The 57,671-nt window shown below is 36.8% G+C and carries 45 protein-coding genes and 2 pseudogenes; 8 read left to right on the top strand and 39 right to left on the bottom strand.

All coding sequences use genetic code 11. The features are described 5' to 3' along the window. Window positions 1-166: 166 nt before the first annotated feature. A complete protein-coding gene (locus ESZ26_RS07755; RefSeq protein WP_146799179.1) occupies window positions 167-1,039 on the bottom strand; it encodes a hypothetical protein in 873 nt (290 codons plus the stop codon). A 167-nt stretch (window positions 1,040-1,206) separates the two neighbouring features. Between ESZ26_RS07755 and ESZ26_RS07760 the strand changes: the two genes are divergently transcribed. After that, on the top strand, window positions 1,207-1,455 hold the full coding sequence (locus ESZ26_RS07760; RefSeq protein WP_146799180.1) for a type II toxin-antitoxin system Phd/YefM family antitoxin: 249 nt from the start codon (window positions 1,207-1,209) through the stop codon (window positions 1,453-1,455). Beyond that, window positions 1,445-1,732 carry a type II toxin-antitoxin system RelE family toxin gene (locus ESZ26_RS07765; protein WP_146799181.1) on the top strand — a complete coding sequence of 96 codons (288 nt, stop codon included), beginning with the start codon at window positions 1,445-1,447 and terminating at the stop codon, window positions 1,730-1,732. Before ESZ26_RS07760 ends, ESZ26_RS07765 begins: the two co-directional genes overlap by 11 nt. Window positions 1,733-1,780: 48 nt before the next feature. Here ESZ26_RS07765 and ESZ26_RS07770 read toward each other — a convergent pair whose 3' ends face one another. The 24 genes from ESZ26_RS07770 to ESZ26_RS07890 form a co-directional block, all read right to left on the bottom strand. Then, window positions 1,781-2,338: a GNAT family N-acetyltransferase gene (locus tag ESZ26_RS07770; protein WP_146799182.1), complete on the bottom strand. Its 558-nt coding sequence runs from the start codon at window positions 2,336-2,338 to the stop codon at window positions 1,781-1,783. Window positions 2,339-2,368: 30 nt separating this feature from the next. After that, the gene (locus tag ESZ26_RS07775; protein ID WP_146799183.1) at window positions 2,369-2,884 is read right to left on the bottom strand and encodes a hypothetical protein; all 516 of its coding nucleotides are present in this window, start codon (window positions 2,882-2,884) and stop codon (window positions 2,369-2,371) included. A gap of 489 nt (window positions 2,885-3,373) precedes the next feature. Beyond that, a complete protein-coding gene (locus tag ESZ26_RS07780) occupies window positions 3,374-3,892 on the bottom strand; it encodes a gamma-glutamylcyclotransferase family protein (protein ID WP_146799184.1) in 519 nt (172 codons plus the stop codon). Window positions 3,893-4,337: 445 nt separating this feature from the next. Next, entirely contained in the window at window positions 4,338-6,104 is a 1,767-nt protein-coding gene (locus tag ESZ26_RS07785; protein ID WP_146799185.1) for a PAS domain-containing sensor histidine kinase, read from the bottom strand. 191 nt (window positions 6,105-6,295) lie between these two features. After that, a complete protein-coding gene (locus ESZ26_RS07790; RefSeq protein WP_146799186.1) occupies window positions 6,296-6,895 on the bottom strand; it encodes a PepSY domain-containing protein in 600 nt (199 codons plus the stop codon). 594 nt (window positions 6,896-7,489) lie between these two features. Beyond that, window positions 7,490-8,044: a GNAT family N-acetyltransferase gene (locus ESZ26_RS07800; protein ID WP_146799187.1), complete on the bottom strand. Its 555-nt coding sequence runs from the start codon at window positions 8,042-8,044 to the stop codon at window positions 7,490-7,492. 359 nt (window positions 8,045-8,403) lie between these two features. Beyond that, window positions 8,404-9,729, bottom strand: a complete 1,326-nt coding sequence (locus ESZ26_RS07805; RefSeq protein WP_146799188.1) for an aspartate aminotransferase family protein — start codon at window positions 9,727-9,729, stop codon at window positions 8,404-8,406. A gap of 299 nt (window positions 9,730-10,028) precedes the next feature. After that, window positions 10,029-10,733, bottom strand: coding sequence for a TorF family putative porin (locus tag ESZ26_RS07810; RefSeq protein WP_146799189.1), 705 nt, complete (start codon window positions 10,731-10,733; stop codon window positions 10,029-10,031). A gap of 45 nt (window positions 10,734-10,778) precedes the next feature. After that, on the bottom strand, window positions 10,779-11,996 hold the full coding sequence (locus ESZ26_RS07815; RefSeq protein WP_146799190.1) for a BCCT family transporter: 1,218 nt from the start codon (window positions 11,994-11,996) through the stop codon (window positions 10,779-10,781). A 203-nt stretch (window positions 11,997-12,199) separates the two neighbouring features. Then, the gene (gene betA / locus ESZ26_RS07820; RefSeq protein WP_146799191.1) at window positions 12,200-13,840 is read right to left on the bottom strand and encodes a choline dehydrogenase; all 1,641 of its coding nucleotides are present in this window, start codon (window positions 13,838-13,840) and stop codon (window positions 12,200-12,202) included. A gap of 89 nt (window positions 13,841-13,929) precedes the next feature. Then, complete coding sequence (betB, locus tag ESZ26_RS07825; RefSeq protein ID WP_146799192.1) at window positions 13,930-15,393, bottom strand: betaine-aldehyde dehydrogenase; 1,464 nt, start codon at window positions 15,391-15,393, stop codon at window positions 13,930-13,932. Beyond that, a complete protein-coding gene (betI, locus tag ESZ26_RS07830; RefSeq protein ID WP_146799193.1) occupies window positions 15,384-15,989 on the bottom strand; it encodes a transcriptional regulator BetI in 606 nt (201 codons plus the stop codon). Before betI ends, betB begins: the two co-directional genes overlap by 10 nt. A 487-nt stretch (window positions 15,990-16,476) precedes the next feature. Continuing rightward, window positions 16,477-17,583 (bottom strand): tRNA 2-selenouridine(34) synthase MnmH, encoded by a 1,107-nt coding sequence (gene mnmH, locus ESZ26_RS07835; protein ID WP_146799194.1) that lies wholly within the window; start codon window positions 17,581-17,583, stop codon window positions 16,477-16,479. Continuing rightward, window positions 17,583-18,614, bottom strand: a complete 1,032-nt coding sequence (selD, locus tag ESZ26_RS07840; protein ID WP_146799195.1) for a selenide, water dikinase SelD — start codon at window positions 18,612-18,614, stop codon at window positions 17,583-17,585. The genes mnmH and selD overlap by 1 nt, the downstream gene beginning before the upstream one ends. Before the next feature lie 256 nt (window positions 18,615-18,870). Then, a complete protein-coding gene (locus ESZ26_RS07845; RefSeq protein WP_146799196.1) occupies window positions 18,871-20,097 on the bottom strand; it encodes an SAM-dependent methyltransferase in 1,227 nt (408 codons plus the stop codon). A 35-nt stretch (window positions 20,098-20,132) separates the two neighbouring features. Beyond that, window positions 20,133-20,909: a DUF1365 domain-containing protein gene (locus ESZ26_RS07850; RefSeq protein ID WP_146799197.1), complete on the bottom strand. Its 777-nt coding sequence runs from the start codon at window positions 20,907-20,909 to the stop codon at window positions 20,133-20,135. A 2-nt stretch (window positions 20,910-20,911) separates the two neighbouring features. Next, window positions 20,912-22,183, bottom strand: coding sequence for an NAD(P)/FAD-dependent oxidoreductase (locus tag ESZ26_RS07855; protein WP_146799198.1), 1,272 nt, complete (start codon window positions 22,181-22,183; stop codon window positions 20,912-20,914). A gap of 4 nt (window positions 22,184-22,187) precedes the next feature. Further along, entirely contained in the window at window positions 22,188-22,904 is a 717-nt protein-coding gene (locus ESZ26_RS07860) for an SDR family NAD(P)-dependent oxidoreductase (RefSeq protein WP_146799199.1), read from the bottom strand. After that, window positions 22,904-23,365, bottom strand: a complete 462-nt coding sequence (locus ESZ26_RS07865) for a nuclear transport factor 2 family protein (RefSeq protein ID WP_146799200.1) — start codon at window positions 23,363-23,365, stop codon at window positions 22,904-22,906. The genes ESZ26_RS07860 and ESZ26_RS07865 overlap by 1 nt, the downstream gene beginning before the upstream one ends. Window positions 23,366-23,437: 72 nt before the next feature. After that, window positions 23,438-24,817 (bottom strand): deoxyribodipyrimidine photo-lyase, encoded by a 1,380-nt coding sequence (gene phrB, locus ESZ26_RS07870; RefSeq protein WP_146799201.1) that lies wholly within the window; start codon window positions 24,815-24,817, stop codon window positions 23,438-23,440. 147 nt (window positions 24,818-24,964) lie between these two features. Beyond that, window positions 24,965-25,924 carry a YbgA family protein gene (locus ESZ26_RS07875; RefSeq protein ID WP_146799202.1) on the bottom strand — a complete coding sequence of 320 codons (960 nt, stop codon included), beginning with the start codon at window positions 25,922-25,924 and terminating at the stop codon, window positions 24,965-24,967. A gap of 33 nt (window positions 25,925-25,957) precedes the next feature. After that, window positions 25,958-26,644 (bottom strand): ChrR family anti-sigma-E factor, encoded by a 687-nt coding sequence (locus ESZ26_RS07880; RefSeq protein ID WP_146799203.1) that lies wholly within the window; start codon window positions 26,642-26,644, stop codon window positions 25,958-25,960. Further along, window positions 26,637-27,206, bottom strand: a complete 570-nt coding sequence (locus ESZ26_RS07885) for a sigma-70 family RNA polymerase sigma factor (protein WP_317615683.1) — start codon at window positions 27,204-27,206, stop codon at window positions 26,637-26,639. Before ESZ26_RS07885 ends, ESZ26_RS07880 begins: the two co-directional genes overlap by 8 nt. 135 nt (window positions 27,207-27,341) lie before the next feature. Beyond that, window positions 27,342-27,911, bottom strand: a complete 570-nt coding sequence (locus ESZ26_RS07890; RefSeq protein WP_146799204.1) for an LON peptidase substrate-binding domain-containing protein — start codon at window positions 27,909-27,911, stop codon at window positions 27,342-27,344. A 661-nt stretch (window positions 27,912-28,572) separates the two neighbouring features. Between ESZ26_RS07890 and ESZ26_RS07895 the strand changes: the two genes are divergently transcribed. Then, window positions 28,573-29,469, top strand: a complete 897-nt coding sequence (locus ESZ26_RS07895) for a TIGR01777 family oxidoreductase (RefSeq protein ID WP_146799205.1) — start codon at window positions 28,573-28,575, stop codon at window positions 29,467-29,469. 1 nt (window position 29,470) lies between these two features. Here ESZ26_RS07895 and ESZ26_RS07900 read toward each other — a convergent pair whose 3' ends face one another. From ESZ26_RS07900 to ESZ26_RS07930, 5 genes and pseudogenes are all read right to left on the bottom strand, one after another. Next, window positions 29,471-30,028: a DUF3833 domain-containing protein gene (locus ESZ26_RS07900; RefSeq protein WP_190278394.1), complete on the bottom strand. Its 558-nt coding sequence runs from the start codon at window positions 30,026-30,028 to the stop codon at window positions 29,471-29,473. Beyond that, window positions 30,021-30,581 (bottom strand): chalcone isomerase family protein, encoded by a 561-nt coding sequence (locus tag ESZ26_RS07905; RefSeq protein WP_146799207.1) that lies wholly within the window; start codon window positions 30,579-30,581, stop codon window positions 30,021-30,023. The genes ESZ26_RS07900 and ESZ26_RS07905 overlap by 8 nt, the downstream gene beginning before the upstream one ends. Further along, window positions 30,574-31,068, bottom strand: a complete 495-nt coding sequence (locus tag ESZ26_RS07910) for a DUF2878 domain-containing protein (RefSeq protein ID WP_146799208.1) — start codon at window positions 31,066-31,068, stop codon at window positions 30,574-30,576. The genes ESZ26_RS07905 and ESZ26_RS07910 overlap by 8 nt, the downstream gene beginning before the upstream one ends. Before the next feature lie 435 nt (window positions 31,069-31,503). After that, window positions 31,504-31,626 (bottom strand): annotated as a pseudogene (locus tag ESZ26_RS19630) (phenazine biosynthesis protein PhzF); the annotation flags it as partial. A gap of 314 nt (window positions 31,627-31,940) precedes the next feature. After that, the gene (locus ESZ26_RS07930) at window positions 31,941-32,738 is read right to left on the bottom strand and encodes a PhzF family phenazine biosynthesis protein (RefSeq protein WP_146799209.1); all 798 of its coding nucleotides are present in this window, start codon (window positions 32,736-32,738) and stop codon (window positions 31,941-31,943) included. A gap of 417 nt (window positions 32,739-33,155) precedes the next feature. On the opposite strand from ESZ26_RS07930, the gene ESZ26_RS07935 reads away from it, so the two are divergent. Continuing rightward, window positions 33,156-35,975 carry a diguanylate cyclase domain-containing protein gene (locus tag ESZ26_RS07935; protein ID WP_146799210.1) on the top strand — a complete coding sequence of 940 codons (2,820 nt, stop codon included), beginning with the start codon at window positions 33,156-33,158 and terminating at the stop codon, window positions 35,973-35,975. A gap of 267 nt (window positions 35,976-36,242) precedes the next feature. Here ESZ26_RS07935 and ESZ26_RS07940 read toward each other — a convergent pair whose 3' ends face one another. The 8 genes from ESZ26_RS07940 to ESZ26_RS07975 all read right to left on the bottom strand — a co-directional run bounded on the left by ESZ26_RS07940 (window position 36,243) and on the right by ESZ26_RS07975 (window position 49,208). After that, window positions 36,243-37,619: a M16 family metallopeptidase gene (locus ESZ26_RS07940; protein ID WP_146799211.1), complete on the bottom strand. Its 1,377-nt coding sequence runs from the start codon at window positions 37,617-37,619 to the stop codon at window positions 36,243-36,245. Next, complete coding sequence (locus ESZ26_RS07945; RefSeq protein WP_146799212.1) at window positions 37,620-38,954, bottom strand: M16 family metallopeptidase; 1,335 nt, start codon at window positions 38,952-38,954, stop codon at window positions 37,620-37,622. 320 nt (window positions 38,955-39,274) lie between these two features. Continuing rightward, a complete protein-coding gene (locus ESZ26_RS07950; protein WP_146799213.1) occupies window positions 39,275-40,234 on the bottom strand; it encodes a DUF1186 domain-containing protein in 960 nt (319 codons plus the stop codon). Between the two features lie 151 nt (window positions 40,235-40,385). Further along, window positions 40,386-44,438, bottom strand: coding sequence for a hypothetical protein (locus ESZ26_RS07955; RefSeq protein ID WP_223271579.1), 4,053 nt, complete (start codon window positions 44,436-44,438; stop codon window positions 40,386-40,388). A gap of 361 nt (window positions 44,439-44,799) precedes the next feature. Next, window positions 44,800-45,270: a hypothetical protein gene (locus tag ESZ26_RS07960; protein ID WP_146799214.1), complete on the bottom strand. Its 471-nt coding sequence runs from the start codon at window positions 45,268-45,270 to the stop codon at window positions 44,800-44,802. Window positions 45,271-45,502: 232 nt separating this feature from the next. Beyond that, complete coding sequence (locus ESZ26_RS07965; RefSeq protein ID WP_146799215.1) at window positions 45,503-46,393, bottom strand: hypothetical protein; 891 nt, start codon at window positions 46,391-46,393, stop codon at window positions 45,503-45,505. Window positions 46,394-46,624: 231 nt separating this feature from the next. Beyond that, window positions 46,625-48,190 (bottom strand): sensor domain-containing diguanylate cyclase, encoded by a 1,566-nt coding sequence (locus tag ESZ26_RS07970; protein ID WP_223271580.1) that lies wholly within the window; start codon window positions 48,188-48,190, stop codon window positions 46,625-46,627. Between the two features lie 499 nt (window positions 48,191-48,689). Next, window positions 48,690-49,208 (bottom strand): hypothetical protein, encoded by a 519-nt coding sequence (locus tag ESZ26_RS07975; RefSeq protein ID WP_146799217.1) that lies wholly within the window; start codon window positions 49,206-49,208, stop codon window positions 48,690-48,692. Between the two features lie 149 nt (window positions 49,209-49,357). Between ESZ26_RS07975 and ESZ26_RS07980 the strand changes: the two are divergent. The 4 genes and pseudogenes from ESZ26_RS07980 to ESZ26_RS07995 all read left to right on the top strand — a co-directional run. Further along, window positions 49,358-49,588 (top strand): annotated as a pseudogene (locus ESZ26_RS07980) (type II toxin-antitoxin system ParD family antitoxin); the annotation flags it as partial. Next, window positions 49,585-49,824, top strand: a complete 240-nt coding sequence (locus ESZ26_RS07985) for a type II toxin-antitoxin system RelE/ParE family toxin (RefSeq protein ID WP_146799218.1) — start codon at window positions 49,585-49,587, stop codon at window positions 49,822-49,824. The pseudogene ESZ26_RS07980 and the gene ESZ26_RS07985, both read left to right, overlap by 4 nt. A gap of 230 nt (window positions 49,825-50,054) precedes the next feature. After that, window positions 50,055-51,929, top strand: coding sequence for a DEAD/DEAH box helicase (locus tag ESZ26_RS07990; protein ID WP_146799219.1), 1,875 nt, complete (start codon window positions 50,055-50,057; stop codon window positions 51,927-51,929). 735 nt (window positions 51,930-52,664) lie between these two features. Next, on the top strand, window positions 52,665-54,035 hold the full coding sequence (locus ESZ26_RS07995; RefSeq protein ID WP_146799220.1) for a serine hydrolase domain-containing protein: 1,371 nt from the start codon (window positions 52,665-52,667) through the stop codon (window positions 54,033-54,035). A 389-nt stretch (window positions 54,036-54,424) separates the two neighbouring features. Here ESZ26_RS07995 and ESZ26_RS08000 read toward each other — a convergent pair whose 3' ends face one another. Further along, window positions 54,425-57,406 (bottom strand): EAL domain-containing protein, encoded by a 2,982-nt coding sequence (locus ESZ26_RS08000; RefSeq protein ID WP_146799221.1) that lies wholly within the window; start codon window positions 57,404-57,406, stop codon window positions 54,425-54,427. Window positions 57,407-57,671 lie beyond the last annotated feature (265 nt).

Below are 57,671 nucleotides of genomic sequence, written 5' to 3' on the forward strand. Positions count from 1 at the left end.
TAATTGAATAGCGTTGACTTTAAAGTCGTTTGAATACTTCCAAGTTCGTCTTGGATTGTTGTACTTGGGCATAAGACACCTCATCTTTAGTTAGATTTTGGTGTCCGTTTTATCGGGGGAGGATCAGGGTCCGTTTGAGTAACTTGTTATAACTTTTATACACCAATCAGCTTTCTTTCTTTAACACAATTTCAATATTTGAGTTACCCAAAATTAATATCATAGTATCTCCTGAGAAAGAAGAAATAGTATTGGTTTCTTTGGTTCTGCTCTCTTTATTTGTCGGTTTACCATAAAGGTACGTCCAACTAATTTCGTTATTTGAAATAAAGAAAACCCCTGAGTTTACGCTATCTTTTTTACCCTCTATTGAATCTTTACGGGCAAACGTTAAATCTGCCTTTAACTCAAAAATGACTTGAACAACTTTATCGTCTTTGTTTACATATTGCCCATTCCATATTCCAATGTATTTATCTTCATTTTTAATAACTAAAGGGATTATATTTGAAGTAGGAAAATGTGATGTTTTAAGTATGCTAATGACTTCTGATAGAAGAACGTTCGCTCCGTTATCCGAAGTTGGTGTTGCAAAGGCTAAATAGGAGTTTTTGTGGTCTGTAATAAAATGAACCAGTTGTTTCCTTGTTTCTTGTTCACCCTTTGGTATAAATGAAATTTCAATATAATTTAAATCAAACTTCCCATTTGATTTGTAGTTACCTTTATCTAATAGATTGAAAGAACCTGTTTCACTTGCAGCATTAATATCTCTAGTAAAACCAGAAATCCATTTTTCGGCATTAAGCCAACCAGCCGGTAATTTGCTAAACGCGACAAAGTATTGGAATTCATCTCCATTCCAACCAGCTAATACATTTTCAGTTTCATCATATTCTGGGATTACCTGAAAAGTTAGATCTAAAGTTTCCATTAGATCTATTGCCAATCCATCAGCAACTACTTGAGAATCAGAATAAGCATGAGAGGAATAAACCATAACGATTACCAAAAGAAAACAAATTTTAAAATTAGACACAGGATGTCCCAAAGTTATAACGCCCCACTAAGAGGCAAATGATAGTTGGTTAAAATAAGCGACGCAGGAGCAAAAACCAACTGTTATTTGTCCTTTTGAGTGACTTGTTATGTTTACAAGACTACAATAGACTTAATTAAAGACCCTTTTACAGTACTGAGTAACGTATGACAACTAGAATACTAACCGAAGCAGCAGCAAGTATTAGTGAATTAAAAGCTAACCCAATGAAAGTAGCACTAAGTGCAAATGGAGAGCCTATTGCTGTATTAAATAGAAATGAACCTGCTTTTTATTGCGTACCAGCAGAGACTTATGAATTTTTAATGGATCATATTGAAGATTTAGAGTTATTGGCAATCACCGAAAGCAGAAGAAATGAAACAACAATCAAGGTTAGTTTAAATGACCTATGAGCTTGAATTTAAAAAGTCAGCTCTAAAGGAATGGAAAAAACTTGGAGCAACTGTCCAAACACAATTTAAAAAGAAATTAGCTGAAGTTATAGAAACCCCACACATTCAAAGTGCGAAGTTATCTGGGGCTAATGAATTATACAAAATCAAGTTAAGACAAGTAGGTTATCGTTTAGTCTACGAAGTAAACGATGAGATAATTACTGTTACCGTAATATCAGTTGGGAAAAGAGATAAAGGGAATGTTTACAAGGTTGCAATGCGCCGAGCCAATTAATAAACATAACGCCTAACCAACTGTTTTTTGTCCTTGTTTAATTTCTTGTTATATTTCACAGTACTCGGACTGAATTAACCCAAAGCATTTAAGGTCGTGAAACTGGTTTTTCCAGTAACCACTTTGGCGTCTTACGCCTTCCTCTTTGAAACCAACCTTTAGAAGCAGTGATTCAGATGCTAAGTTCCCAGGAACGGTATCGCCTTGAATACGATTAAGTTTACCGCAAGGTAATTCACCTAAAAAGGCTGCTTTAACTATTCGATGGACTGCTTCAGTGGTCAAACCCATGCCCCAATACTTAGGCAATAAATCATATCCAAGTACGGCATTTTTCATTTTGGGACTCCAATTATTAAAGCCACAAGTTCCGATAAATTGATCTGTTTCTTTTAGGCGAATAGCCCAACGAATACCAGCGTTTTCATTAAAGCGAGAGTTAAAGAACTCTATTAAGTTACTCGCTTGTGATAGTTCAGTGAAAGCTTCCAAATCATAATATTCGACAACTGAATTGTCCGAGAACAACTCAAATAAGCTAGTTGAGTCTTCTTTAGATAATTTATCTAACCTTAAGCTATTTGTCTCTAAAACTGGAAATGACAACCTGAATCCTCCGTGAAATATAACGCCCACTTAAGCGGAACCTAACCAACTGTTTTTGTTCCGCTTGAAGTTCTTGTTAGGCTTCTTTAGCAATAAAAATGAGGGATTAATAATAGCCTTACCATTGATTATTTCACTTATTTCATTATTACCAAATGAATTTGTAAGAAAAATAGGATGACCTTGAAGCTCATGACCACTTATTATTTGAATTTCAAATTCAACTCTAGCCGTGAAATCTAAATAACAATTCAGACATTTTTTTACTGCTATGATTTTTATAACACTTTTCTTAGCTAATTTACCGTAGTATTTTACATATCGCCCCGCAAAACCAGGTTGAGTTGTTACTACATACTCATCAATATTTTCTTGAAGAGAATCATCGTAATTTACCCCATGAATTATGAATTCGACATTTGCTATATATTCCTCGCCGATCAACTCTGAATAATTTATTGATTCACTAACATCCTCGTAACTGGCTAAAGTTGAACAACCATGTAGAGCTATGATCAAAATGATCATGGGATAAATACGATTCATTAAAACCCTTAAGCATAACGCCCCACTAAGAAGCAAATAATAGTTGGCTAAAATGTGAAACGGAGCAGAACTAGCCAACTGTTATTTGTCCTGCTGAGTGGCTTAAGTGGCTGGCTCCAACCACTCTGCTTCAAGCCTTTGTTTTGCTGGCCTAAAAATCAATTCTGATATTACAACAGAATACAATAATGAAATAACGGCATAAAGTGTCAGTATGAAATAAAGGTTAGCACCATTTTGAGCGTTTGAAAAAAGCAATAAAGAACTCAGTAGATATGCAACCGCTCCAGAGGCATATAAATGAATTATCTGCGTCCTTATAACCCTAACAAATATCTGCGGTGAATTTAATTTACAACCACCTAAAATAAAGCGTTTCAACAAGGTAAAAATGGCGGTATCTATAAAGCCAAAAGAGATTATAAAATATAAACGTTTTAATATTGTCTGCTAAATTTCATGTTACTCCCTTATGAATGCCACAATTCCTTAGACGCAGTCCTTTTCAATGATTTGTCGACTATACATTGCTCGTTCCTTGGTTTCTCTCTCTTTATTTAGATCATTTATACAGACAACAGATTCGATAATGGCAAGATAGTCAGCAGGTAATTTTGTTTCTTTTGCTCCAACAATAACGTGATTAAGGTACCAAGAATAGGGTTTTAATGAAGGGTCTATCTTAAGTGCACAATATATTAATGCTTCGAAAGTTTCTCCCCGATCATTGTATACAGATACAATTTTTTCATTGTATCCAGATCCTAAACTTTCGGCTCGGTCTAAAATGGCTTTCTCATCTTTGTTTATCTCAAAAAGAGCGCCTATGACTATGTCATCACTATTGTTTGTCTGAAAAGAGTCACATTTACCTGAGCCATCTTTACCGCTCATATTAAAACGTAATTGGTGATTTTTAAGACTTACAGTCTCAAGCTTTTGGGCACTTGGTACCCTTTCTTGAAGTCTTAAAAGGGACATATTTGAACCATATGCAAAATACTTCATTAAAACTCCTCTGCGATTATTACCTTATTACTAGGCAAATAATTGTTAATTTAAAATATAGAAGTGCAACAGTAAACGATTTTTAATTTAAAATCTTATTACTTAAACCTAAGCCAACAAAAAATGCGCTATCGCTTTTAGTATTTTGATGATTTTTAGATAAATAACTTTAACAGTGTTGCTAGAGTTCTTAATGGGACGCGCTAATACATTCTTTAAAATTAAGCTTAGTCGCTACAAAGACCGATGAATAACAAGTTACCAACACAACCAACAAAAAGAAAATGGATATAACACAAAAATTCACCGCCAATCTAGATAATTAATAAAGCTGTGCTGCGCCATTATTTTACTACCTAAATGGCTAAGTCATTTGCATATAGCTTAGCTCTAATCCATTCAATTTATTAGTATCCTTGGGCGATACATTGTTAAATAAATTTTTTCATTCATCGAGGGGTAATGCGATAACAAATTGTGTAGATTCATCGACAGTACTAAAACAGGCAACTTTACCGTTCAAGCTTTGAGTCACTAGATTATAGAGAATACTTAACCCTAAACCAGATCCTTTTTGCCGCTGCGTTGTATAAAAAGGCTCAAACACCTTTTCTATCTCCCCCACTTCAATACCACAGCCATTATCTTGCACGGTGAGCATCAACATTTCATTTTGTACTTTAAAACTTATTTTGATTTGACCATTAATTATTTCTTTAAATGCATGAGTTAACGCGTTATCAATCAAAATTGTTACTATTTGTGCAATAGTACCAGGAGATGTTAAAAGTGGAAAATCTTCATCTCCTGATAAAAATATTTTTATATTCTTTTCACTTACTCGAGGTGACAATGTCGAAATAATGTCATTTAAATATTTAAAGAAGTTAATCGTGCGTTTTTCATCATTTGATTGATCTACAGCTATCATCTGAAAATTTCTTACCAGCTCTGATGCCCGCTCTAAATTACGCAAAATTATATCGCTACTACCAATCAAACTATTACATTGATTAACAAACGTAGTGCGTTTGATTTTTCCACTTTCAACGGCTTTTTTAATCAGTAATGCGCTATGTTCTAAATTACTAGCGCCTGTTACGGCAATACCAAGAGGCGTATTGATCTCATGGGCAACACCGGCGACTAAATTACCTAAGGCTGCCATTTTTTCAGACTCAACAAGTTGGTCTTGCGTCGACTTTAATGATTCAAATGCTACTGCTAATTTTTTGTTAGTTTGGCTTAGCTCTTGAGTACGTTCTTCTACTTTTTCTTCTAATTCATCTCTAGCTTTACTTAACTCAACCTGCATATTTTTTAATTCAGAAATATCGTCGTAAGTCCCAACAATACCAATAACCTCATTAAACTCATTAAACTCATTTATAATTGGGCGCTTAGACGTACGTAACCAAATAGTCTTTCCATTAGCATGTGTTTGAGGCTCTTCAGAAGCAATTAAATGCTCTCTTGAGACCATTGTATTAGCGTCATCTGAACGATACAGTTCTGCTTGTTCAGGAAATATATCAAAGTCAGTCACTCCGATAATCTCAGAGGGTGAATTAAGATGGGCATCATTTGAAAAAGCTTTGTTACTTCCTAAATAAACTGATTCTCTATTTTTCCAAAAAACCCGCTGTGGCATTAAATTCAATACGGTTTGAAAGGTGTTTATTTGTGTGATTTTTTGCCTATTTGTATGGGCAGCATCAAAAACATAATGAATAAATTGATAAAGAGGGCTAGATGTTTTAATCACGGTATTTGACGTATTCGATTGATAGCTGATTACGCCTATAAGCTCATTAGCTACGGAAAAGGGTAACACAAAACAATTATCGTTTTGAGAATCGCTAAAATCTGTATTGTTTAAAAAACTAACGTTTACTTGGCTTTTACTTTGCTGTACTTCTTGTAATTGATTACTTAACAATCGGATAGTATTAGGCAAATCGCTTTGATTAACATTAACAGCGACACGCTGCTCACTTGGCTGATTATCTTGTGTTTGCAAACAATAACTATTGTAATGCGACTTTTTGTTTTGAATATCGTTGAAAACTACGGTAAAAGTAATAAATGGACTATTTAAAAGGACAGCCAGCTTTTTCATCGCGAAAGAAAAATGTTTTGTTTTTGTAAAATTGGTTTCTGAATCTAATGATAATAAACGTATAAATTCTAACTGTTCTTGGCTTCTAGTCACTCAAGTGCCCTTTCTTTGTTATACCCCCTTTTAAATATATATGATGATTGAAATTAAGCATAATTATATATTTTTTGCTAATCTACAATGACCACAAAGATGAGTTTCCATTAGATAAGTAATGCCTAACACCCGCTTTATAGCATTAGTGTCTGATAGACATATCTCGGTTAGGGGAATATTTTAAACAACTACTCTTTATTTTTAACATAAAGCCGTATACCCAAAATAGTCAAGGTTACCAATAGCACTAAACCTAAGACGCCAAAAACTAAATTTACACTTTTAAATGGAGTCCATTGTAGATAATGAATTTTATAAAGTATGTTTATTAACTTTGTATCATCACCTTTTTGGCTCAATCTTAAACTTAACCAATCAAGATTTATTACAACTCCTGTGCTAGTTTTCGCCTTGGTACCATCAATAGAAATAATATCCCCATAACGCTCTTTATTTATTGAAAGTGCATCTTCGATAAGCAGTTTATATTCTAGACTACTTATCACCTCTTTAGCTTGCAAAGAAATAGGGTCTAAGTGTTCAGTTTTTCCATTTAATTTCACCAGTAAATGATGACCTAAAATGGTTTTAATTAACCGAACTTCATGCCATTTTTTATCTGGTTTAACTAATAATTGTGTTTCTAAGGGGTAGGTTTTTAATGATAATTGCTCATAAGCCCCCTTGTAACCTGGTTTAATAAAAAATATTACCCCGGTGATTGTCCAGCCAAACATTGGCAATATAAGGATCAGACCTATCAGTCTATGTATTTTTCTACTTGTCATTTTATCTATCTTATTGTTAAAAGCTTCATGGTAATATTAACCGCGATAACACTCTATTAAGTGACGAGATACCATGGGTTAAAATCACGTAAAACGAGCGAGAGTTAATTGTCGGGCATCTTTTAGCTGATAATTATATGTAAACTGCTGATATAACTACTATAAAAAATTCAGTGGCAATAGTAAACCTATAATTAAAGCCACAAAGCCAAGGTATTGACCAAAAGTAGAATTATCATGATGCGTTTTTTTTAATCGAGTCAGCTCAGCACCATTAAGATCAGCGCAATGGCTACATTTATCTAATGATTGGACATAATATAACTCACATCTATTACAGCGTTTTTGCTTTGACTGTTTAGACCTCCAAGTTGAAGTTAACCCTATCGATATTATAAATTCCTTTTATAGATAGCTTCATTGAGAGCAAATATTTTGTAGCTAAAATCTTATATTGAATTGTCTACGATTAAAAGTGAATATCAACGCTTAACGTTAGATTATAATTAATTAGTGGGTAGGTTCATCATCATATTAGCTGCGATACTGGGTACACATAGTAAAAAGTTGCTAACAGTTAAACAGGCGTATTTATTAATTGTTAATTGTTATTATTTTGGGTCGGTAAAGGGAGCCTAGAATTCCCCCAAAGAGATTTTTATAGACCGCGTCTATTTCTTCTTTAGAGATATTACCACCGTGTATTAGCATCTCAAGTCGCTCTTCTGGCTCTTTAACTATGAAGCCTGAAGAAATGAAGCCATTATTTAGATAAAATGCTTTTCGTTTTACCCGCTGTGAGTAGTTTTGCTGTTGTCTTTGAAGTTCTTCAATATTTAATACAATTCTACTTTCATACTTGTCTTTTAATGCATCTAATACCTTACTTCCATAACCAGATGAACGTTGAAATTCGGCTATTGCAAAGAAATGGACAAAGACAATATCTTTATACTCAGTGAGATAGATTAAACCAATCCAATTATCGCTTTCATAAAGAACGCTAAATCCGTCCTTACCTTTTCTGAGCATAAAGCGAAGCAGACATGAGGGTACACGCCTTACAGTCGTGAAAGCTTCTTTATAAAGTTCAATAACATTTGAATAGTTAACGTCATATTTAGTAAGAGGACTGAATTTTATGCTCATTGTATTACTCATACCCTTTAAGTCTATTTGTTAGCAGTAAGTGTTTTTCTTTTACTGACCTCGCTATGCGCGCTTGGCTAACCAGTGGTTAACACCATACAAAATCAAACATCACAAGTAACGCGTTACTGTCAAGCGGTTGATATCTAAGTAGTATCCTAAACACATCTAAAAAGTAGGGTTAGCGTTTATATAATTATTTACTGCTAAATATACCATGAAGCACAAAGAGCTAAGTACATTCACCCCTAATTAACGGGTGTTTAATAAAGATAAAAGATTTTATCTTTATTAAATTTGTCATTACTGCCCTCACTCAATAATAAAAATTAAGGCTGAAGATTGAAAAAATATTTTGTTTATTCTGCGTTAATCGCAGCACTCATCGATTGCTCAGCAACTTGTTCTAACCACTTAAGGTCGACAGTTTGGTGAGCTTCACAAATAAACCAAGGTTCTCTTGAGTCCGGCTCTAACATAACGCCATTGTCGATTAAGTTAAGCGCGAATTGGGTATAAAGGTCACTGTTAGTCTTTTTCCAATCACGATAATTTTGTGGTACTTCACTACCGAAATGCACGCCAAACATGGCATCGGGTCCAGCAAAACAATGTTCTATATCAAATTTTGTAAAAACCCGTGAAAGTAACGCTTGAATTTTTTGACCTACTGTCGCAATCGTTGCAAGTGCATCGGTTTCTTTAAGTACGGTTAATGTCGCTTTAGCCGCACTCAATGCCACCATATTAGCGGTATAAGTGCCGCCGTGAGTTACCCCGTCTTTAGCAAACGATATAGCATCCATAACATTAGCTTTACCACCAAAAGCAGCAATAGGGTAACCGTTACCCATAGCTTTTGCATAAGTGGTTAAATCAGCATAGATACCATATAACGCCTGGGCTCCGCCCTTAGCAACACGAAAACCCGTTTTGACTTCGTCCATGATTAACAAAGAATCATTGGCATCACAAACGTCGCGAAGTTTTTGCATATAGGCTTGCGTTGAGGCAATTGACCCACAATTACCCATGATAGGCTCAATCAATATAGCCGCAATATCATCGCCATGTTGAGCGAAAACACTATCAATCGCTTTAAAATCGTTTAACGGTACACTCACTTGATGTTCACGCGTACTTTGTGGGATACCTGCGCCAAATGGAATGATTTCTGGCGGCTTTTCGTCACTGACCTCCCAGTTATCAACATCTGATTTCCACATCACTTCATCATGCAGTCCGTGAAAGCCCCCTTCAACCACGACTATTTTATTACGTTTTGTAAAACCACGAGCGGTACGCACTGCACCAATAACCGCTTCGGTACCTGAATTAGCAAAGCGCATTTTATCGATATTAGGGCAAAGTGATTTCACCAGCTCAACCACATCAGAATCAAGCCCGGTAGAAAAACCTGAAATAGTGCCAACGGTAGTAATGGCGTGAATCACCTCATTGTCTACACGTTCATCACGATAACCAAGAATGATTGGCCCATAGGCTAAACGAAAATCGACAAATGTTTGTTCATCACAATCGGTGATGGTACAACCTTCCATGCTGCTTAAAAATACGGTATTTTCTTCACCCCAATAACGGTAGCTGTCTGCAACCCCTAACGGCATATTTTCGTGGGCTCTTTTGAGCATAGCGTTGCTTTGGGGCTTATGTGGTTTAGTCATGATCGCTCTTTATATCACTGAATGTTTTAAACATTAATTAACGTAAATTTTATCGGGTGATAATACAGGGATCGTGCAATTTCAGGAAGTGTAAATCTTTTAATTAGTCAGGTATTCGTATTTTTAAGGGGGAAATGAGTTGATAAAGTCATCTTCATTGAGCATAAGCAAGCCTGATAAGTAAAACTGCTGTTTATCCATTACTATAAAAAAAGCCTCAGTGATAACACCGAGGCTTAGATAATAAGTAGATAGCTAGATAAACTATCTACAGTAGAGGTCACTTATAGCCAATAAAATTATAAGCTAAAGGTACGAGATACAGATAACACGACGCGTGTATCTGCCATATCAATGTTCATATTTGTATCTTCAAGGGCAAGATCAACATCAAAGCCTTTCCAATTGGTCATATATTCAACGCGATAATGATTGTAAGCATCTTTAGCATTCCATGACCATTTATCTTTATTCGCTGACATTGAACGATCAAAACTTACCTTAATACTATGACCAGGTTTCACTTCAAACGTATGAGCAACCATAGCGATATAGTGATTTACATCAAGACCAAAATAATCCCAGCTGTACCAGAAGTTTACTTCACTATTACCCATCGATGAACTGTAGCCAAATTTTGCATAAGCTTCAGGATAATTGTAAGTATCTGACACGTTATCGCCATGATACGTATAATAAGCAATACCTGCATCTAGTCCTATTTTTTCGTTAAGTTGAAAATATTGACCAACATAGGCATCCCACTCAATATCAGTGTCTTCAAAGCTACCAAAGTCAACATTTGACGCCCAAGTACCGGCATAAAAACCACTATCAGCAGCATAATCTAAACTTGCTTGTAATGCTGGATCGTTACCCGTTTGGCTGACACCATTAAAGGTATAATCAGAGGCTAAGTTAACTGTTGCAGAAACATCAGCTAGTGCAGCAGAAGATAATGTTAATAAACAACTTGTTGCTATGGCAATAATACTTTTATTCATTTAATTTCTCATTTTATTTAGTATTTCAATACAAAGTGGTCGATGCTATTCGACTAATTCGATCTTATTAAAATCAATTTTATTTTCTTTTGGTGAACACTCAATTTCGCTAACCACTTTAAACTTGTTAAACAGGATATAACCAAAGCAAGTAAAAAATAATCCGATAACGACAGCACCAACCCATTGGATTTGTAAGAAATCTAATTTAAATAACAGGGTAAGTAAACTCAAAGCAATTAAATTACCCAAAAAGTATTTAACTCTGCCCAGTCTTGCAACACTCAAATTCAAATTGTCAGTATAAAGACGGATCAATGAATCAAGTGAGTTAATCACAAAGGTTATCCCAACAAAGGCCATTGCGATGTTATAGAAACCGGCGGTCTCTAGCCCATTTGCACTGTAGTAATAGAGCACTGAAAACCATATGGCGATTGGAATAGAAGGGAAAATTAACATCGCTGCCAATACTTGATAAGTACGAAGACCACCAACAAAGCGTGAGGTAAATTGTCCAATCATAATACTCCAAGCAAACCACCAATAAAGGTAAAATTCATGATAATCATTAAGAGGTAAAGCGAATTCATGGATATTACCAAAGTAGCCACCAATCATAGCGATAGTATTAGCAAACTCACCGATACTAGAGGTTTCAGAAAGAAAAGCACCAGCCCACATTAGGGCAATTAACGCCAGAAATAACCAAGTAGTTGCTAAGCTTAATATTTTTACGTAACGAATATTAGTACTTGAATAAACAGCAGCTGCAATCACTAAAAACACAATCAAATAGAAACTACTAATAATGGATTCGCCATCGCCAAGTTCGGGCATATACCAAGGTAAATTGGTTAACAACAAATAGGCTGTAAAAGCACAAGTACCGATGATAACTATGTTATTCACCAGTTTAACCAGTGGAATTTCAAAAAAGCGTACGCGTGGTTCAATCACACAGAAGTAGAAACATGTTAAAAAGTAAAATCCCCAGATTAGAAATGCCCAGTAGCCGAATTCTATAGCTAACGGGTTAGTAAATCCATATTCAGGGTTGGTCGCTAAATCAGCATATCCGGCAAACTCTGTCAGCGGAAACATGATCAAGCCAACATCTAGGCCTGAAGTAAACAAAATCGCAATAAAGGTAAATGTTTTAACCGGTGTTACACCGACGCAGCGAATATTGCCCCACCGATATAACACAAAGGCTATGGCGGTGAAGGTAAATAACAGCCCAGCTGTTAACCATGTAGTCATAGTTGTCTCCTGAGCAAGGTTTTAATTAATGTAAACAAGTAGTACTCCTCTTTGAGGTTTATAAAAGTACACGGCAAATTAAAGCTTGAAATTTCAATTGTCGCCATCATGAAAATATCTTGATGGCGAAAATTAACATCTAACCGCGTACTGACGCTTAACGTTAGTTAATTTTTAGATTTGGTTATAGAGCGCAGTGGCTATTAATTTTGCACTAAGCTGACAGGTGCATTCGATGGCGATAAAACTGCTCGTCCACGAATAATATCAGCAGCACGCTCAGCAACCATTATGGTTGGCGCATTTAGGTTACCGTTAGGAATAGTTGGGAATATTGACGAGTCAACAACCCTTAATCCTTCAATACCATGTACTCGAGTTTGAGAGTCTACAACCGACAGTTCATCTGTGCCCATTTTGCATGAACATGATGGATGATAAGCACTTTCAACAAATTGACGGACAAAAGTATCAATTTCTTCATCGCTTTGAATACCGATACCTGGCTGTATTTCTTCACCTCGATATTTATCTAATGCGCTTTGATTGATAATGTCTCGGGTAAGGCGAACACAGGCACGAAAACCTTCACGGTCTTCTTCGTGCTCAAGGTAATTGAAACGTATTTGCGGATGTGCTTTAGGATCACTCGACAAAGCTTTAATAAAGCCCCTACTTTTGGGTTTATTATGGCCAACATGAACTTGAAAACCGTGACCTGCAAAAGCCTCTTTACCGTCATAACGCATCGCTGCAGGTAAAAAGTGGTATTGTATATCTGGCCATTCAGCGGATGGTTTAGAGCGAATAAATCCACAAGATTCAAAGTGATTAGTTGAGCCTAAGCCTTTCTTTGTTAAGATCCAACGGACACCAATCAGCAATTTACTCCACCAGTCTAACTTGCCATTTAAGGTGATCGGTTGCTTACATTTGAATTGGAAGTAAAATTCAAGATGATCTTGCAAATTCTCACCGACCCCTGGTAAATCGTGCAACACTTCAATAGCAGCATCTTCAAGCACAGCTTTAGGACCGATACCTGAAAGTTGTAGGATATGGGGCGAGCCAATAGGTCCTGCTGATAAAATAACATCTTTATTGGCGCCAACGTCAAATGTTTTTCCGTTGCGTTCGTAACGTACACCAACTGCTTTTTTACCATCAAGTAGTACTTTGTGAACCAAAGCATGAGTGATCACAGTTAAGTTTTTACGTGCCATTGCCGGTCTTAAATAGGCATTAGCAGTTGAACTGCGGACACCTTTTTTTACCGTCATGTGCATCGGGCCAAAACCTTCTTGCTGAGTACCATTATAGTCATTGGTTGCGCGATAACCGGCTTCAACTCCGGCATCAACAAACGCTTGATACAGTGGGTTTTTCATCTGGTTACCGTTATTAACCCCTAATGGTCCGCTCTTGCCACGATATTCATCACCGGCAAAGGCCCAGGTTTCAGCTTTTTTGAAATACGGTAAACAATGAGCGTAATCCCAATTTTGGGCGCCATTTTCTTGCCATTCATCGAAATCACGAGCGTGTCCACGAACATAAACCATGCCATTAATCGAAGATGAACCACCTAATACTTTACCACGCGGACAGTGCATACGACGACCATCAAGGTTAGGCTCTGGCTCGGTTTCAAATTGCCAAGCGTATTTCTTAGTATTCATCGGAATAGATAAGGCGGTTGGCATTTGAATAAATATACTTCTATCCGTGCCACCAGTCTCAAGTAACAAGACTTTGCTGTTGCTGTCTTCACTTAGGCGATTAGCTAATACACAACCAGCAGAGCCGGCACCGACTATAATGTAATCATAATTATTACTGTTCATTTAACACTCAACTTTACTAATTTGCTTGCCAATATTTAAGTTTTGGCAATAATTTAAGGCTTAAGGACGCTAACTTACTTTTAACTTTATTAAAATGGGCTATCTAATGGCTGTAAGCCAACATAGACCGCTTTTATTTGCGTGTAATAATCAAGTGTTACCAGTCCATTTTCACGGCCAACGCCAGATTGCTTATAACCGCCAACCGGCATTTGAGCAGGTGAAGCTCCGAAACTGTTTATCCAACAAATTCCTGCTTCCATTTGATGAGTCACTCGATGAGCGCGAGTAATGTCTTGCGTGAATACCCCTGCTGCTAAACCAAAGTCAGTAGCGTTTGCGCGTTGAATGACTTCGTCTTCGTCATCGAATGTCAATACAGACATTACCGGACCAAATATCTCTTCACGGCAGATAGTCATTTCATCAGTACAATCGGTGAAAATAGTTGGCGCGACAAAATAACCGTTCGGTGCATTATCTGGCTGAAGGGCTTTGCCGCCATGCAGTAAGGTTGCTCCCTCACTAACACCAAGTTTAATGTATTTCATTACCAGATTTAAATGCTTTAAAGAGATCAGTGCGCCAAAGTTAGTCTCTTCTGCCATAGGGTCACCGGCGATAATATTTTGCTTAGTGCGCTGGAGTAACTTTTCTATAAAGGCAGGATATATTGATTTTTGCACGAATACGCGCGTACCGTTGGTACAAACTTCACCTTGGGTATAAAAGTTACCTAACATCGCTGCAGAAACCGCATTGTCGACATCAGCGTCATCAAAAATAATTAATGGCGATTTACCGCCAAGCTCCATGGTGACATCTTTAAGTGTGCTAGCTGCTGCTGCCATCACTTTTTTGCCTGTACCCACTTCACCGGTAAAAGACACTTTGGCAATTTGTGTATGATGAGTTAACCACGCACCTACTTCACCAGCACCCTGAACCACATTAAATACGCCATTAGGAATACCTGCTTCGGTAAAAATTTCGGCAAGTTTTAATGCGCCTAATGGGGTTTCTTCTGAAGGTTTAAAAATCATTGCATTACCACAGGCAAGCGCGGGAGCTGCTTTCCAACAAGCTATCTGTAGTGGGTAATTCCAAGCACCAATGCCGGCGCAAATACCCAATGGCTCGCGACGTGTGTAATAGAAATCACCATCTACCGACTGTTGATTACCTTCAACACCAGGTGCTAAGCCAGCAAAGAATTCAATTGAATCAGCACCAGATGCAACATCAACTACTGAAGCTTCTTGCCATGGTTTACCTGTATCAAGTACCTCTACTTTAGCCAGTTCATCATTACGCTCACGCAATAAGGCAACGGCTTTAAGTAAAAGACGACTTCGTTCAATCGCACTCATTGCAGACCAAGTAGCAAAGCCACGTTGTGCACTTGCTATTGCCTGCTGCTTAATTTTTTCATCAGCGACTTCAACCTGATAGATAACTTTCCCAGTTGCTGGGTTAATTACCTCAAATGTTTGACCACTATCATTTGCCATGTAGGCACCATCGATAAAGTTTTTATAACATACTAATGACAAGATACTTCTCCATACTGCTTAAGCAGATCGACTATAAATTTTTTACAAAATTGCTCGGCTTGCCTGAACTCTTCTTCAGGTCTTGGGCTTAATGCACTACGTAACCAAAAACCGTCTATCATAGCTGCTGTCTGCTTAGTGGCGATTAACGCTAAATCGTCATTTAATAACTGACGAAAAGAAAAAAGTAGATTGCTGTGCAGGCGCTTACTGTTGATATTTTGTAGCCTTGCTAATCCTGGTTCATGCATTGATTGCGCCCAGAAACTAAGCCAAGTTTTTGTTGCGGGTTTAGAACGTTGTAATTGAGTAAAATTAGCTTCTATAATCATTTTAAGTCGTTCGACTGCACCGAGATGCTGACCACTAACACGTTCAAGTAGCGCTAACTTCAATTGTTCGAGCAAGTGCTTAACGGTTGCTTCTACTAATTGCTGCTTACCACCAAAATAATGACTAATAATGCCTGAAGATAAGCCAGCAATGCGACTGATCGTTATTATTGTCGTGTTTTGTAAACCAAATTGTGCGACAGAATCTAAGGTAGCATCAATTAACTGTTGTTTACGTAAGGGCTTCATTCCAATTTTAGGCACTGACTTCTCGAATATTATTTTTAATTGAACGTTCAATTAATTATAATTCTAACGGTTTCGAATGAAATTATCAAGTTACTGTTATCAACTCAGGATGAAGTCAAACCTATAAAATCATTTTAAATCAATAGAATAATTCATATAAAGGGCTATAAATAATTTTTTAATTTTATGGTGATGATTAGTATACGAACTATATTTCAGGTGATTAATTGATAGCGGAGTTTAAATAAACGGCTGTTTTTTAATAAGGGGAAATTAGTTGGGTTCGATTAATAGACTGTTTTCAATGAATTTTTAAAAATTTAAGGTGAGAGTTCTTTATTTTGCACTGACAACTCAGAAAATCCACTGTTAACGAATATCGTCAGTGATCGTACTTTAAGGTGAGTTGCTCGTTTAACCAAGAAACTATGCCGCAATATAGGTTATTTTTAATCAGTTTCATTAATAGCGGCTGTAGGATCATTCATCTTGTTTAAGTGTTTTACTTATTGTCTAGATAGGCTAAACATTGGGCATTATTACCACGAAATATCACCCTTTCGGCTTTGAGCCCTAATTGATATTGATACATAGGATCATAATACTCTTCAAGTAATGGCTTTAACCAATCTAAATGATAGTGCGTTAACCCCTTTTGCTGCTCAGTAAACGCTTTAGTTTGCAGAGCTTGTAGTTGTGCATATCGCTCTGTACCCAAACGTTTACGTACTTTAAATAAACCATGTTCTAAATACTCACTAAAGGCAATAAAGCCTTGTTCCACACCATAGGCTGTTTGATACTGCGCAGTCATCTTTATAATGTATTCTTGAAAAATTTGTTCCAAGCGATAATCCAAACTTTCTTCAATCACCACGATTGGCGCTAATGTCATTGCTTGGCGCAAACTTTCAGGTAAATGTACGCTACCAATTAATCGCCCTTCATCTTCTAAGATCAACGGCTTATCTAAACTATAGTTACCGGTAATGTATAATTCAGCTAATTTGTTTTCAAAGTCTATCTGACTGGGTTGTGCGGTAACAAAAGCACCAAAGCTTGAGCCGCGATGCCCTGCAACACCTTCTAAATCAAGACTATTGCTACAATGAGCAAGAAAAGGCGTTTTACCACTGCCAGTATTACCAGCTAAGATCGTTAATGGATGTAGCGCAAGTTGCTCTAGCTCGTTGAGTAAGAATTGACGAAGTGCTTTATACCCCCCGATAAGCAAAGGATAATTGATACCTGATTCTTTTAACCAACGCTGTACCGTTTGTGAGCGTAAACCGCCACGAAAACAGTATAAATAACCTTGCGGATTTTGCTGAACAAAGCTTTGCCATTGTGCCAATCGATTATCTTTACTTTGTCCGGAAACAAGTTCATTGCCAAGATTAATGGCGGCCGCTTGCCCCTTTCTTTTGTAGCACAGCCCTACTTCCGCTCGTTCATCATTATTCATTAGCGGAAAATTAACAGAGTGGTTAAAGGCGCCTTTTTCAAATTCAATGGGTGCGCGAACATCCATCAAAGGAATTTTATTGCGAATAATAGTGCGAAAATCGTTACTGTCTAAGCGTTCTGTGGCAGCGGTGTTTATAATCATTACAACAAACTCACTGTAGGCGAAGTTGCGCCAACTAGTTCACCAATAGGTTGAAGATTCAGACCATTCTCTTGGCATAAAGCTTCAAAGGCTAGCTTACCCGATGGCTGGACAGCAACCAGTAAACCACCGCTAGTTTGTGGATCACATAAAAGTGTTTTTTGTTTCGCATTTAATGGCCCAACATGTTCACCATAACTGCTGAAATTGCGTTCACAGCCACCCGGTATACAGCCTTGGTCAATGTAGTCGTTAACAAAATCAATACAAGGTACTTGCTGAAAATTTAAAATAGCGGCAACATCGCTGCCCTGACACATTTCTAAAAGATGGCCCAAAAGTGCAAAGCCGGTAACGTCTGTCATGGCTGTGACCGTTTCAAGGGCTGCAAATTTTTGCCCAATGATATTTAAGGTTTTCATTTCTTGTGGTGCTAAGTGTGCATGTTCAGCTAATAATTTACCCTGCTTTTCAGCCGTAGTCATAATACCAATGCCTAACGGTTTAGTGAGATACAAGAGATCGCCAACACCCGCGGTGTTATTGCGTTTTATTTGCTCATTATTAATCAAACCGGTAACAGCTAAGCCAAAAATAGGTTCAGGTGCATCAATAGAATGGCCACCCGCTAACGGGATCCCGGCTTCAGCACAAATAGCTCTGGCGCCATCAAGTACTTGTTGAGCGATTTCAGGCGCTAAAATATTGACTGGCCAACCTAAAATTGCAATTGCCATTATCGGCTTACCGCCCATAGCATAAACATCGCTAATAGCGTTACAAGCTGCGATTTTACCAAAGTCAGTGGCATCATCGACAATTGGCATAAAGAAGTCTGTGGTTGAAATAACGCCTTGACCATCACCAATATCAAAAACGGCTGCATCATCTTTAGTGCTATTACCCACCAATAATTCTTTATGCTCAGGTAGAATCAGTGAAGATTTAAGCATTACATCAAGTACAGAGGGAGAAATTTTACAGCCACAGCCTGCGCCGTGAGAGTATTGGGTCAAGCGAATTGGTGTCATAGTGATTCGTATAAAGTAAAAGCAATAAGCTAATTTACAGTAATATGGGCATGGTTACACCTGTGTATTACGATATAACTGTTGATGTGAAGGTAAATGTTGAAATAAAGACTGATATTTGACTGGCGGAAGTGTTTTAAAATAAAAATAATAAACTATTTACAATATTTCCCCACTAAGTCACTTTTTAGCTGAGCTTCTCTTCTTTACTTAAGTAATTTACATTAAGAGAAAAAGAGAAGCATACAACGCTATATTATTTACGGGCAACTATATGAACAGCACTGGTAGAACGTTCTAAGAATGCTCCTTCACAGTAAGCAAAGTAATATAACCATAGGCGTTTAAAGGTATCATCATAGCCAAACTGAGTAAGGTCAGACCAAGAAACTAAAAACTTTTCCCGCCAATGGGCTAAAGTTTGCGCATAATCAAGGCCGATGTCGTCAAGCTGTTCAACAACAAGGTTACTGTGTCTGGTAATATTATCTGATAGTACATTGACTGAAGGTAAAAAACCGCCAGGAAAGATATAACGCTGAATAAAGTCTACGTTACTTCTATAATAATCAAAGCGTTGGTCAGCAATCGTTATTGACTGTATAAGTAACTTACCGCCATCTTTTAATAAATCATTACACTGTTTAAAGAAGCTGGGTAAAAATTCATAGCCAACAGCTTCAATCATTTCAATTGAAACGACTTTATCAAACGAGCCAGTTAAATCGCGATAATCCTGTTTTAGTAAAGTGATCTGATCTTGCAACCCTAATTTATTAATACGCTCTTGTGCATAGTTAAATTGAGCATCAGAAATAGTTGTTGTCGTTACCTTACAACCATAATTTTGCGCTGCATATATGGCTAAACCACCCCAACCCGTGCCTATCTCTAATAAATGATCATTATCACTTAATGATAAACGCTGACAAATTGTTGCAAGTTTATGTAACTGCGCTTCATCTAAGGACGCATCTTTGGTCGGGTAAATTGCAGATGAATACATCATTTCTGGGTCAAGAAAACGAGTATATAATTCGTTACCAAGATCATAATGGGCAAGTATATTTTTCTTGGAGCCTGATTGAGTATTTCTATTCTGCCAATGAGTTATGCTGTTCTTTAGCTTATTTAACCATGATTTTTTAGACTCAAGGCTATCAGTTTCTTGTTGTGCTTTAGCAAAAATTCTAATGACGTTAGTAAGATTAGGACTGCTCCATTTACCTGCGATATAAGCTTCTGACACACCGATACTACCACCTTTGACAAAATCACGGTAAACACTGATATCATGTATATGGATCTTGCCTTTAAGCGTTGAACTACCTGATGCTGCAGGGAAAGTGTTATGCTCTGCTCCTTCTACGACCTCTAGTTCGCCATAAGATAGCTTTGAAAAAACAGAATGAACCATGTCGCGACAACGCTTATCTATCCAGTTAGCTGTCTGCAAAGTTCTAACACCTTCAATTTGTTCCATTTGGTACTCCTTAATCTTATTTTACAATCTATATATTAATTTGATTTTTGATAGCCAATAAAGGGTATCCGTTTAACTAACAACCTTAGTGCTTGCCAGTAAATACCCCAAACCACTTTAACTGTCATCACCGGAAGTTGACACCAGATAGCCAATAAACTCTTTTTAGTAAATGGCTTTTTATTCATCACTAGGCTGACATCGAATATTTTATGTACTTCGCCGGAGGCTTCATTAACTGTTTTGTTCTCAATTTTCACCCGTAACTTATCGTGTTCATATGACGGAGGCTTTACATGCCAGAAATATGTCATTGCCATATCCATAAAAGGTGAAACCTGAAATACTTTTTTACTGGTGTTAACTGTTTTTTTATTAAGTAAATTAACTAAATAAAAATGCCTTTCATTCCAAGGGGTATTACTGACCTCTGCTAACATTTGGGTACATTGGTTATTTTCGTTATAACAAAAGTAAAAGTTAGCTGGACTGAAATATATGCCAAAACATCTGACTTGTACTAACATAACAATTTTAGCTATGTCATCGTGACCAGCTAATGTCGATACTTTTTCTTTTATACGCTCCTTGAGCGGATACGGTTCACCTTTTACATAATCTTTTTCAACAAACCTTAAAGGATGAAACCAGGAAAAACCAAAAATGCCCATATTGTTACTATTATCTGCTATCTCATCAACGTCAATCGCGAGCATATATAAAGAGTAATCAAAACTGTGAGCTTTAGGACTAAAGCGACGGTGAATTATATTACCTTGATAAATATTACTATTGTTGAATAATGCAGACATTTTTAACCTTTAACAGTCGATGCTATATAACATTCGAATTTATTCGCCACTTCAACAGCACTTCTTACACCATCTTCATGAAAGCCGTTATGCCAATAGGCACCGGCAAAGTGGGTATGGTTTACTCCACAAATAAGAGGTCTTCTTTTTTGTGCGGTAATTGAGTCTGCTGAAAAAATGGGGTGGTGATAGGTAAATTCTCTCAATATTAATTTCGGATCAATATCTTCTTTTTGATTTAAGGTCACACAAAATGTATGCGGGCTTTTTATCCCCTGCAAAATATTCATATTATAAGTGACACTTGCTGCCTTAGAGCGGTCTTGGCTCAGCTGGTAATTCCAACTTGCCCAAGCTTTTTCACGATCGGGTAAGAGTGTTTTATCGGTATGTAGTATTACCGAGTTAGCACTATAAGGCATAGCAGATAGAATACTATTTTCACTATCAGTTGCATCATTTAATAAGGCAAGAGCTTCATCTGAGTGACAGGCAATAACAACCTCATCAAAAGTTTGACTGGCTTGTTCGTTAAAGTGCAAATGCACTTTGTCGTTGTTGCGCGTTATGCCTGAAATATCAGCATTAAGGTTTATACTATCTTTAAAGGGCTCACATAATGGCGTTAAGTAGCTCCTAGAACCTTTAGGAATAACATACCATTGAGGCCTGTCTGCAATATTAAGTAAGCCATGGTTATGAAAAAACTGTACGAAAAACTTAAATTCAACATCTTCCATTTGCGCTAAAGAACTTGACCAAATAGCAGCAGCCATAGGTAAAATATAATGTTCAGCAAAAAATGCACTGAAATTATTTTCTGTTAAAAACCTACCTAATGTTAAGCCATCGCGATAATCGCTCTGTTTATAAATGTTCTTACACAGTTTATTGAAGCGTAATATTTCTTTAACTAAAAACCAAAATTTTGGTTTAAATATGTTTCGGCGTTGTGCAAATAAAGTATCTAAATTATGACCATTATATTCCAAGCCTGTTTGACAGTTATGGACAGAAAAACTCATTTCAGTGGCTTGTTTACCTATACCAATTTCTGATAATAAGGCCAAATAATTCGGATAGGTTTTATTATTAAAAACAATAAAACCAGTATCGATGGCAAATTTTTCAGCTGCTAACTCAATATCTACAGTGGCGGTATGGCCACCAACTCTGTCATTCTTTTCAAAGACAGTGACCTTGTGCTTTTTTGATAATAAATAGGCAGCGGTTAAACCAGAGATGCCAGAACCTATAACAGCAATGTGCTTCATGATTTTATTTCCTTAAAATAAGTGATTGCCAAAGGGCTGCAGGTAAAAAAGAGAAGAGTTTTAATGTTAGAGTAAGTCTCTTTGGAAAGTGCAAATACTTAGATCGGCGATTAACACCGGTAAAAATACGCGTAGCAGCTTCTTCACTTGAAAGTAAAAATGGCATATCAAAAGTGTTTTTCTCTGTTAAAGGTGTCTTAATAAAACCTGGGTGTACTAATGTTACGCCAATATCTTCAGCCACTAAATCAAGACGTAAACTATTGGCTAAATAATCCATACCTGCCTTTGATGCGCCATAAGCTTCACTCCTTGGAAAAGGAACAATTGTCGCACTAGAACTGACAAATACCACCTGTCCACCTTTATTGATAAGAGGCAAGAAAAACTCTAAAAGAGCACCTAATGATGAGAGGTTGGTGGCAATGATATCGTTAAATAGTTTACCATCAAAATGCTTAGCATCATCGATGTAACGGCAGTCACCTGCATTTAAAATTAGAATATCAATGTCTTTAATATCGACAGAAGCCGACTCTATTTGTGCAGGCTTGGTCATATCAAATACCAAGGTTTTAAAAGCCTTGCTACACAATTTATCTAATTTACTTTTATCACGTCCACATGCAATGACATTGTCACCCTGCGCTACATACTTTTCATATAGAGCATGACCAATACCTGAAGTGGCTCCTGTTATTAACACAGTACGAGTGACCATTACTTCGCCGCCTTTTGCTTAATTAATTTAATTAACTTACCTAAAACAGGTAATTGTTCATAAAGCATTGCGCCAAGGTCTAAATAATCTCGGTGATAAATGATTTTATCTTCATAACCTTTAATATGAGAATGCCCTATTACAGTAATAAGTTTACCTTTATTCAACTTGGGGTGTTGGTAGGACATCGTCCAATAGATAGCGGCTTGGTCTTTATCTGTAATAACATTATTAATAACAAAATCACATGTGGTGAGGTTTTCATAGAGATTTTTAAAATACTCAAATAAATTATTAAAGCCTTTCAGCTGATGAATAGGGTCGATAAAAACTACATCACCATGGTAAATCGTCGATAAAAGATCTAAATTATCAGTAGAAAGTGTTTGATAAACTTTCACAAAGTTATCTAACCAAAGCGGTGAAGGGGTTGAACTATCCTGTGGGGCATTATTTTGCATTGCTGTTACCATAATGGTATTAGCTAATCATTAGGCTGTTTGATTAGCTAAAATTATAAGTAAGCCCGTTAATTAAACCTTATAAAAAGCGAGAGCTTTTAATCTAGCTTCTTTATGGTCGACAACGGGTGGCCAATAAATATTTTTTTTGTTTTTTTCAATAAACAAATGTGGAAAGTGAATGTTTTTATCTGGAACACCTGCCAACTCTGGTAAATACTTACGAATGAAAAGGCCTTTTGGATCAAAACGTTCACTCTGCCTTATAGGGTTAAAAATTCTAAAGTACGGCTGAGCATCACAGCCTGTACTTGCTGCCCATTGCCAGCCACCATTATTAGAGGCTAAATCGCCATCAATTAGCTGGTTCATAAAATACTTTTCACCTAAGCGCCAATCAATCAATAGATGCTTAGTCAAGAAACTCGCGACAACCATGCGAAGTCTGTTGTGCATCCAGCCTGTTTGATTAAGTTGTCTCATCGCAGCATCTACCAGCGGATAACCAGTTTTCCCCTGACACCAAGCATCGAACAAAGCTTGATCATAATGCCAATGAACAGCTTGATACTTCTCATTAAAGCATTGATGTTTAGAAAGTCGTTGTTCATGAAACATTAAATTTCTATAGAATTCACGCCAAATAATTTCATTTAACCATGAAAATTCTTCACTGTCTGAAGCGATTAATATGTCTGGGTAAGCGTTAATTAACGTTATTAAAACATACCTTGGACTAATGACACCTGCAGCTAGATAAGGTGACAGACCAGAGGTACCTTTTATGGACGGTATGTCTCTTTGACTATGATAATCAGAGACTTTTTCAGCGAAGAATGCCGGGAGAACATGCTTTTCTATTTCATCAACTAATGGCCAGCCAGACGATATACTTGCTGATGTTTTAGTTTCTGTTGTGGCGTTTTTAGCCGTATTTGTTGCTATTTTACCTAAATAATCAAAACCATGTTGTTTAACATAGGTTAACCAGGCACGTTTAAAGGGTGTAAAAACCTTATACATCTGGTGAGATAAATTAAGAACTTTTCCTTTGGGTACAATAACATCTGCTTCAAATAGCTTTAGGTTTATGCCCAGTGCCAGAATAGCTTTATCGCGTTTTTGTTCATTAAATTCAACTTCACTGTTTGCAATAATCTCATCAATACTTTCCTTTTCACAACGTGCCTGTAAATAAGAAATTTGATCTTCGAAGGTAGCAGCGTCAACTAGTTCTAGCTCAATACCAAGCGATGAAAGTTCATCGCGAAGTGCTACAGCATGTCGTTTTATAAAATCAATTTTAATGGCAGACCAATCATGTTGTTGCCACTGTTGCTCAGAGATAAAAAAAACAGCTTTAAGAGGGGCATTATCATAATTGTTTTTTAAAAAAAATTGTAATGCCGGATTATCATGACTTCTAAGATCATTGCGAAACCAAAGTAACAAGTTGTATTCCTTTATGATTAACGGAAAGTAATTATAGCCATCATATTAATTATAGGAGTATTTATACTTGGAAAAAAACCAACGACAGAGTGACTTATATTTGGCCGTTTCCCTAGTGTATAGACTATCTAATTAAATAAATGGATATTAGTATGAGTATCTTAACCTTAGTTCATCAGGATAAGGTGCTAAGTAAGATTGGTTCGTTAAATAATCTTTAGGGTATTGTAATAGGTAATGCTTTATTAAGGTTAATGGAACAACTAAGGGTACAAGTCCTTCACGGTAAGCATCAATTTGGTCACAAAGCTCTTGTCGCTCATTCGCTTTTAGATGCTGTGAAAAATATCCTTGAATATGAGCAAGTGTATTCGCATGCTTTTTGCGAGTCGCTTTTATTTTAAGTGCAGTCATTAGCCCTAAAATATATTCGTCGGCCATTTGAGCAAGGGGCATATCGGCTCTTGCTAGCAATCTGCCTAAATCTTTATAAGCGATTAAATCATGACTCATTACCGTGTACTTATACTGGCTGTGAAATGTTGTTAATTTGTGTTTTGTTAACCCTGTAGCTATAAGCTTTTGCCAATGCTTGTAGGCAAAAACACGAGCGACAAAGTTTTCACGAAGTACCATGTCGTTTAAACGACCATTTTCTTCACAAGGTAGCAGTGGGTTGGCTTCCATGATAACTTTCGCGAAAGCGCCGATACCATTTGATGGTAACGCGTGACCTTCTGGATTGTAAACCTTAACCCTTTCCATACCGCAGCTTGGGCTTTTTGCACAAAAAATGTAACCACTCAAATCTTTGGTAGCTTTAGCGACTTTTTGACCGTATAGCTGTAGTGCTTCGGTGACATCACCACTACCATCAGGGCGAGATACATGAATAACGTCGTCCTTTTTTATTTGGCGAATGGTTGGTCTTGGAATAGGTAAACCTATAGCTACTTCAGGACAAAAAGATTTGTACGTTACGTGATTACTGAATTCTTTTATACAAAAAGTCGAAGGCTTGTTACTGGCATCAAAGCGAACTTTTTCTCCAAGCAAGCAGGCACTAATGCCGATAAGTAAATCTTCTTTGTCAACAGAATGAATCATATTTTTCCCTAAAATATTAGAACATATGCTTACTTAATAGATAAAAGAACCTATTGGATTAAGCAATTTATTAATGCCCTGTGTAAAGTGCATAGCGTCATTAGCTACAGTATAACAAAGACAACCACTGCTTGAAATTGGATTATGCAGATGTTCACCATCAAGCATAATAAAATCACCCTTTACATATTCGCCCTTTTCATCATGAAAAGAACCTTCCAATAATAGTGTTAACTCAAAACCTTTATGGGTATGAAGTGGAACAGAGCCACTTGGCTCCATATGCAATAAATTAGTATGAATTTCATTTTCATTAAGTTGTATACGTTTTCTGGCTAATTTACCTATATGTGCTGTTTTCCCCAACATCATATTGTTTAATACTGTGGGTAATTGGTAAGATTTTTCTCTGAAATTGATTGTTTTTGTTTCGACAGCTTGCATAACATCAATTGCATCAGAGTCTGTTATGGCGTTAATCATATCATCAAAATTTATCGCTGAAATACCCTCAGCCACTAAATCGCCACCTCTGTGAGTAAGGTTTGTGGCTGACTCATCAAAATTCAATTCTGCAACTTGATCCGTTAACAACGAGATTTTATGTTGGCAAGTTGGGCACATACCCGCATGAATCGAAATACCAGCAGATAAAGACGCTGGCAAATCACCATTAACAAATGACTGTATTAACTCAAATTTCGGGTGATGTTTAATCATGATTTTCTCCTAACTGAACTTTGAGTTTGGCTAAAGCTAAACGCAAACGAGATTTTATAGTACCTAGAGGTAGATTTAGATGGTTAGCGAGTTGTTCTTGTGACATTTCCATAAAATAGAAACCTTTAACAACTTGCTGTTGAGCTTCAGGTAATTTTTCAATTACCGATAATAACTCCTTGTTTTCAAGGTGATCATCAAAGGATTCGTCTTCACTCACTTGGCTTTCTGCCAGTGGCCAAATATCATCACTAAGGTTATCTTCCTTATTGCCTTTGATCTTTCGTAACATATCAAAGGTAACATTTCGCATAACGGTATAGACCCAAGTTGTAGCAGCTCCTTTGTCTTTGTCAAATAAGTGAGCTTTGCGCCAAACATTACTCATGGTCTCTTGCACCACTTCGCTAGCTTGTGCTTCGTTAGGGAATTTACCCCGGGCAATTCGTTGAATTTTAGGTGCAAAAAACTGAAACAAATCGGTGAATGCTTTTTTATCTCTTGTGCTTGCAACGTCGTTAAGCCACTGACAAAGCTGAGGATGATTAATTTTATCTGTCATGATACTAGATTTAACATTTGTCACTGTGCTTAGCAAGTTAGTTTGCATCACTTCTATCACCGTTTTTTATTATATATAAATTTTTATACGAATAAAAAACTGATAAAGATCACTAGTCTGTAAATATAATTATATTTATTTATCTATAACAGATTGCACCAATTCTTTTGCTGCTTGAAAGTCATGTTCGATAACAAATGTGGCCTTGATGTCTAAGTCTATTGGTAATAGCTCTAACCATCTTGCGATAACCCAGCTTGGACGAGTAATTTCTTTTTGCTGATATAATTCATCCAAATTCGGATTGTTCGCAAAGACGTCTGCTAGAGACTCTGACAATTGAGTAAGTGAAGTGTTAACTTTAGTTTGTGACCAATGCGGTATCGGCTTTACATCACCAAAATATAATTTATCGCTATCAACTTCTATAGCATTTATTTCTACTAATGCTTTACATTTGACATCAATCTCTAAAACACCATCTTCTCCTTGATCAAAATTAATAATTTCGACCCAACTACCCCACGATGATTTTGATATAGCACTATCGCCGTTCTTCGCCCATATAACGAAGCCACCATTTTTAGAAGCAATACCAATCATTTTCAAGTAGCGCGGTTCAAATATTCTTAATTTGGTTACTCCCTCTGGTAGGAGGAATATAGGTAAAGGAAAAACGGGTAAATTGATGCTAGTTATTTTCATATATTTATTACTTCTATTATCTTGTTAATGTATACGTAAATTGACACAAAATGATCACAATTATATAAAAAAAACCCCCTTGGGCGGGGGCATAAAAATATGCATATAAATAGGCTATGCATTAAAGGGTAAAACTATGTCTTAGTCACAGAAACTATGTCGATAGAGATTAACTGATATCGTCATGTTTAGTTGTACGTTGATAATGGAGTAATCGATCACACAAAGATAAATAACAAGCAAAAAAAAGCCCCCTGGGCGGAGGCATAAAAATATGCATGTAAATAGGTTATGCATTAAAGGTAAAACTATGTTTTAGTCAGAGAGACTATGTCGATAGAGATTAACTTTACCGCCATGTACAGTCTTACGTTGATAGTCGTGCAATCGATCACATAAAGATAATATTTATTGAGGGAGCGTAATTGCTTGATTCATTAAAATATAAATCTTGTCGATATGTATGATTAAATCAAATATTCATAGTGCGAAATGACCTTTCAATTTTGCTTCATAAATATCAAGTAAATACCAACAGATGTACTTAAAATAATACAAGGTAGGTTTTAATGCTTTGACAAATAATATATAAATTTATCAATGATCCGCTAGTATTAATACTACGTATTAAATTAGTCATTCTAATCCTTGAGATGTACCTATGAATTATCTTATTACCGGCGGAACTGGCCTCATTGGCCAAGCATTGATTAAATCTATAAAGGCGGAAAATAATACGATTACTGTGTTGACTCGAAATATAAAATCAGCAACCTCAGTAATAGATAAAGAGGTCCGATTTATTGATGAACTCTTACTTTCCGATATAGAATATACTGATATTGTAATTAATTTAGCGGGCGAGCCTATTGCAGAAAAGCGATGGTCACAAGAGCAAAAAATTAAAATTTGTCAAAGTAGATGGGATATTACTGAAAAAATAGCTCAGTTAATTTCTATCGCAAAAAAGCCACCATTTTTGTTTATATCTGGCAGTGCAATTGGTATCTATGGCCGACAAAACAGTCAAGCCATTGATGAAACTTTTAAATATTTTCATCAAGAATTTACCCATGAAGTCTGTGCAAAATGGGAAGAAAAAGCGTTAGTTGCCAGTACAGCAAATACGAGAGTTGCTCTATTACGTACCGGTATAGTATTAGATAAGAATTCTGGTGCCTTAGCTAAAATGTTATTACCGTTCAAATTAGGTGTTGGCGGGAAAATCAGTAACGGCGACCAAGTTATGTCTTGGGTACATATTGACGATATGGTTTCTGCAATATTACATATAATTGCTAATGACGACTTGTCAGGACCAATAAACATGACATCTCCTAACGCGGTAACCAATGAAGTATTTTCAAAAGCTTTATCAAAATCACTTCATCGCCCTAGTCTTTTTACTACACCTGCACCACTACTTAGACTTATCTTTGGTGAAATGGCAGAACTGTTATTGTTTGGACAAAATGTTGTGCCACAAAAATTATTAAATAGCGGTTTCACTTTTAAACATAATAAAATTGAAGCCGCTTTAACTGATTTACTGCAATAGTTTAATTAGCCTGACAACTTTGGTTTATTGTTTCCTTATCAAAAAACAATGTTATCTCAGCAACTTGAACACCAAATTTAGACATGGCGGTTTTATTGATGACCTTATACTCATCTAACTGATACATCCAATCATCCATTGCAACTTCCATTATATCGCCATCAAGGTTTAACGATAATGTATATTGAAACTGGAAAGCAAAACCTTGATGCTTGCCGATAGCTTCACCAATGACATCTTCTGCACCGCCAATATAGCTCCCGTCAGGTAGTTTTGTTAGTTGCCAATTTCGATAGCTTATCTCACCATCATCAAAGTAAAATTTCTCTGCGAGTACGCCTTGTTCTTCTTGCCAACTGCCCTCAATTTCAACACAAAAACGTCTTTTAACTTCGTTGGTATAATCTTGAACTATTCCCCAAGCAATAACCTTACCGTCAAAATAAGATTTTATATCAAATGGTTTAGCTACTGGTTTATATTCCTCTAGCTCGACCGAACAGCTAGAAATAAATAAGCTTGTGGTAATAAAAGCTAGACTTCTTATATATTTATTCATCTTTATTAATTCCTAATAATTCAAGCCTAAGCTTAGGCTCACTGGTGTTAGTTGATAACCATATGTCGAGAAAAAGTTGACTAAATTCTTGTTGATCAATTTTACCGATAATGTTGTTATTAAAATAAAAAGTACTTTTGTTATTAATGACATATAAAGACAAACTATCGCCCTCTTTAATATCAGGCCACATTTTTTCGAGCATAGGTAAATAGTGTTGAAAATTTATTCGTGGCACACCCAAATGCTGCCATTGCTCAACAGTTCGTTCAATTAAATCTTCACTTGAAATATCTGTCAGGTAGTTAATCTGATATAACAATTTTTCATTGGTTGACTTAAGGGGATATTTCCCAGAAGTTGTCAGCAATTTACTTTTATACAGATCCCAAAAAAGTACAGAAAAAGTCGTTTCTCCAACCGGGATATAGACTTGTTCTTTGAGAATATTATCTAATGTGTCAGGCTTAATATCATCAGTTGCTAGCACTTGGACGGTAATAAATTGTTGCAACATGATGATAACGATTAATCGAGCATAAAATTTAAACATGATTTACCTCTTGGATAATAATTTTTGACTTCAAATAAAAAAACAAAATAAACAATATCGCCCATACCAACGCTAAAATAGTATAAGTTGTAAGCATAGAGTAACCAAAATCAACAGCTGATAATTTATAACCGGCAATATAACTTAATGGTGAGACTAAACCTCCTACGACAAACTGCAGCACTTTTGAAGAAGCTAAAAATTGTAAGCTATGACAAATGGTCGCGGCAAAACTGGCCCATAACATCATCAGCCAAAAAGGAATATGAGTTGCTTCAGTGAAAATGAAAATATTAAGCTGCTGTAATAATGAATCAACACCAATACCAATGGCGCTGACCAATAAGATTAACAACATTTCTTTATAATTCTTAGATTGAAAAAACAAGTGGGCGAGCAACAGTATAAAGGCAAAGGGAATAAAATTATTACCCCAATAAACCAAGCCAAACCATGAAACATTAAAACCAATTAAATTAATTAACATATATTTATCAAATCAACATTTTTTTCTATATACGTATCAATAAGACAATAAGATCTATCTACCCGAGATATAGACTTTATCGCCTTCTATACGGCACATCAGTTTGCCTCCTCGCTTAGATGCTTAGATGCTTAGATGCTTGGTAAGCGATAAGGTCGAGCTTGTTTAACTTTTTGGCCCCTTATAAGAGAGTGTAAGTCTGCGGGTAGATTTAACACTAAACAGTAATTGTACCCGCTAAGTATTGCACCGCTTTACCCGAGATATAAACTTTATCGTCTTCTATACGGCACATCAGTTTTCCTCCTCGCTTAGACGCTTGGTAAGCGATAAGGTCGAGTTTGTTTAACTTTTTGGACCCTTATAAGAGAGTGTAAGTCTGCGGGTCGATTTACCACTGAACAATAGCGCTACACACTTTAACGTTATAAAACATTAAACAGTAATTGTACCCGCTAAGTATTGCACTGCCTTACCCGAGATATAGACTTTATCGCCTTCTATACGGCACATCAGTTTTCCTCCTCGCTTAGATGCTTGGTAAGCGATAAGATCAGTTTTGTTTAACTTTTTGGACCCTGATAAGAGAGTGTAAGGCTTTGGGTAGATTTACCACTGAACAATAGCGCTACACGCCCTCAATCGTATAAAACATTAAACAGTAATTGTACCCGCTAAGTATTGCACCGCTTTACCCGAGATATAGACTTTGTCGCCTTCTATACGGCACATCAGTTTTCCTCCTCGCTTAGATACTTGGTAAGCGATAAGATCGAGTTTTTTTAACTTTTTGGTCCCTTATAAGAGAGTGTAAGGCTAAGTGTAGATTTCCACTGAACAATAGCGTAACACGCCATTAATCTCATAAAACACTAAACAGTAATTGTACCCGCTAAGTATTGCACTGCCTTACCCGAGATATAGACTTTATCGCCTTCTATACGGCACATCAGTTTTCCTCCTCGCTTAGATACTTGGTAAGCGATAAGATCGAGTTTTTTTAACTTTTTGGACCAGTAAGGTGTAAGCCCAGTATGAATAGAGCCCGTTACTGGGTCTTCATCACCACCATTTGCCGGCCAAAAGTAACGAGAAACAAAATCATGCTCACTTGATGTTGAGGTTGATGTCACAACTACATCATAAGGAGCAAGCTGCTTTAATTCGTCACTATTGGCTATAACAGCGAGCACATCACCTTCATTTTCGTAAATAACAAAATACGCTTGGTCATTTAATAAAACGTCGATGGGATTAATGGACAAACCCTTTAATAGTGCTGCGGGAATTTTATCAACGACGGTAGGCTCTTTATTAGGAAAACACATCTGTATATAGCCATCAGTAGTTTGTGTCACTGACAGATCACCAACCGCCTTTGCAAAAAAATTTATTTCTTTAAGGTTTTTATCTTTAGCAAAAATAACGAATGATGCAGCTAATGTGGCATGTCCGCAAAAATCAATTTCTGTTATCGGTGAAAACCACCGTATTTCATACACTTGATTATTAATTTGTTTAATAAAGGCAGTTTCTGAAAGGTTATTTTCGATAGCAATAGACTGCATAAGTTCTGTAGTTAGCCAGTCTGTGGTGATAATAACCGCCGCGGGGTTGCCTTTAAAAGTCTCATCAGTGAATGCATCTATAACATTGATGTGTAATTCCATTAAAAATAATACTCCGGTGTAATAAATTATTAGACGTTGATTAAATCGTACAACAGATACGGTTATCAGTGCTTAATTGTTATTTAAACAATCTTTTTATTTCATAAGGATATAATAAATATAGCAAAAAATCAGCACTGTTTATTAGCTATATATCCTACTCAGTTAACTGCTAGCTCATTTATTTGAAAAAGCTGGCGTTTTCTTGAGTTGCACCAAGTAACTTACTTATGAGATCAGCATAGATTATGCCCTCTTACCATTTGGAATTTTTTTTGTACCAAAAAATAATCTTTTAAGCTATTGTTATAGTTGTTTGATTTTATGTAAGTATATTTACTTCTCATTTATATCATCTTGCGATGATAAATGGTGATGAACTTTCTAAGCTGGTCTAACACAAACTACGGTCATTAAATGAATAGTAATCCGCTTACGCCCTCTTTATTAATTGAAAATGTATCTAGACGAGGAGGACTACCTTCACATCAAATACATAGCCTATGTTATTCGCACCGGAAAATTTGGTTAAGTACTCCCAATGGATTAGCTGTATATGATGGTGAACACGTTGTAATTCTTAATCAACATAATGGTCTTCTAACTCACGGACAGCGCTCTGTGACTTCCAATGAAGAGACTATTTTAGCCTGTTCAGATTTAGGTGTTTCCGTTATAAACTCGGACTCCCTTCAAGTCATCGCGAGTCTTAATACGGTTGAATTAGGACTAGGTTGGTGCCAATGCGCGATATCAACGGGTAAAGATAACTATTTACTAGGATGTGGTAAAGGACTATATCAATGGCATAGCAAATCAGGGAAATTAAGCGTCGTAAACCTCGACATATTAGGGGAAGGCGTGCTCAGTATGGTTAAGGGTAAACAGGCAACTATTCTTGTGCAGATGTCCCAGTCAGGTATCTGGGTTTACCAAAATAAAATTATTAGACCGCTTATTAACCACAACACCCATATTTTACAATCGGTCAGCCATATTAGTTCGTCACCGCAAGGTTTTTTTATTGCTAATAACAAAAGCATTATTCACTTAGATTTTGACTTAAAGCTTAAAGAGCATATTGAACTACAAAATAAGAGCTCAATAATTGTGTGTATTTTGGTTAGAAATTCAAATCATATGATAATTGCCGACAAATATTGTGTCTATGAACTAATCAAGCACCATGATAATTGGCAAAAAGGAAAAACATTCTGTACTACCGCTCAAATTAACGACATTTGTTACGACTCATTCAACAATCTTTGGATCGGTACAGACTTTAGTGGACTGATTAAGTATTCTGCCCTCAATGATTATATAAAAACGTTTCGACCTGAAAAATCAACATCGGTATTAACACTGCGACGAGCGCATAATGGCCAAGATTTACTCATTGGTGGCACAGGTCATAGCTATTTGCTTTCACCTATCAATAAGTCAATACAAAATGAAATCATCAGTTTGAAAGGCTTAAGTTGCTGGGATATTTACCAAGATAAGCAGCTAACCTTTTTTGCCGCTTGTAATGAAGGTTTGGCGATAACCCAACTGGAAAACAATTCACTTGCACAACTTTTTACAGACAAAAGAGTAGGAGCTGGGCGCTGTATTCAAAAAATTGGAAAAAACTACCTATACGGTAGTGTTTACGGTCTATTCATATTCCATCTAGATCAAAAGAAGTTTCAACCTATCAACGATATATTAGGAAATACCTTAAGTTATATATATACGATAGTCCCTAAAGAGGGAAACAAATATTTTATTACTACGCTTGGACGAGGGCTGTGGGTCTATAATGGCGAAGATAATAAAATAATCCCAGTAGAGTTAGGAAGCCAACACCTTAATGTTTACGATATCAGCCAAAATAAACAAGGTGTATGCGTAATAGCAGCTGACAATAAAATTTTATTAATGACGGAATCAAAAGTCACTGAGGTTTTTAAATCTACCGATTCAGTTGCCGCTTGGACCTGTCGATGGCACAGCAATGACAAAATACTGATAGGGACTTCACAAGGACTGCAACTGTTTGATATTAACACTCGGCAAGTGAATTTTATTGTGAATAATATTCCAGAACAACAATTTTGGGAGTTTACTACCAGCCGCAGCCTTTTAAAGCTTGATAAAGATATTTACTGGTGTGGGCTCAACGAACGTCTAGTGGTTATCGATATCCCTAAATTAATCGATGCAGTGCAAGCTCCGTTACCTGAAATTAAATCAGTGTCAAGTAGTAGTCATTTTTTACTCGATAGTAATGTTATAACAATAGAGGAAGGCAATTGGAACCTTGATATCACCCTTTGCTCTTTTTGGTTATGGAAAGAAAAAAGCATTAATTATCATTATCGACTCGTTGGCTTGCACAATAATTGGCGAAGAACTAAACGCGAGCCATTAATGTACTCAAGCTTGCCTACCGGAGAGTATTTGCTGGAAGTCCAAGTTAAATGTGGGTTAACTCAAGCAAATCAAAAATACCAACTCATTATTATAAAAGTGATCAACAAAGGTTTTATTTTCAAATTATCTACATGGCTGAAAAAATTGATTGCAACAAATATTATAAAAATGACACAACGTAAAAATTTTTGGAAACTGAATGAAAGTAATATAGAACTTGAAAAGCTGGTCAACAATAGAACAACAGAATTATCAGTTGCCAATCAAAAATTACAAGAAATGAACCTATCTCTAGAGATATTATCAAATAAAGATCAATTAACGGGAATAAACAACCGCAGAGCTTTTCTAAATTTAGCCGATGATGAACTAAAGAGAGCAAGTAGGTATCAGTCACAATTTAGTATTCTAATGATAGATATAGATTATTTTAAGCAGTACAACGATAACTATGGCCACTTAGCTGGAGACTTATGTTTGGAAAAGGTTGCACAAAATCTTTTAAGCTGCCTGCACCGTAGTGGCGATATTCTAGCTAGATACGGCGGCAAAGAATTTATTATTGCACTACCAGAAGTCGATCAAAAACAAGCGGCAATTTTTGCTAATATTTGCATCAATTCAATTAATAATTTAGGGATAAGCCATCAAGATTCTGCGGTAGGATCAAATGTCACCATCAGCATAGGCGTAGCAAGTACCTTGGTAGAGACAATTAACAATCGCTCTGACCGTATAAGCTTTCTCACTAATCTTATTCGCCAGGCCGATACTAATTTATATTTAGCCAAGGAGCAAGGAAGAAACAGGTCAGTTTCATAACAACGTTAATTTATATTTTCATCAGTAAAACAATAAAGTATAGAAGTATACGCCGATTAGTTTACTTACAACTATTAAAAAAAACCGCCTTACTTGAAGGTACCCTTATCGTGTTATAAATCAGATTTTTGGCTTTATTGGATAACACCATAATTACTGTATTGTTGTGCTCATAAAGTAGTTTCAGCCGACAAAGCGCCCAGTATAATACTGGACGCTTTGTACTAGATAACAACGTCTTAAACTTTATTTGTTTTTATCATAAACCTAAAAACTAACCGTATTAATATCAACTTCTTTTACCTTACCGTATTTCTCTGCTTTTTTACGAATTTCATCAGCCTTACCGATAATGACTAACTGTAAGTTTTCTCTTGGGAAAACAGCTTTAACAATCTCATTTGCTTTGGTGACATTTAGTGCATCAACATTTCTTTGAAAATCGTTAATAAAACTATTATCAAGTTGTTGCACCCACATATTTGCCAATAAACCAGCCAGTTGACGGCTTGTTTCATATTTTGGAGGGAACTGCCCTTTTACATAAGCTTTAGCTGATTCTAAGGTGTCTTTATCAATACCCTGCTCCCATAACTTGTTATAGGTTTTTAACGCTAAATCGATAGCTTCAAAGGTTGTTTCATTTTTAGTGAAAGTAGATATAACGAACGTACCCGCGGTCGAGTAGCTATTGAATTGACTTCTCGCGCCATAAGTTAAACCGGAATTAACACGTAAGGCGTCATTTAACCACGAGGTAAATCTACCACCCAAGATGGTATTGATCACTTTTATGGCAACAGTATCGGGATGATTAGACGCTATCCCTTTACCCCCTATGATAAAAGTACTTTCATTAGCATCACTTTTATTGACAACCAAAACATTTGCTTCTACAGGAGCCTTAAAGCTCTTTAAATTAGGAACACTGACATTTTTAGATCCCCAGTCTGAAAATAAATCATTAATCTTATTTTCCATACTTTTACTATCAAAGTCACCAACAACAACAAGTGCACTATTATTTGCTGAGTAGAACGCGTGATAAAAAGCTTTTATTTGTTTAACAGAAAGCTTTTCAATAGTTGAAATATTCCCATCAACAGGGTTTCCTAATAAATGTTGTTGAAAATATAGTTGCTTAAAAGCTCCGCCGATAATTCGCCCAGGTTGCTCGCTACTTTGCTTTAAGCTCTCGAGGTAGCGTTTTTTCTCTTTAATAAATTCTTCATTATCAAAGGTTGGCGCTAATAAAATATCGCTAAATACTGGCAACAAGCCATCAATATCTTTACTGGCAATAGATAAGCTTAACGTAGATGACTCCATACCAACGCTGTTGCTAAAGTTAGCACCGTGAAAATCAAATAAATCTTCAATTTCTTTTTTTGATAATTTCTGGCTGCCAAAACCAAGCGCGGTGCCGGTAAAGTTCGCTAAGCCATAATTGTCACCGTCGTTAACTGCGCCAGCTTTTGTTACCACCCTAATATCGACTAGAGGGACTTCATGTTGTTCCATCAAGTAGACGGTTAAGCCATTTTTCAAGGTCAACTTTTGGTAATCAGGCAAGGTAAATTCAGCAACTACTGGATGACTTAATGTCAGGATAAAGCTGCAAATAAGTATAATGGAATGTTTCATCTATAAATCTCCTTCAGTGCTGTCTTGTTCAGCGGCTAAAATGCCAACCGTGCGGTTCGACTTTATTAAATAAGTACTCGCAACACGCTTAATGTCTTCAACTGACACTTTGTTCATCTCTGAAATGGCCGTAAACATTTGCGAATAATCATCGAAAAATAACGCATATGTCCCTAAAGTATTTGCTTTACCATTGATCGTGGAAAGCGTGCGATAAAAATCTACTTGCGCAATATTTTTGGTTTTAGTGAGCTCATGCTCAGTAACGCTATTAACAATAATATTATTAATTTCTGCCACCATCGCTTGCTCAAGCACACTCGCTGTTGCCGTGCTGGTAGCTGTTGCGAAAACATAGAATAGATTAGGATCAAAGGAATCCGGCATATAAGTGAAAACGCATGTGGCTATTTGTTTATCGTCAACCAGACTTCTAGACAAACGAGAACTTTGTCCACTACCCAAAATTGTAGCAAGCATTTTTAACGGATAATAATCTGCATGACGAGTTTCAGGTACGTGAAAAGCAAAGAGTACATTGGCAGAAGTTGCTGACTCTTTTTGCACATAAGTTCGGCGTTCACCGAGTTGCTTGGGCTCAACGGTATGTACTTCTCTTGGGCTTGATTGTGAACTGATCGGAGCAAAATATTTATTGGAGAGTTTTTTTACTTGCGCTAAGGTGACATCACCACTAATAACCACAACAGCATTATTCGGAGCGTAATAGGTTTTATGGTAGGCTTTAAGATCTTCAATCGACCAATTATCTATGTCTGACTGATGACCAATAACCCCCCAACTGTAGGGATGTGCTCGAAAAGCGACTCCTTTAACTTCTTCATGCAGCTTACTGAAGTTTGAGTTTTCTAACCGTGTTGACCTTTCAGAAGTAACTACGCCACGTTCACTCTCTACCATAGCTATATCAATAGCGAGGTTTTCAATACGATCGGCTTCTAAGCTGAAAATGGTTTCTATGGCACTTACCGGAAACCAATTAGTATAAGCAGTAATATTTTCCGACGTGTAAGCGTTATTAGCGCCGCCTGCCGCTTCCATTACACGGTCAAACTGTTTAGGTCCGTACTTTTTAGCGCCGTTAAACATCATGTGTTCAAAAAAATGTGAAAGGCCAGTTATACCAGGATATTCATTTCTAGAGCCTACTTTCCAGAATAAATACATATTGGCATTAGGTATAGAATGATCTTCTAATACAATAATGGTCATGCCATTATCTAAGGTAAAAGACTTAACATCTTCAAGCGTCGTTAAGGCACTTGCGGTCAAGGTTACCAAAGCACAACAAAGTGCTAGGATTAATTTTTTCATGTTATTTTCACTATAAACTTTAATTGTCGTTGATTGTATTGAGAAAAAATAAATGTGCAAGCAACAAAGACGCGATAAACGAGATTTGTTAATAAAATGTTGATTTGTTCGTAGGTGATGTTAGTTAGATATAATTTACCCATAAAATTAAGCAGCCAAAGTTTGACTGTAATACCTTAATTTTAAAAGGTTATTATTTAAGAAAGTAAAAAACCGCTAATCTTTCAATGAGCGGTTTTTCTAGTTTACCAAGATGGATGTAGGTACTGGTTTAATTGCGCGGTCTCATTTCTATTTAAAGTAAATACCAGCGCTGTGTATTACTGTAAGCAACACTTTTTATATTTTTTACCACTACCACATGGACATGGATCGTTGCGACCAGCCATAGCTAATGAACTTACCGGTACACTGTTCTCTAAAATTGTTTTTTCGTCATAAAGGATATTAGCTAATAAACCACCTTCAGCCATTAACGACTCAAATATATCATGGTCATCACTTGGCAGTGTATCGAGCAACTCATCTTCAGAGTCATCATCAATCCATGTCTTTAACGTATCAACGACACTGAACTCTGCCTGAATAATACCCGACTCTATCAGCTTAGGTGCATCTCCCCTATGCCAGGCTTTTACCTCAGCTTTTTTAAAGCGGTCTTCGTCAAATAAGTCTTTATCACATAATTCGACAAACTGACGTTTGAAGTTATCAAGTTGATATTCAATACAAGAATCGGCTAATGCACTCATTAAGAAACTACTGATTGGATTGGGTAAAGCCAAAAAAGCTGCTAGCCAACGAGTTACATGTTCACCTAATTCTGTTTTATCAATGACACCCACTTCGTATTGAGCAAACACCGCTTCAATAGCAGAAGCTTTGCAATACATCGCTTGATGACCGTCAACAATGTAATCAGACAATACTTGTGTATTACCGTCAGCCACATTATAAAATAAGGTTGGCGTTAATTCAGTGAGAGCATCCCCAAACACCCCTTCCAGGGGGGTTAAAAAGGAATCACTGCGCGAGAATAACTGCAGACATTTTGACAACGCGGGGACATATTTTAATTCAGCTAGTAATAATGTGCCGAAAAATAAAATCGCCTGTTGCTCATCGGTAAGCGAAGTATCATCGGTAATAAATTGATCGATGAGTCGCTCTAAATCAGGATAAAACACTGACCAATTCATTTTAACTGCTTCTAGCGCTTCAACAGGTAGTTCGTTGCCATGTGCAGTAGCGATCACCAATAAAGCTTGTTCTAAATTCATGTAAGTTCCGCGTTAAATAATCAATTATGGGTGGCAGGTGCCGAATATTACATAATAAACACTTCCTATGGCCGTTACCAATGAAAGCACTAGATCTAATCGAATTTTCAATTGATATTTCAAATCGATCTAGTTTTGCTGCAACAAGCTATTATTTTTTGTCTAGTTGCTTACTGAGTTCACTTCGCCAATAGCCTTGTTGACCCAGCGCTTTCCAAGCCCATTTTATCCAACTTAAAAAAGCAAAGCTCAGCCAAATAACCCAAACCAACATAATACCTTTATAAAAAAGGGTTGAGATACTCACCACAGATACTTGGGGTAACAAACCACTCGATTTATCTGAAAACCATTGAAGGTGGTTACCGTATGAATAGTTACCTTCGATGCCCATACTAGGCGAGCTCAACAGGCTGGCTGGAACCACAAGTACAAGTGACACTATGGCGACAATTGATAAGAGATATAATAAAAGCTGTGAGGCGTTATATGAAAGTCGGTTAATATTTTTGGGTCGATAAGTACTGGCAGTAATAGCCGCAAACCACAGCGCCATTAGCATTAACACCCCCCAATTACTTAAACTTAAGCCAAAGCCTAAGATGATCCAACTCAGTGTATTTAAGGGTGAAAACCTAACTCTCGAGACGAGTAAAGCTAATAAAATAAAAGTGAACAACTCTCCCCAATAAAGTACTGCTGGCCCCAGTAGAGGGCCTTTAGCAGAAAGTATCCAGCGCTGGCTACTCAAATTTATTATGCTGGTAATATTACTGATTGGTGCATTTAAGTTTATTTTTGGCGCAGAAAATAACAATTCTTCTTCGACACTGGTACGCATCAGTATCTGAACATTATGTTTACCAGGCAGTACTGGAATTGCCAGTTTATCGTCTTCTAGTTGAAGATTAATCAGTTTGTTATCCGTTCGTATTTCTTTTAACTGATAATTTAGCGGCAATTCAATAATATGTTCACCACCACGTGTACTTCGATAATCAAAAGATAAACTTAACGTTGAGGTACGTGTGCCTTGCTCAATGGTGTAATTCACAGAATCAATGGCTAACACATCACCTTTTACTGCAACAGGTCGAGTAATGGTGAGATCTAGGCTTTCACCGGGATATGGATAGAAAGAATAACGATAATAATCATTATTGTCTTGGTCTTCTAAAATTATCGGTAATCCAGAAAGATTTGCATGCCACGCAGGACTAACAATCACTCGCCACAGTTCAATTAACGACTGTTCAGGCTTAGCGTGTAAACGAAGGTCTTGTTGTTGAGCAAGGATAGAAGTCCAACTAAAAACGTTAACACCAGCAGGTAAAGTAACCGCCACTTGATTATTTTCAACAATGACCTCTGCGCTGGTGATATTTTCACCTGCTATTAAAGGAACATTAATATTTATTGAACCGCTATTCGGTGCTATACGTTCAACCTTAGTACGTATTGTCCATAATTGGTCAACAGACAATTCTCTGCTCACTTTAACAAAGGGCTTTGCACTATATCGAGTTGAAGTTTGCTGCTTGTTACTTTGCTTTTTATCAGCATTGGTTGCTAAAAAAGCCAAGGTATTTCCAGTTAACCGGTCACCTTGACGACCAACAATTTCCCAAGCGGCTAAAGAGGATATATTAACGTGCTTTGGCTTATCTCTAAATTCAAGTTGAAATTCGTCAACGTAAGCCACCTGCCCCAACAAGGTTATGGTAGATAATCCTTGAGCAATAGGAATATATATCCAACCTTTATATTTTACTAAGCTTTCAATTTTATTTTCCGCTGATGTCTCACCTAGTAATAATTTTTCTGGTCGCCAAAATTCAGACTTGGGTAAAGCTAACGCAGTAGCAGTATTAGCATGAACAGATAACACCAAGGTTAACTGTTTTTCATCAATGCTAACTTGTAATTTATTGATAGCAACACAATCAGGCACGCACGATGGCGCTTCTGTTAGCCTCACCTTAAGTTCATCTAAGAGCTTTTGACTAGGAAAATCGGTAGCTTCAACAGTCGGTGAATAACTCGGTATTAAGATAAATAAAGCCAACACACTCGCTACTGCCTGAGGTTTAATTTTAGTGTATGCCTCGCTAATAACTTCTTTTAATACTAAAAACAGCCAAATCAAGGTGAAAAATATGCCCAGTATCTTAATGACCCTATAGGTGGTTTTTGATAAAACAATCACCTCGAACGTTTGATCTTTAGCAACAGGACTATTCCAATTAATTTGATAGCTATTCCACTGCCAACTTGGAATACCAGAGCCAGCTTGCATTAAGGCATCCGCTTGATAACGCTCCATCATTAACTCAGCCATTTTCACTCGATTACCTGACACCATGATTCTTTCAACTGGTGCACTCATAAGATCGTCTGAGGTGATAACATCGCTGCGCTTTCTGCTCATCTGTAATTCTTTGTTTTGTACAACTGCGCGTTCTCTATAACTGTCTGCATTTGATTCTCGTGACTCCAACTGAGGATGTATCACGGTTCGTAATTGCGTCGCAGAAAATAGTAGTATCGCTCCAACAGCAACCGTTATACTTATCCCCCAATAGGCTTTAACTAAGGCTTTCATGCGTTCAAAGGGTTGATGTTTTTTGATAACAATCGCCAAAAGTAAATTAAGAATAGCGACTATAGGCGCGTTAATTTCTTGATATATAAAAAGCAGCATTACCGCAGTGGCAATACCTGAAGTGATATTAATCAATCGACTTGCCATTAAAGAAGATAATAGAACAATAAAACTTGCCCAAATTGACCAGCTTGACCACCAACTGTTTGACACGTTATCTGCTCCAAATACGGCAAATAATTTATTGCCTGGCGGCAGATTAAGCTTCAATGATACCCGCTCAAAATCGTTGCCCCAACCGCTAACCGGTAATTGTTTGGCTGAGTTGATAATACCTCTTGCTTCAATTTTTACTTGTGGGTAACGATTTTCGATACCCCTTTCATTTGGCTCTTTGGTGGTAATTAATACTGAGCCATCTTGGTCTTCTGCAGACTCTAATAAATATGGAGACTTCATACTTAAACGCCAATCATTAATCATTGCGCCATGAATATCATCATTGAAGGTATAAGTTAAATGATCAAATGAAAGCCACAAGGTGCGTTTCAAGTTAAGTTGATTTTCTAAATGTAAGGGTTTGCCTCTATGTTGAATATCATAATGGAGTGAATCCTTGGTATTAACTAAATAACTCGGTAATTCATACCATGCATTAGGCATATTTACTTGACTGCTATCAACAGTTTTTGCGCCCTCAACTTTACCCAAACGTAGGTTTTCATGCCCTTCAAAAACCCAAATTTCTTCTTTTGGCCAATGATGAGATTGTTCAGGTTTTTGCCACGTTAATAAAGTGGCTGGTGCATAAGCTAGCACCTTTATTTCCCAACTGCCTGGTTTCAATTTAGCGTGTAGGATACCATCGCCATCTAAAAATGAGGAAACAAGTGATTCAATGCCAATCAATTCAAAACCTTCTGGCAGTAGCTTGCCGAGCTCTACTTCTCTCATTTGACCTGACACATTGAGACTAATGAGGGTTTCAAGCTTTATATAAGGGCCGTCGGCAATACGTCTTACCACAGTTATATCAAGAGAGTCTTGTTGCTCTTGGCTCGTTTTAGCGTTTTGCAGCCATAGGTTATTATTTTCTATTTTAGGAAAGGCGATAACTTGGTTATTAATCGTCATCTTAACGAAAGCATATTGTTCAGGGATAGTGATACTTTCAGGTATTTTTGACCATTTAAACTTACCTGCTATAACATAAGTGCCTTTTACTAATTCAATAGCTGGTTTACCTTTATAAGTAAATACGGGAAAGTCTTTATTATTAACTGTAACAGCAAGTGGCCAGTTATTATCATTTCCGGGCAAAGGGATAATACTTTTAGTTAATACCTGCCATGATTGTTTAAACGAGGCTGAACTGTCTGTTACATTTATTGCCAGCGTACTTGGCCAAGCACAAATATGATTTTGCTTGTCAGCAAAGTTAGTATTATTGATAAAAGGACAAGATAGGTTTTCCTGGCCTTTCAATACCCAAGACACCCAAGGAGTTAAAGGCTCAGGGATAGTGTCTTTGGCAAAAAGTGAGAACGACATTAATAATAGTAGGCAAGAAAAAACACTGTAGGTCAATTTTGTATTTTTCACTTATATCTCCTTGTGATGTTTTTCTTTTATTTTGCCCTTAAGCTTAGGGGTAAAGCAACTCTCTTTTCATTTTTAAAGGGGTGTTCATGCTAATTCATGCAAAAATAACGTTAATAAATAGCCGCCGATTAATGCTCTGAATTATCTTTGTATTGATATTTTCTGACCTTTTATTTTAATTAACACTGAGTATTAGACTGATACTTGCAAGCTCAGTACTTTTATTGAAGCCGACTTTATCGAATCTGTCGAGAAAACCCACTGATCGACGCGGAGCGGCGTCGGTGGGTAGTTCACTGCTAAAGTATTGATGGACAAAAACCTAAGGTTTATCGCTTGGCCTCACGATTTACAAGCTCTACTACAAACTATCTATAGTTTTTTGATTAGTCGCTTTTTCTGCCGATAAATTATTTTCTTCGCTGATAAAGCCAAATATCTTAGTCAATCTATCACCAAGGAAAGAGTCTTCATATTTACCCAAGCAATAAGCCTTATATTTTTGACCTTTTGCAAGTGTGATATCAATATTATGAAAGTTATAAAGTCCCCTTGACTCACATCGGATAACAAATTGATACTCACCTTCTTTTAGATAGACTTCAGCAGGAACTGTATCCCAGACATTGACAGAAATGACTGTCGCGCCAGCGGTATCAAATGCTGAAGCAATATCAGTGACTAGTTCATAATCACCAACCCACAATCCTACATCATCAACAGAAACACTAGACAAATTTTGACGAGTAAGATTATTTGGGTTGTAGGTATCAATTGTTGTAGCGCAAGCGCTTAATAACAATACCGAGAATATGATAACTAAAAATTTCATTATTAAACCTTATCGGGTGAACTTGGTTACCCGTAGTCTGTAATACCTTATTAAAAGGCAAAGTTTGTGGAAAAAACGAGTAAAGTAACCGCTCAAAGAACCAATTTTTTTTGAGCAGATTGAGAGCTTAAAGGTAAGAACTTCAGGTTTATCACTCTAGCAATAAACAACCCCGATAACTTCATCTGATTTTAAAATAAATTATTGTTTGTTTTGTTATAATTAATACAATTTAGTGGCATAATTGATTAAAGTTCAAATCTGTATTCACTAAAAAATCTGCATTAACTAAAGATAACATTCGCTCTGTAGCGATAAATTCATTAGGTATATTGAATACTTTTCTTTTACTTATTTGAGCTTTCATAAGAGATTTACAGTGATTATTATAAAAAAATATATTGAATGCCCCACTTTTTATTAATCGTAATAATCCAACCTTTATTCGCTCAGCTATTAAAGGTTTTTTAGGAGATATATAGAAATATGTGGCTAACGGTATATATAATAATACATTTTTATCTACCATTAGATTAGGCAGTGTTGATTTTCGAGAAGCCACTTCTTCATACACTTCATTTATTCCTCTCGCAAAAGTTGAAAATCTATTTTTGCTTAACATACCAAATAAACCATTATAATTAGAGCCGGTAACGACATTAAATCCAGCTCTCTCTAATACTCGTTTTGTAGACCAATCTTTCCCTGAGCCAGTAGATAAGGCTAATAAATCTTCAAACTTATTTACCTCGTTCATTAATTTAGCACTTTCTTCATTTACGATAAATAATCTAAAACCTTGAAGACCCTTTCTGATCGGGATAGGAACTACAATTAATTTTTCATCCCATTCAGGTTGAGGAGCCTCAGCCATCACATCAATAAATTCCCCTGAAATTAATTCATGTAAAGTACGGTTTCGCGTCATATACGTTGAGGACTGTTCAATTTTATCATCACCAAATTCTGGCGTAACACTCATTATTAAAGATAATAAATCGTATGTATATTGGTAACGAGTATCTAAAGTTGATAATGGTTTATTAATAAGGATATTATTTGCGTAAATTAACTTTGAAAATAATATTATTAAAATAATAGCGAAACGGAATAGGAAGAGCACTATTTAAATGTCCATATGTAATAGCATGATACGCAAAAATTTAATCGTAGCATTATTAATTAAAACAGCAAGGTTTAGTTATTGAAAACATGATGATTGTTCGGTCAAATATGAGAAAAATGATTTTAAGTCTCGATGAGCCAAAATGACAACAGAGAGCTAAGGTTATAAAGCAATTCATTTCGATAAATGCTCGATTTTAAAGGCGACAGATGACATTGCTAAAATGTGCTATTGCTTATCTTGTTTGTATTTATACATACGCTTGTCGGCTAGTGATAAACACTCAGATTGATTTAGGGTTTCAAAACTCGTGGCAATACCAAAACTTAACCCCGCCTCTTTCCATCCTTTTTCTTGCAACTCTTGTTCTGTTTTCATTAGTAAATCAGATAATTGCAGTAATAGTGGTTTAACTTGTTGTGAGCTTTTAATACTAACAACCCAAATAAACTCATCCCCACCACAGCGAAAAATGCTACCCAGCCCTTGTAGTTTCTTTTGCATGATATCTGCTGTTGCAATCAGCACTTTATCACCTTCGTCATGGCCAAGTTTGTCATTGATTTTTTTAAAGCCATCAAGATCAATAAAAGCAATACAGTACTGCCCTTTTAAGCGAGCCAATTTTTCGTTTTGAGCGAATCGATTACCAATTTGAGTTAATGGATCAATACGCGAAATGGCATAAGTGCGATGAAATTCTTTCTGTTGTATTTGCAACCATTCAGCTAAAGAAAGAAGAATACAAATACAATCAATGGTTAGTGCTATTTGCACAATCAGTTCAAGAGAAATATCCCAGTCAATCTTATAAAGATGAGATAAGACATAACCCAGTAAAGTCAGTCCATATAAAAGATTACCGATTAAGTAATACTTCGCTCTAAAATCTTTTTTCGCGAGCATAAAAATGCCGGTGCCAATACAGAGTGGGATCCATAGCGTTGCGATGATATGTGCTATTAAGTAGCTGTGCGCAAAAGATATAAAAGGCATTAACAAACCTAAACTTAAGCAAACTATCGACAGTAAGTTGAATGTTTTCGCCAATTTAAGATGCTCTGCCTGACAATTAAATAGCAACTTTGTAAACTGGCTGGCAGAGGCAATAGCAAAAGGGAATATCCATATAGCGGTGTAAACGGGGTTAAATGTTGACACCGTAAATAAATGACCAAAGCTTCCTGAGGCTAAAAACCAACCTAAGCCTTGCAGGCCTATATAACCAGTACAGGCTAACGTAACCAAATACTTTGTTCTGAGATATATAAAGAAAGCGATTAAGGCTAGTGTAAGCATGACTGTAAATGAAATTGAGGTGATGCTATTAACAAAAAATTGGTTATTATAAAATGCTGTTTTACTATAAATTTTTACGGTAACAGGTGTTGCGAACATTTTCGCTTCAATATAAATCCACAGCGTGCCTGTTTCCTGTTGATTTAATGAAAAAGAAAACGCCTGCGAGTGAGCTAATTTTGGGTTTGTACCGCCAATCTGCCCAAAACTTGCTAACTTTATTACTCCACCGCTGTCGCGCTGCCAATAAGCAGTACCTGTATCGAGATAATTAGCATGCAGATTGACAAACCAAGTATCATCATGCCCTTTTGTATTGATTAATTTAATCTGAGTAATATAAGCGCCGCTACCGCCTAATGTCGAAGTGACTTGTTTAGCATTTTGATATAATTGATTTAACTCTACAAAACTAGGACTTGTCTCTATAGGTTGGGTTTGGTACCAGAGATTATGCTTATTTAGTTTAATTTTGTTAAGATTATCCAATTTCACATAAGGTTGTGCACTTATCGAAATGGCGATCATAGAAAGAATGAGAAGGGCTAAGCATGCGGTATATTTCGTAATAACGTATTTAGCAGGACGAATATAATTTTGATAGCGACATATAAAATTTAGAATATTCTTATAACCGATTAAAACTCCATGTTTTATATTATGTTAAAAATATGACGGTATAACAAGATTATTTGATTAAAAAATAGCGAATATTAAACACAAAAAAATTCTCTTTAGACGATGAAGCCCAGAGAAATTAACAACCCTTAACGTACATTTGTCTAAACGGTGTCAACGCACAAGTAAGTCAGTCGTTGTCGACTGCTTCGCTTTATCTTCATCAATAAAAAACACCAGATGATAATGATTACTCATTACCTCGTAGGCACAAACATTAATAATAAAGACCTGCGTGAAAAATCAGCTTGTCTATCACCCAGCGTCAACAGTGTTCAAAACGTTGTTCTGCTTGAATGACCTGTTAACTGACTGTTTATTGCAGAAACATTTGCTTATCGTCGACAGTACAAACGTCCACTGCTGTTGGCCGGTTTGTTCTATCAATCACCCAACACTCCTCATAAATAGAACAATAACAAAGCTCTATACTTATTAATGTATCTGCTTTTACCAGCGCCTTTACATCCTCTCCTTTATATAAAACTGGAGTAATACTATTTTGAGGTGATAACGTACGATTGCTAATATGTGACTGCCTAATATTTTCAAATGCTTTTATTTCCTTCCACGTTTTTATATATGTTGGACCATTCTTAACTTTTGCATATTTTATTAGTGCCGGACCAGTACCATTATTACTTACGCCGTAACTAAATGATGAATTACCATTAAAACTTCTGAATATCTCTAACTTTGGCCAAACAGATGCTCTTGCATATTCACGATCAACATAGGCTGAATAAATTGAAGTGAAAGCGGTGACTATGCCAATTAGCAATGCAGATAACGCAACGATCATCTCAGGGCTTTTATACCACTTAATACTATCCATACTTTTTTTACTCCTTAACTAAAATAGAGGCCATTACGAAGCCAGTTAACGCCCACATCATGGGAAACATATCGTGGGTTAAATAAGTGACGAAGGAGCACAGGCCAACTTCTCTTTGTACTTTTGAGGTTTTAATTATCGCTTAAAAGACAAGTGTCACATTCGGAGATCAATTTGATCAGTTTATAAACCAACAACTTAACACTGGTCGTTATGGTTCAGCAAGTGAAATTGTTAGAGCAGGATTGAGAACGTTAGAAGAACCAGAAGCTAAGCTTTTAAATTTACGCAATATATTAATTCAAGGAGAATAAAGCGCTGTTACAGATTACTGCTATGAAAAATTATTGATTGAGCGAGATAAAGATATTCATTATTGAATAAATTTTTATTATCTTCGAACGCTAAAAAAGACTTAATTAAAATCGATAAATATACTCAGTTAACTTGGGCCACAGCCCAGCAAAATGACTATTTAAAAATATTAGATAGCACCTATAAATTATTAGCTATTGAAGCTGAATTAGGTATCAATTTTAATTGTATTATAAAATTTTGCAGTAACCCCCCTCAATCTGGCTATGTAACTTATGACCGTACTTTTTTGATAAAGTAAATGGAGTTTGTATAGTCATTTATCTCAACAGTTTACTCAAAAAATCGAATGCAGGCTCAATTACCTCAGTGATATTCCAGGTTGCGCGCAGCATATTATCTTTCAACTCCCTACTATCTAGATTAGCTTTCGCAAACTAATAAAGATTTAAAGTTTGTTTTAAATTTTGGACTTATCCGCTATTTTGCTATTATGGCTGCTTTTGGTTCCCTATAAGGCAACAGCACTGCGTGGAAGTTTTTCAACTTAGAGATTATCAACAAGAGGCCGTTTCGGCGGTGCTCAAACACTTTCGAAAAACCAACGAGTCTGCAGTGATTGTTTTACCGACAGGCTCAGGTAAAAGTCTGGTCATTGCCGAGCTTGCTCGCTTGGCAAAGCGAAAAATACTGGTACTCACCCATGTGAAAGAATTGGTCGAGCAAAATCATCAAAAATATGAAAGCTATGGTGGTACCGCTGGTATTTATTCTGCTGGATTAAAACTCAAAGAAACTCAGTACCAAGTCACGTTCGCCAGCATACAATCGGCAGCCCGCAATCTAGATGACTTCTACGAGCCCTACTCTTTAATTATTATTGACGAATGTCATAGAGTTAATTTAGCAAGCCCTGAGCTGGCTAGGGACAAAGCTAAAAGCAAACCTGAAGAGGAGCCCAAAGAGCAAGCAAAAGAAAGCGCAAACAAGCTGTCCAATAATAATCAGTATCAACAAATCATTGAAAAATTGACGCAAGTTAATCCCGAGGTAAAATTATTAGGCTTAACCGCAACCCCTTATCGTTTAGGTATGGGCTGGATTTATAAAAAGCATTACCGTGGTTTCATGCGAAGTGAAGAAAAGCGACCTTTTGAGCACTGTATTTATGAACTACCCATTCGTTACTTAATTAAACGCGAGTATTTAACTAAGCCCAATTTAGTTGATGCGACCATAGAGCACTACGATTTTAGTAGCCTACGAGCAAACGCCTCTGGCGAATATAGTCCTGCGGATATGAATCATCTATTAAACAAAAATCCTCGGGTGACTCAAAGCATTATTGAGCAGGTCATTGAGTTAGGCCATAATCGTCAAGGTATTATGGTATTTGCCGCTACAGTTGAGCATGCAAAGGAAGTCTTTAGCTATTTACCCTCCCAATTAAGTGCGTTAATTACCGGTGCTACCGACAACACTGAACGCGATAAGTTAATAAAGGCATTCAAGCGTAAAGAAATTAAATATCTGGTTAATGTTTCGGTATTAACCACTGGTTTTGATGCACCCCATGTCGATATGATTGCAATATTGCGTCCAACACAATCAGTGAGTCTCTATCAGCAAATCATCGGTCGTGGTCTGCGTTTGAGTGATAACAAAAAAGATTGCTTAGTGATTGACTATACGGGCAATGATTTTGACCTTTATCATCCTGAAGTTGGTGAGAAAAAGCCCAATAGTAAAAGTCAGCCCGTTCAAGTTATTTGCCCAAGTTGTGAATTTCCTAATTTGTTTTGGGGCATTTGTGATGATGACGGTTATTTAGTAGAACACTACGGCCGACGATGCCAAGGCCTAGTTTATGCTCCCAGTGAAGAGCAAGCTACGCAGAGCCAATGTGACTATCGTTTTGTATTTAAAGAATGCCCTCACTGCGGTGGTGAAAATGACATAGCTGCTCGTAACTGTTTACAGTGCCTTGAAGTCTTGGTTGACCCCGATGATATGTTAAAAAAGGCACTAAAACTTAAAGATTCAAAAATTATTCGCTGCGCCGGTCTTAATTTAACCAAAGTTAGTGATAAGGCCACTGAGAAGTTAAAGATCACTTATCATGATGAACAAGGCGATGAACTCAACGAATCTTTTGACTTTACTAAGCCAAATCAAGTTGCAGCGTTCAATAATATTTTTGCTAAACGCCTTAGTGCTAAAATCAGTGTTCAACTGGGTTCTACTGGGTCGTTTGAAGTGACTACTCTTGAACAAGCATTAACGTTAGCTAACCTATTACCGTGTCCTGACTTTGTCATTGCCAGAAAACAAAAATTCTACTGGCGTGTCAAAGACAGACTTTTTGACTATCAAGGTAAATACCGAAAAGCCAATGAGCTCAAATAGACTCAATACAAAATAAAAATAAAAATAAAAATAAAAATAAAAATAAAAATAATGATTAGCAAAAACTTAACCAGAATACTGTAAACAAATAAAATCAATAAGTTAATTGGGGGTAATGGTAAGAGTGGATTGAACGCTACGCGAAGAATTAGCGCTATAAACCTTTTTTATAATTTCTAGCTTTAAAAAGCAAAAAACTGCTAATTGGATAATTGCATCAGTTTTGCTAACCCATGACATCAGAACTTCCAGTCATTAAATTTCATACTACCATCGAATGACATTAACGATGGCCACTGAATAACATTAGGGTTGCCACGCAGAAGTTAAGATAACTATGTGCACAAGGAACTAAACGTTCGCTTAAAGTGACTAAATTATTAATTCGGCTTTTAGCCAATGAACTAACATAAGACTCTAGCCTAACAAAGACTTAAATCGACCTAAAGCCGTCATTAGTAATAGTAAAATATGAAGGCGTTTTTAATTCATTTTCGCTGCTCAATTATACTTCCGCTTTAGATTGCTTCTGACACATTCCGGCCTTAACCGAATTCGGGGTGCCCACTCGCGTTGCATAAATTAGAGATGTGTTTTATTGTTTCTATGTTGATATTGAATATCTCTATTCAGTATTTCAATAAGTTCAGATTATTACGTCTCAGTAAACCATAAATACATAGTAGTTGATTCACGAAAATAACATTAGTTCAAAGAGTAAAGGGAAAGGAAATCATGAAATTATCTTTATTGTTTATATTCATTTTTAGTGTCGAAATTCTTAGCGCAAAAACACATGCAGAATCGATAAACGGCTATGATGCCATACTCACAAAACATGTGAAAAATAACGGCCCCGGAGTTGCTGTGATCGTTAGCCGAGGAGATCAGGTTCTTTACCAAGGAGCCAGGGGAATGGCTAATGTTGAACTTGACGTGCCTCTCAGCGTCGTTAGTGTTTTTCGACTTGGTTCTATCACTAAGCAGTTTACTGCTGCGGGTATTTTGCTATTGCAAGAGCAAGGCAAGTTATCGGTAAAGGATGATATTCATAAATATGTTTCGGACTTTCCAACAGAAGAAAATAAAGTGACAATTGAAAATTTGCTGACTCATACTTCAGGTATTGCCAACTACACTGAAGACGAGAGTTTATTTGCCAGCGAAATTCAGGCCCCGACTAACATCGATAAGATGTTGGAGCGTTTTGCCAAACACCCTATGAAATTTAAAACCGGAGAACAATTTCGGTATTCCAATACGGGCTATGTGTTATTGGGAAAAATAATCGAAGTGGCAAGTGGCCAAAACTATGCTGAATTTATTGATGAACACATTTTCAAAAAGTTGAAAATGAACAGCAGTTATTTTGATAGTCCAAAAATCATACCAAACCGTGCCAATGGTTATGATATGGGTCCTGATGGCATTGTTAATGCCATGTACATTGACATGATGTGGCCACATGCAGCAGGTTCTTTAATGTCTACGGTAGGTGACCTTCACCTTTGGTTTAATGGTTTGGCCACGCAAAAATTGCTCGCTGAAAGTAGTTATCAACAGATGCTTCAGCCCTTTACCTTGAATGATGGTTCCATGTCGAGCTATGGGTATGGTATCGAAAGTCGGGATTTAAATAAATATAAAACGTACGCTCACGGTGGCGGAATTCCTGGATTTGTAACTAATGCTTTTTACGTTCCCGAAGAAAAGTTATACGTCGCTGTTTTAAGTAATTTGAGTAATCGAAACGTAGGCATCTTAAGTACCTTACTAGGAGCGCAAGCACTAGATATTGAAGTACCAACATTTACAGCAGTTACGTTGAATGAAAATAAAGTTAAACAGTTTCTTGGGACCTACAAAACCGATAGTGGCTCCAGTAGAACGCTCTCATTGGAGAATGGCAAACTTTATTCTCAAAGAGATAACCGTGATCCCGAAGAAATTTTTCCAATGGCGGACAATCAGTTTTATTTCGAAGGGAGTTTGACCTATTTAGTGGCAGAAAGAAATTCAGAAGGAAAAAAGGTGATCAATGCTTACCATCAATTATCATCAGAACCGGAAGTGGCGATTCTGATAGAAAAAATCGCTATTCACTAGCGTAGCTCTTTTAACACTAACCAGTCTTTTGTATCTTGGCAAAGGGTCAAGAGATGGTTATTCGAATAATCAGCTTTTCTGAGCTAGGCTACCTAATGCCAGCAATATGCGGACCTCTTGTGTCATAAACATCACGGAAGTAAAGGTCCGCTTATCTTGACGGATAACTCGGCCATCACAGCAGTCATTCAAAGAATTATACTGGCATGACTTCAAAGTGCCTTGCTGACCTTAGCTATAGGCGAAATGTTAGGTCAACTGATACGCGATAAGCAGACCTAAGCATACATTATGCTTAGGTCTGCTTATCAGACATTAGTGTCATTAGCGCTTTGATGGATCGGTCAAAGAATGCTGCCATACATATGTACTATTTTAGGGATAAATATTTAGTCAAAACCGTCGGTACCACTTTGCCCATCAATGGGACTTTCAACCTGCCAAGAATCATCCGTTTTCCAGCTAGCTATCCAATCGGGAATATCACTACCAGGCATAGAGCGGGCTATGCCATAACCTTGCGCCTTTTCACAACCAAGCTTTAGAAGCGCCACGCCATGCGCAACTGTCTCGACACCCTCAGCAATGACTTCACGCTTGAATGCATTAGCCAAACCAACAACACCCTCAATAATCGCTAAGTCGTCGGCGTCTTCTAACATATCGCGCACGAAGCTCTGGTCTATTTTAATTAAATATGCGGGTAGTTGTTTAAGATAAGTTAGCGACGAATAGCCAGTACCAAAGTCATCGAAGGCAAAGCGAACACCAAGCCCATGGCATTTAGCCATCGTAGAAGATACTTGGGCTATGTCACTTAAGGCCGTAGTTTCGAGGATTTCTAATTCTAGGGAGCACGAATTTACTTCAGGATGAAGCGCCAATAATAATGCTAAGCGTTCTGAGAAGTTCTTTTGAGTTAGTTGAAAAGCGCTAATATTGACGCTGATTGGTATATTTAGGCCCATGCTTTGCCATTGGCTTATTTGGCTCAATGCACTGCTTATAACCCACTCACCAAGGTCAAGACTCATTACATGACCTTCTATAGCGGGTAAAAATTCTAAGGGCGGGACTAAACCACGCACCGGATGCTGCCAGCGGATTAAGGCTTCTACACCTATCACCTCGCCAGTACGCATATTTACTTTTGGCTGGTAGTGCAATACAAACTCTTTTTGTGCCAAAGCTGAGCTAACATCGCCTATACTTTCTTCTCGAACCTTGCTTGCATTCTCTTGTTCGGTATCGAAGACATGATAACCGTTTTTACCTGCTTTCTTCGCCATATACATGGCTTGGTCGGCATGACGCATAAGTTGTTCTGAGTCTGTACCGTCTTGAGGATGCAGCGTAATACCAATACTTGCTGAAACTTGAATTACGTCATCACCTATTACCACAGGCTCAGCAGCGGCCTTTAGTAACCTTTTTACTACGGGCACACTACCTTCGATGCCTTCCAAATCAGCCATTACTGCGATAAATTCATCGCCGCCAATCCTGGCTAGCGTATCACCTTCACGCAAAGCCTCTTTCATACGTTGCGATACTGCAAGGAGTAGTTCATCACCCACACTATGTCCGAACTTGTCATTGACGGCTTTAAAACCATCTAGATCCATAAAGGCAACCGCCACTGAATTATTGCGACGCTTACACACCGCTATCGCTTGGTTTAGTTGGTCTGCCAGTAATACACGGTTAGGCAGATTGGTGAGTACGTCGTAATGAGCCATTCGTTCTAGTTGCTCATGATGCTCTGCATTTTCAATAATTTCAAGGGTGAGCTTTCGGTTCAAACGGACAAATATTAAAATAACAATCATCATTAGAAATGAGGCTATGGGTAATACCCAAAGAACAACGGTTGATATTTTTATACCCTTTTGTATCTTTACCGCTAACCAATTATTAGCAATATCAGCTTTTTCTTTCTCACTTATACTCAGGAAAACCTTATTGAGAATGCCTACAAGTGGCTCTAACTCAGTTCTCACTGCCATAGAAACTTCTAAGTTATAGGGTGAAAAACCGGTGATAATGAGATCAGCAAATTGCTCTTCATTAATAGTGAAATTGACAAAAGAAATATCACCGAGAAAGGCGTCTAATTTATCATCACTTAATTTTTGCAGTCCATCGATGGTTGAATCCACAGGTATTATTATTATTTCAGGGTAGTCAGAGGCAACAAAACCCAACACGGCATTCTCAGCGACAATACCAATGGTTCGCCCTTTTAAACTCGCTAACGAATCCGCATTAAATCCATTTTTACGGGAAACAAGTACCGTGGGTGCTGAAATGTATGGGTTGGTAAAAAGCATCGACTTTTCACGTTCTGGCGTTCTAACAATGGCCGAAATAACATCAATTTTATTATATTTAATCGCAGCGAGCGATTCAGCCCAGCTATAATTTTTATCAGCTTCAATGGTTAAAGAAAGACTATTTTTTATGTATTCAATATAATCGGCAGAGAGCCCCGAAAAATCACCTTTGTCATTAAAATACTCAAACGGATACCATGAATCTACGCCTAATCTTAGCGCAGGAAGTTGTTGTAACCATTTTCTTTCTGCCAGAGTTAAACTAGTAAGTGATGCGAGATTACTAAAATAAGGCTTTGTGGTTGGTAGCCACTTTTCTTCTAATTCAATCAATGACTGTATTGGTATATTATTGATACCCTCATTTATTATTTTCAATAAACTAGGTTGTTCTTTAGCTAAAGCTGCATGGACTGTATTATTTAATAACACTTCATCCGATATGGTATATACACCATCTAGTCTTAATATCGTTAATTCGATTTTTAAATTAGGTATTTCTCCAATAACGGCATCAACTTCATTATTAAATAATTTTTTAATACCGTCTGAAGTGTTTTCATACTCTATGAGATTGAGTGAAGGGTATTTTTCAGCGATATAACTTACCTGGTAACTCTCAGCTTGAACAGCAATCTTAGCACCTGATAATTCTGATAGTTTAATATCTTTGGAATACTTATTGCTGAAAATGATTCCTGTTTCAATACTATGAATAGGATTTGAAAAATCAGCCCATTGTTTTCTTTCATCATTAATGAAAACGCCCTGAATTACGGCACCTTTATTTTTTATTGTATCCATTGCAACATCGAATGGTTGCATGACTATTTCTATGGGAATGTTATTTGATTTTGACCAAAGGCGCCAATATTCAAGGTAAAGTCCTGTAGTTGTGCCATCTGGAAGTGTAAAACTAAATGGATTGGAATTTTCCACACCTATAATTCTGATACTTTCACGGGGTTCTCTTTTATCTTTAGCAGAACATAGAGATGAGAAAGATAATATCCATAGTAAAGTAATAATAGTCTTCATATGACTGTGCGATATCCCTTGTAATTATTTATTTTAGGCTGTCTTCCACCATGAAACTGGTTGAGGTTAATGATGGTATTACTTTATTTTACATTAAAACATTCTCAACATTCAAAAGCACGGGTGTCCTCAAATTCTTAATGATCGCTCATCGAACATAAGAGCCATCGGGGAATAATTACTAATGGCAGTTGTCATCACAGAGAAGCCATAAAAATGAATTAGTGAAAGGACTATAATCGTATCTTTGTTAACATTAAGCTAG

Origin of the sequence: Colwellia hornerae (genome assembly GCF_007954355.1) — a bacterium.
In the GTDB taxonomy this organism is placed as follows: Bacteria; Pseudomonadota; Gammaproteobacteria; order Enterobacterales; family Alteromonadaceae; genus Colwellia_A; species Colwellia_A hornerae.

What these genes read in the sequence shown, in the direction of transcription:
- ESZ26_RS07845 (WP_146799196.1), bottom strand. Translation starts at nt 20,097, where the DNA reads ATGGAACAAATTGAAGGTGTTAGAACTTTGCAGACAGCTAACTGGATA.
- ESZ26_RS07760 (WP_146799180.1), top strand. Translation starts at nt 1,207, where the DNA reads ATGACAACTAGAATACTAACCGAAGCAGCAGCAAGTATTAGTGAATTA.
- ESZ26_RS07885 (WP_317615683.1), bottom strand. Translation starts at nt 27,206, where the DNA reads ATGACAGATAAAATTAATCATCCTCAGCTTTGTCAGTGGCTTAACGAC.
- ESZ26_RS07855 (WP_146799198.1), bottom strand. Translation starts at nt 22,183, where the DNA reads ATGAAGCACATTGCTGTTATAGGTTCTGGCATCTCTGGTTTAACCGCT.
- ESZ26_RS07935 (WP_146799210.1), top strand. Translation starts at nt 33,156, where the DNA reads ATGAATAGTAATCCGCTTACGCCCTCTTTATTAATTGAAAATGTATCT.
- ESZ26_RS07850 (WP_146799197.1), bottom strand. Translation starts at nt 20,909, where the DNA reads ATGTCTGCATTATTCAACAATAGTAATATTTATCAAGGTAATATAATT.
- ESZ26_RS07805 (WP_146799188.1), bottom strand. Translation starts at nt 9,729, where the DNA reads ATGACTAAACCACATAAGCCCCAAAGCAACGCTATGCTCAAAAGAGCC.
- ESZ26_RS07860 (WP_146799199.1), bottom strand. Translation starts at nt 22,904, where the DNA reads ATGGTCACTCGTACTGTGTTAATAACAGGAGCCACTTCAGGTATTGGT.
- ESZ26_RS07940 (WP_146799211.1), bottom strand. Translation starts at nt 37,619, where the DNA reads ATGAAACATTCCATTATACTTATTTGCAGCTTTATCCTGACATTAAGT.
- ESZ26_RS07945 (WP_146799212.1), bottom strand. Translation starts at nt 38,954, where the DNA reads ATGAAAAAATTAATCCTAGCACTTTGTTGTGCTTTGGTAACCTTGACC.
- betA (WP_146799191.1), bottom strand. Translation starts at nt 13,840, where the DNA reads ATGAACAGTAATAATTATGATTACATTATAGTCGGTGCCGGCTCTGCT.
- ESZ26_RS07975 (WP_146799217.1), bottom strand. Translation starts at nt 49,208, where the DNA reads ATGGATAGTATTAAGTGGTATAAAAGCCCTGAGATGATCGTTGCGTTA.
- selD (WP_146799195.1), bottom strand. Translation starts at nt 18,614, where the DNA reads ATGACACCAATTCGCTTGACCCAATACTCTCACGGCGCAGGCTGTGGC.
- ESZ26_RS07930 (WP_146799209.1), bottom strand. Translation starts at nt 32,738, where the DNA reads ATGGAATTACACATCAATGTTATAGATGCATTCACTGATGAGACTTTT.
- ESZ26_RS07895 (WP_146799205.1), top strand. Translation starts at nt 28,573, where the DNA reads ATGAATTATCTTATTACCGGCGGAACTGGCCTCATTGGCCAAGCATTG.
- ESZ26_RS07790 (WP_146799186.1), bottom strand. Translation starts at nt 6,895, where the DNA reads ATGACAAGTAGAAAAATACATAGACTGATAGGTCTGATCCTTATATTG.
- ESZ26_RS07890 (WP_146799204.1), bottom strand. Translation starts at nt 27,911, where the DNA reads ATGAAAATAACTAGCATCAATTTACCCGTTTTTCCTTTACCTATATTC.
- ESZ26_RS07865 (WP_146799200.1), bottom strand. Translation starts at nt 23,365, where the DNA reads ATGCAAAATAATGCCCCACAGGATAGTTCAACCCCTTCACCGCTTTGG.
- ESZ26_RS07815 (WP_146799190.1), bottom strand. Translation starts at nt 11,996, where the DNA reads ATGACTACATGGTTAACAGCTGGGCTGTTATTTACCTTCACCGCCATA.
- ESZ26_RS07995 (WP_146799220.1), top strand. Translation starts at nt 52,665, where the DNA reads ATGAAATTATCTTTATTGTTTATATTCATTTTTAGTGTCGAAATTCTT.
- ESZ26_RS07950 (WP_146799213.1), bottom strand. Translation starts at nt 40,234, where the DNA reads ATGAATTTAGAACAAGCTTTATTGGTGATCGCTACTGCACATGGCAAC.
- ESZ26_RS07960 (WP_146799214.1), bottom strand. Translation starts at nt 45,270, where the DNA reads ATGAAATTTTTAGTTATCATATTCTCGGTATTGTTATTAAGCGCTTGC.
- ESZ26_RS07900 (WP_190278394.1), bottom strand. Translation starts at nt 30,028, where the DNA reads ATGAATAAATATATAAGAAGTCTAGCTTTTATTACCACAAGCTTATTT.
- ESZ26_RS08000 (WP_146799221.1), bottom strand. Translation starts at nt 57,406, where the DNA reads ATGAAGACTATTATTACTTTACTATGGATATTATCTTTCTCATCTCTA.
- ESZ26_RS07910 (WP_146799208.1), bottom strand. Translation starts at nt 31,068, where the DNA reads ATGTTAATTAATTTAATTGGTTTTAATGTTTCATGGTTTGGCTTGGTT.
- ESZ26_RS07765 (WP_146799181.1), top strand. Translation starts at nt 1,445, where the DNA reads ATGACCTATGAGCTTGAATTTAAAAAGTCAGCTCTAAAGGAATGGAAA.
- ESZ26_RS07780 (WP_146799184.1), bottom strand. Translation starts at nt 3,892, where the DNA reads ATGAAGTATTTTGCATATGGTTCAAATATGTCCCTTTTAAGACTTCAA.
- ESZ26_RS07880 (WP_146799203.1), bottom strand. Translation starts at nt 26,644, where the DNA reads ATGATTAAACATCACCCGAAATTTGAGTTAATACAGTCATTTGTTAAT.
- mnmH (WP_146799194.1), bottom strand. Translation starts at nt 17,583, where the DNA reads ATGATTATAAACACCGCTGCCACAGAACGCTTAGACAGTAACGATTTT.
- ESZ26_RS07875 (WP_146799202.1), bottom strand. Translation starts at nt 25,924, where the DNA reads ATGATTCATTCTGTTGACAAAGAAGATTTACTTATCGGCATTAGTGCC.
- ESZ26_RS07810 (WP_146799189.1), bottom strand. Translation starts at nt 10,733, where the DNA reads ATGAATAAAAGTATTATTGCCATAGCAACAAGTTGTTTATTAACATTA.
- ESZ26_RS07905 (WP_146799207.1), bottom strand. Translation starts at nt 30,581, where the DNA reads ATGTTTAAATTTTATGCTCGATTAATCGTTATCATCATGTTGCAACAA.
- ESZ26_RS07775 (WP_146799183.1), bottom strand. Translation starts at nt 2,884, where the DNA reads ATGAATCGTATTTATCCCATGATCATTTTGATCATAGCTCTACATGGT.
- ESZ26_RS07800 (WP_146799187.1), bottom strand. Translation starts at nt 8,044, where the DNA reads ATGAGCATAAAATTCAGTCCTCTTACTAAATATGACGTTAACTATTCA.